The organism is Pseudomonas sp. OA65 (assembly GCF_017498305.1).
In the GTDB taxonomy this organism is placed as follows: Bacteria; Pseudomonadota; Gammaproteobacteria; order Pseudomonadales; family Pseudomonadaceae; genus Aquipseudomonas; species Aquipseudomonas zanjanensis.
Map to the genome: position 1 here is coordinate 1 of NZ_JAGDEZ010000046.1, position 45,632 is coordinate 45,632.

General features: G+C 60.3%; 36 protein-coding genes, 1 tRNA gene and 1 pseudogene. 19 read left to right on the forward strand and 19 right to left on the reverse strand.

Annotated features, from left to right (window positions below; translation table 11 throughout):
- Nucleotides 1-398: 398 nt before the first annotated feature.
- From J3361_RS25450 to J3361_RS25490, 9 genes and pseudogenes are all read right to left on the reverse strand, one after another.
- Nucleotides 399-644, reverse strand: a complete 246-nt coding sequence (locus J3361_RS25450; protein ID WP_207966867.1) for a hypothetical protein — start codon at nt 642-644, stop codon at nt 399-401.
- Between the two features lie 1,221 nt (nt 645-1,865).
- On the reverse strand, nt 1,866-3,800 hold the full coding sequence (locus J3361_RS25455) for a methyl-accepting chemotaxis protein (RefSeq protein ID WP_207966868.1): 1,935 nt from the start codon (nt 3,798-3,800) through the stop codon (nt 1,866-1,868).
- Nucleotides 3,801-4,585: 785 nt separating this feature from the next.
- Nucleotides 4,586-6,427: an integrase arm-type DNA-binding domain-containing protein gene (locus J3361_RS25460; RefSeq protein ID WP_207966869.1), complete on the reverse strand. Its 1,842-nt coding sequence runs from the start codon at nt 6,425-6,427 to the stop codon at nt 4,586-4,588.
- A gap of 222 nt (nt 6,428-6,649) precedes the next feature.
- A tRNA-Gly gene (locus tag J3361_RS25465) sits at nt 6,650-6,725 on the reverse strand.
- A 63-nt stretch (nt 6,726-6,788) separates the two neighbouring features.
- The gene (gene pgsA / locus J3361_RS25470; RefSeq protein WP_018608070.1) at nt 6,789-7,349 is read right to left on the reverse strand and encodes a CDP-diacylglycerol--glycerol-3-phosphate 3-phosphatidyltransferase; all 561 of its coding nucleotides are present in this window, start codon (nt 7,347-7,349) and stop codon (nt 6,789-6,791) included.
- 32 nt (nt 7,350-7,381) lie between these two features.
- On the reverse strand, nt 7,382-9,205 hold the full coding sequence (uvrC, locus tag J3361_RS25475) for an excinuclease ABC subunit UvrC (protein ID WP_207966870.1): 1,824 nt from the start codon (nt 9,203-9,205) through the stop codon (nt 7,382-7,384).
- Nucleotides 9,206-9,207: 2 nt separating this feature from the next.
- On the reverse strand, nt 9,208-9,849 hold the full coding sequence (uvrY, locus tag J3361_RS25480) for a UvrY/SirA/GacA family response regulator transcription factor (RefSeq protein WP_003200277.1): 642 nt from the start codon (nt 9,847-9,849) through the stop codon (nt 9,208-9,210).
- A gap of 127 nt (nt 9,850-9,976) precedes the next feature.
- Complete coding sequence (locus J3361_RS25485) at nt 9,977-10,411, reverse strand: GNAT family N-acetyltransferase (RefSeq protein WP_207966871.1); 435 nt, start codon at nt 10,409-10,411, stop codon at nt 9,977-9,979.
- A 22-nt stretch (nt 10,412-10,433) separates the two neighbouring features.
- Nucleotides 10,434-10,646: pseudogene (locus J3361_RS25490) on the reverse strand (nitrilase-related carbon-nitrogen hydrolase); the annotation flags it as partial.
- 617 nt (nt 10,647-11,263) lie between these two features.
- On the opposite strand from J3361_RS25490, the gene J3361_RS25495 reads away from it, so the two are divergent.
- Nucleotides 11,264-12,325 (forward strand): 3-deoxy-7-phosphoheptulonate synthase, encoded by a 1,062-nt coding sequence (locus tag J3361_RS25495; RefSeq protein WP_207966872.1) that lies wholly within the window; start codon nt 11,264-11,266, stop codon nt 12,323-12,325.
- A gap of 234 nt (nt 12,326-12,559) precedes the next feature.
- Here the strand turns inward: J3361_RS25495 and hcnC are convergent, their stop codons facing one another.
- Genes hcnC through hcnA form a run of 3 tightly spaced genes read right to left on the reverse strand, consistent with a single transcriptional unit; the run spans nt 12,560 to nt 15,541 of the window.
- Nucleotides 12,560-13,819: a cyanide-forming glycine dehydrogenase subunit HcnC gene (gene hcnC / locus J3361_RS25500; protein WP_207966873.1), complete on the reverse strand. Its 1,260-nt coding sequence runs from the start codon at nt 13,817-13,819 to the stop codon at nt 12,560-12,562.
- The gene (hcnB, locus tag J3361_RS25505) at nt 13,812-15,221 is read right to left on the reverse strand and encodes a cyanide-forming glycine dehydrogenase subunit HcnB (protein ID WP_207966874.1); all 1,410 of its coding nucleotides are present in this window, start codon (nt 15,219-15,221) and stop codon (nt 13,812-13,814) included. Before hcnB ends, hcnC begins: the two co-directional genes overlap by 8 nt.
- The gene (gene hcnA / locus J3361_RS25510; protein WP_207966895.1) at nt 15,218-15,541 is read right to left on the reverse strand and encodes a cyanide-forming glycine dehydrogenase subunit HcnA; all 324 of its coding nucleotides are present in this window, start codon (nt 15,539-15,541) and stop codon (nt 15,218-15,220) included. The genes hcnB and hcnA overlap by 4 nt, the downstream gene beginning before the upstream one ends.
- A 276-nt stretch (nt 15,542-15,817) precedes the next feature.
- Here hcnA and J3361_RS25515 point away from each other — a divergent pair, with 276 nt between their 5' ends.
- Together J3361_RS25515 and J3361_RS25520 are read left to right on the forward strand one after the other, a co-directional pair.
- Nucleotides 15,818-16,501 (forward strand): response regulator transcription factor, encoded by a 684-nt coding sequence (locus J3361_RS25515; protein WP_053122824.1) that lies wholly within the window; start codon nt 15,818-15,820, stop codon nt 16,499-16,501.
- The gene (locus J3361_RS25520) at nt 16,479-17,864 is read left to right on the forward strand and encodes a HAMP domain-containing sensor histidine kinase (RefSeq protein WP_207966875.1); all 1,386 of its coding nucleotides are present in this window, start codon (nt 16,479-16,481) and stop codon (nt 17,862-17,864) included. The genes J3361_RS25515 and J3361_RS25520 overlap by 23 nt, the downstream gene beginning before the upstream one ends.
- A gap of 180 nt (nt 17,865-18,044) precedes the next feature.
- Here the strand turns inward: J3361_RS25520 and J3361_RS25525 are convergent, their stop codons facing one another.
- The 4 genes from J3361_RS25525 to J3361_RS25540 all read right to left on the reverse strand — a co-directional run bounded on the left by J3361_RS25525 (nt 18,045) and on the right by J3361_RS25540 (nt 23,011).
- Nucleotides 18,045-18,290 carry a DUF1652 domain-containing protein gene (locus J3361_RS25525; RefSeq protein ID WP_207966876.1) on the reverse strand — a complete coding sequence of 82 codons (246 nt, stop codon included), beginning with the start codon at nt 18,288-18,290 and terminating at the stop codon, nt 18,045-18,047.
- A gap of 239 nt (nt 18,291-18,529) precedes the next feature.
- Nucleotides 18,530-20,014, reverse strand: coding sequence for a helix-turn-helix transcriptional regulator (locus J3361_RS25530; protein ID WP_207966877.1), 1,485 nt, complete (start codon nt 20,012-20,014; stop codon nt 18,530-18,532).
- Between the two features lie 85 nt (nt 20,015-20,099).
- Nucleotides 20,100-21,383: a Zn-dependent hydrolase gene (locus J3361_RS25535; RefSeq protein ID WP_207966878.1), complete on the reverse strand. Its 1,284-nt coding sequence runs from the start codon at nt 21,381-21,383 to the stop codon at nt 20,100-20,102.
- Between the two features lie 149 nt (nt 21,384-21,532).
- The gene (locus tag J3361_RS25540) at nt 21,533-23,011 is read right to left on the reverse strand and encodes an NCS1 family nucleobase:cation symporter-1 (RefSeq protein ID WP_207966879.1); all 1,479 of its coding nucleotides are present in this window, start codon (nt 23,009-23,011) and stop codon (nt 21,533-21,535) included.
- 606 nt (nt 23,012-23,617) lie between these two features.
- Between J3361_RS25540 and hydA the strand changes: the two genes are divergently transcribed.
- From hydA to preA, 3 genes are all read left to right on the forward strand, one after another.
- Nucleotides 23,618-25,057, forward strand: a complete 1,440-nt coding sequence (hydA, locus tag J3361_RS25545) for a dihydropyrimidinase (RefSeq protein ID WP_207966880.1) — start codon at nt 23,618-23,620, stop codon at nt 25,055-25,057.
- Between the two features lie 180 nt (nt 25,058-25,237).
- Nucleotides 25,238-26,605 (forward strand): NAD(P)-dependent oxidoreductase, encoded by a 1,368-nt coding sequence (locus tag J3361_RS25550; RefSeq protein WP_207966881.1) that lies wholly within the window; start codon nt 25,238-25,240, stop codon nt 26,603-26,605.
- Nucleotides 26,606-27,880, forward strand: coding sequence for an NAD-dependent dihydropyrimidine dehydrogenase subunit PreA (preA, locus tag J3361_RS25555; RefSeq protein WP_207966882.1), 1,275 nt, complete (start codon nt 26,606-26,608; stop codon nt 27,878-27,880).
- A 144-nt stretch (nt 27,881-28,024) separates the two neighbouring features.
- Here the strand turns inward: preA and J3361_RS25560 are convergent, their stop codons facing one another.
- Both J3361_RS25560 and J3361_RS25565 read right to left on the reverse strand, forming a co-directional pair.
- On the reverse strand, nt 28,025-28,645 hold the full coding sequence (locus J3361_RS25560) for a TetR/AcrR family transcriptional regulator (RefSeq protein WP_186706163.1): 621 nt from the start codon (nt 28,643-28,645) through the stop codon (nt 28,025-28,027).
- A gap of 267 nt (nt 28,646-28,912) precedes the next feature.
- Entirely contained in the window at nt 28,913-29,263 is a 351-nt protein-coding gene (locus tag J3361_RS25565; protein ID WP_207966883.1) for a DUF6124 family protein, read from the reverse strand.
- Nucleotides 29,264-30,073: 810 nt separating this feature from the next.
- Here J3361_RS25565 and J3361_RS25570 point away from each other — a divergent pair.
- The 8 genes from J3361_RS25570 (at nt 30,074) to J3361_RS25605 (ending at nt 38,249) form a co-directional block, all read left to right on the forward strand.
- Nucleotides 30,074-31,375, forward strand: coding sequence for an OprD family porin (locus tag J3361_RS25570; RefSeq protein ID WP_207966884.1), 1,302 nt, complete (start codon nt 30,074-30,076; stop codon nt 31,373-31,375).
- 170 nt (nt 31,376-31,545) lie between these two features.
- On the forward strand, nt 31,546-32,367 hold the full coding sequence (locus J3361_RS25575) for an NAD(P)-dependent oxidoreductase (RefSeq protein WP_207966885.1): 822 nt from the start codon (nt 31,546-31,548) through the stop codon (nt 32,365-32,367).
- Between the two features lie 43 nt (nt 32,368-32,410).
- A complete protein-coding gene (locus tag J3361_RS25580) occupies nt 32,411-33,316 on the forward strand; it encodes an SMP-30/gluconolactonase/LRE family protein (protein WP_207966886.1) in 906 nt (301 codons plus the stop codon).
- A 56-nt stretch (nt 33,317-33,372) separates the two neighbouring features.
- A complete protein-coding gene (locus tag J3361_RS25585) occupies nt 33,373-34,341 on the forward strand; it encodes a TRAP transporter substrate-binding protein (protein ID WP_207966887.1) in 969 nt (322 codons plus the stop codon).
- Nucleotides 34,342-34,418: 77 nt separating this feature from the next.
- Nucleotides 34,419-34,946 carry a TRAP transporter small permease gene (locus tag J3361_RS25590; RefSeq protein WP_207966888.1) on the forward strand — a complete coding sequence of 176 codons (528 nt, stop codon included), beginning with the start codon at nt 34,419-34,421 and terminating at the stop codon, nt 34,944-34,946.
- Nucleotides 34,946-36,226, forward strand: a complete 1,281-nt coding sequence (locus J3361_RS25595; protein ID WP_207966889.1) for a TRAP transporter large permease — start codon at nt 34,946-34,948, stop codon at nt 36,224-36,226. Before J3361_RS25590 ends, J3361_RS25595 begins: the two co-directional genes overlap by 1 nt.
- A 183-nt stretch (nt 36,227-36,409) precedes the next feature.
- Nucleotides 36,410-37,279: an aldose 1-epimerase gene (locus J3361_RS25600; RefSeq protein WP_207966890.1), complete on the forward strand. Its 870-nt coding sequence runs from the start codon at nt 36,410-36,412 to the stop codon at nt 37,277-37,279.
- 106 nt (nt 37,280-37,385) lie between these two features.
- Nucleotides 37,386-38,249, forward strand: coding sequence for an MBL fold metallo-hydrolase (locus J3361_RS25605; RefSeq protein WP_207966891.1), 864 nt, complete (start codon nt 37,386-37,388; stop codon nt 38,247-38,249).
- Nucleotides 38,250-38,506: 257 nt separating this feature from the next.
- Here the strand turns inward: J3361_RS25605 and bkdR are convergent, their stop codons facing one another.
- Nucleotides 38,507-38,995, reverse strand: a complete 489-nt coding sequence (bkdR, locus tag J3361_RS25610) for a Bkd operon transcriptional regulator BkdR (protein ID WP_003202929.1) — start codon at nt 38,993-38,995, stop codon at nt 38,507-38,509.
- A 194-nt stretch (nt 38,996-39,189) separates the two neighbouring features.
- On the opposite strand from bkdR, the gene J3361_RS25615 reads away from it, so the two are divergent.
- The 5 genes from J3361_RS25615 (at nt 39,190) to J3361_RS25635 (ending at nt 45,450) form a co-directional block, all read left to right on the forward strand.
- Nucleotides 39,190-40,425, forward strand: coding sequence for a 3-methyl-2-oxobutanoate dehydrogenase (2-methylpropanoyl-transferring) subunit alpha (locus J3361_RS25615; RefSeq protein ID WP_207966892.1), 1,236 nt, complete (start codon nt 39,190-39,192; stop codon nt 40,423-40,425).
- A gap of 1 nt (nt 40,426) precedes the next feature.
- Nucleotides 40,427-41,485, forward strand: a complete 1,059-nt coding sequence (locus tag J3361_RS25620; RefSeq protein WP_030141237.1) for an alpha-ketoacid dehydrogenase subunit beta — start codon at nt 40,427-40,429, stop codon at nt 41,483-41,485.
- The gene (locus J3361_RS25625) at nt 41,486-42,754 is read left to right on the forward strand and encodes a dihydrolipoamide acetyltransferase family protein (protein ID WP_207966893.1); all 1,269 of its coding nucleotides are present in this window, start codon (nt 41,486-41,488) and stop codon (nt 42,752-42,754) included.
- 3 nt (nt 42,755-42,757) lie between these two features.
- Nucleotides 42,758-44,140 (forward strand): dihydrolipoyl dehydrogenase, encoded by a 1,383-nt coding sequence (gene lpdA / locus J3361_RS25630; protein ID WP_207966894.1) that lies wholly within the window; start codon nt 42,758-42,760, stop codon nt 44,138-44,140.
- Between the two features lie 290 nt (nt 44,141-44,430).
- On the forward strand, nt 44,431-45,450 hold the full coding sequence (locus tag J3361_RS25635; protein WP_186706271.1) for a branched-chain amino acid aminotransferase: 1,020 nt from the start codon (nt 44,431-44,433) through the stop codon (nt 45,448-45,450).
- Nucleotides 45,451-45,632: the final 182 nt, after the last annotated feature.

The following is a 45,632-nucleotide window of genomic DNA, read 5'->3' on the forward strand; positions in this document are numbered from 1 at the left end:
AAGAACGGCGTTGTGGCTGCATGAAAGACCCGCTTAAAAGGCTAGAAATGGTGTCCACTTAAATCAGGTGGACACCATCGCCTTTGGCGTCGGGGTCAGGAAGGTGTGTTGGCCGGACGCATACAATCGAGAGTCAATTTGAATATGGTGTTCAACATTACTCCATCTGGGCCCCTAAGATGGTTAGATCGCAGCCGTGTGCCGCCAATTTTCGAGCCAGCCATCGCACAGGACAATGCAGCCCGTATGTGTATGGCTAATGACGGCAGCCCCAGGCACACCGAAAGGCGCGAACGGGAAGCGACTGTTAGTCTATGCAAGCAATCGAGATTACCTGCACGTTACCAGCGGTCAGGGCGCTCTTCAGAAAGTAATGAGAAGGACTTTGCAGAACGCTACTAGCTGCGACGGCCTGAGCCGGGAGAACCACCACGAACAGGACCATCCTTTCGCTCGTAATAACCGGAGAGGAGGTGCATTTCCTCCCTACTAATCCGAGCCTCAAGAGCTCTTATTTCTGCTGGCATACCAGCACCACGACCAAGCGGCATGTCTTCAAAACGTTTCTTGAGTTTCTCCAGGCTGTTCCGGAGTCGCTCAAGTCGCTGTTGGTGCGTCTCGTCAGGGTTATTTTTGGTGGTCATTTATGCCTGCCTCCGCCTGGTGATCCCCCACGGAAAACCTGGGTATTCGAATAAACAGTGTCACCCTCTCCAGGCTTGTAGCGAGTCTTCCGCTCGTTACGGCAACCCTCACACATAATCGGCGGATTCACCCAGTCAGCTCTATAGCTGAACTTGGTTGTCTTGCAGAAGCGACAGTTTTTGACAAGCCAACCGGTTTTTGACTCGGGTGGTGTTGGTTCAACGTATGGTGTTCTAGCTGGCGATGGGCTTGCCATTTCCATGGCGTCCTTCAGCTTCATCAATACCGCAAGATTCTTCGGATCCATGGCTACTGCCTCTGATATCACCTAAATCCGAGATTACCAGCGGCAAAGCGCCACCACCAGCTCAGTCTGTCGCCCTAACCGATGTCATGGCTAGAGCAATCGATTCTTTTCTGGGAGCATTTCTGCCGTTCAGAGACCATGGAAATGCATCGACTTCTGGTAAATTGCCACGCTCGGAGGCATATCTGAGGGCATGCTATGGATAGTTTGAAAAAAAAGATGCCCCTGCCTAAAGGACGTCCCCTCTGGCACCTTCTTTTCTACACAGACGCGACATTTGGCCGAGAGGCGATTTCTCGGATCATCGCAAGCCTTCACTCAAACTAGGAAAAAGCATTAATTTAGCTGAATAAATGGACGCATCAGTAATTCTCCTAGGAGCTGGAAGGCCCGTCAGACATTACCACTAAGAGAGTGTCTTAATAATCCCAGCCAGCTCCCAAAGATATAGCCATCATATGCGGAATAAAAACTCCGCGTCTTGGCTTTAACCTTCGTTTGACAAGGCCACATTAAATTCTCGAGGATTGAGTTTATCTTGGATCGGCACCGAATCGGACATAATGCAGTACATAAACCAAGAAACTTTATCCTTATACATAATGCGAACCAATCTCAGCCCTTAACCCCTCGCACAATCTAACCGCACCATCTTGAAAAGAGTTCCTTGAAGCAATGACACCTTTAAATTTTTCAAGATATTTGATCCAACTTTGATTCGAATTGGCCTGTAGATATTGCAATAATCGTCAAACTAAGCCTCGCTCATTTTCTGAGCCCAAAAAGGGTGAAGACGTATTTAGCACGGCCGAATTGCAACGGGAAGACCGAACGTACTTGGCTCTCTCAATGTCGCTGCCATGGCAAATCCAATTCCTTATGCAACTCCCCACCCTGTATAGCTATCAGTTACTCACCCCAACCTAAACCGGGCAATCTGCTGTTGCAACTGGCCACTCAAACTGGCCATCCCGGCGCTGGAATGGGCCGTTTCGCCACTGGCCTGTGCGGTTTGTTCGGAAATTTCGCGTACGCGCAATACACTGCGGTTGATCTCTTCAGCCACAGAGCTTTGCTCTTCGGCTGCAGTGGCGATTTGCAGGTTCATTTGCTGGATGCTGGACACCGCTGAGGTGATTCGTTTGAGAGCGGTACCAGCGTCTTTGCCCAGCACTAGAGTGTTGGCAGTGAGTTCGCTGCTGCTGCTGGTGAAAGTGGTGACCTTGTCTACGCCGTCCTTGAGCTTTCTAATCAGGCTTTCGATTTCGGTGGTGGACTGTTGGGTACGTTTGGCAAGGCCACGTACTTCGTCGGCTACCACGGCAAAGCCTCGGCCTGCTTCCCCGGCGCGGGCGGCTTCGATGGCAGCGTTGAGCGCCAGCAGGTTGGTTTGCTCGGCTACGGATTTGATCACATCCAACACGCTGCCGATCTGATCGCTCTCGTGCTGCAGCTGTTGCACGGCTTCGGAGGCCAGCGTCATCTGCAGGGCCAGACGGTCCATCTCGGTAACGGCCTGGTTGACCTTGCGGTCACCTTCTTGGGCTTCTTTCTCGGCGGCCTCGGCGGCGGATGAAGCTTGGGCAGCATTGGAGGCAACTTCTTGCACTGTGGCGGCCATTTCGTGCATCGCCGTGGCCACCTGATCGGTTTCGCTGCGTTGCTGGGCAGTGCCTGCCTTGCCTGCATTGGTGACCTTCAATAGTTCCCGGGATACGTCGTTGATCTGTACCGCGCCGTTGCCGATATGGCGGATCAGCCCGCGCAGGCTCTTGACCATGGCTTGGGCGCTCCTTTGCAGCTGGCCCAGTTCGTCGGCACGGTCGGTAACCACGTCTTCGCTCAGGTCGCCCTCGGCAATCCTGTTGGAGGCCCTGACTACGGCGTTGAGGGGGATGACAATCTGGCGGGTGATGATCCAGGCTGCCAGCACCGCGATGAACAGCGCTATCACTAGACCAATCAGCATCTGCGCCTTAGCGCTGCCTTCATCCTGGTTGCGGATGGTCATTTGACTTTCTTGAATACGGTGGCTAGCGTCGCGCATGACGGTGCCATGTTCAGACATATTCTGAGCGGCGGTTTGGCTAGCTACTATACCTTGGGTAAATGCGTTAAAAGCGGCGCGGTATAGCCCTAGGAAGTTGCCAGCGGTGATAAGCGACGCGCGCTGATCTTCCGGCGTGTCACTGGTCAGGGTTTTAAGATCGATGGTTACTTTATCCAAGGCATCGTTGGCGGCCGCGAGAGACTTATCGCTTTGTTCGAATATATAACCTCGGACCAAATAACGAATATGCAGCAGTTGCTGATAGGTACTACTCAGGCGCTGCACGAATTGAACCTGCTGAGCGCCAGGCTCTTCCGCAGCGTTTTTGAATAAGGCTTCCTGCAGCGCACCGAACGAACTGAAGGCATTATTGCCATTGCTCACTAACGTGGCGCGGGCATTGTCACGGCTGGCTTGGGCTGCGATCAGCTCGTTGAGGGCTTTTTCGTATAGCTGCCCGGCGGTTTGGATCTGTTTCAGTTCTGCGTGCTGGCTATCAGGCAAAGAGTCCAAGGCGCCGGCGATCTGCCGGTTGAGTTCGCCGATATAGGTTTGCAGCAGCTGGGCACTAGCCTTGTCGCCCTGAGCGATAAAACGCTCGCGTGTGATTTGGGCTTCGAGCAACGACGTTTCTATCTGGCTGACGGTGTTCAGGTCGTCGGCGCTTTTGATCATCCTGTTGGTGCTTTTTAGACCAATGGACGTGGTGATGACTGTCAGCAACAAGACTATACCAAAGCCCACAGTGAGCTTTTTGCTAACTGATAGGTTAGCAAGAGTTCCTTGAATCACGTTCATATACTAACTTCCTGAACTAAGAGGTTATTGTTATAGACCACACATTGGATACCGTTAGCTAAACGGGAAGCCTTGTCAGTATGAATAGTTAGCGACTATGAACGCGAAATCTTTAGCGAAACGGCGCTATGTCATCAGTTTCGCCGACCGATGACAGGGTAGCTCCAGGTGGTCGAGGCCACTCCGACGCATCCGGTGGCTGCGTGCCGCAGTCATCTGGACCTAGAAGCTCCGGGCATCACTTGGTAAAAGAAGCTACCACTATTGGACCACTGCTAGGCTCACCAAAAAGCCAGGCAGACGCCCTCCATTGTACTCAATGCCGATGGCTACCAGTACCATCAACGCTTGGTTGACCTGGCCGTGGGGCACATGAGACGTGCGGGATAATCAGGCCTGCATTATTGAGCCTCAATCATCAAGGCTTGTTTGTCAGGTTCTCACCAACAATGCAGCGGGCTAGACCCGCAACCGAGGCGATTTACCTGATCATTGACCACGCTTTTTCGATTGGCTTCGACAGAGTGGCTTGGCGATGTAGCTCACTAAATATGCCATCTCGAAGCGCTGCATTCCGACTAGGATCTTCCTTTGAAGACACATGGCGTCGGGCTCAAATTATAAAAAGGAGATGGCGCGATATCCCAGTCAAAACGTTTTTTGGGCATTTTTACCTCCTGCGGAACATTGACCGCTTCGCGCGTACTCATCAACGAACATCAGGGGAACGGGAGCTCGCCGAAAGCAGTATATCAATGGCGAGCCCCGTCAGCCCAGATGAACCATTATGTCCGTCCCAGGACACTGCAAACGATCCGCGCAGTTACGTCGAAATTCTCCAGAGTAAGCACATCAATTGGCGAACGCCCCCTAAGTCGTTCATGAGGCTCACAGACCGTCCGGTAAAGCCTCCAGGCATCGACATCCGGAACCCGCGCCAACGCAGTAAGTACCAACTTGTGCCGCAATGGATCAAGTTGCCAATCGGGAATGCGCTGACCGCGACTCCCCAGGCTCAGGGACAGCAGACGCCGAGCCTTGATATCACGGTTGATCTGATCTCGGGACTTGCCAGCCAATTTAGCAAAAACCAATAACGGCAAATTACTTGCGGCCTCATAGATGGCTAGCATCTCGGCACGTTCGCGCTGGATGTCAGACACGTGAGATTTATGCGGTTTTTCAGTCGGGACCGAAAGAGGTACGACAGGCGATTGGTGCGGCACGATAAGAGCTGGTTCGTTGCTAACCGAAGCCTTGGGCATCGAGACCGCTGTCACTGGAAAGGCGCCGTTGAACTGAATGGAATTCGCGCTCGCGTTTTCAAGCGATGGCAGCGAAGCGGCCCCTTCCAAACGGATGGTAAGCGGAGAGCTTGCCGCTTTCAGCTGACCCTGCCCCCACAGATCTAGACGGTTCGCCCAATCCTGCATCATGGTCCGACGCTGCTCGACATACTCCGCGTGATTGTAAGCCGCACTCACCTTATCCGGATCAGCATGAGAAAGCTGAGCATCCACCCACACCTTCGGGTATCCGATCTCGTTCAACGCCGTCGAGATCGTCGCCCTCATGCCATGACCGGTGAGTTGATCGGCGTACCCCATACGGCGTAACGCGCCATTCAGCGTATTCTCGCTGATGCGCTTGCTCAGGTCGCTTCGATGCGCAAATAGGTAGCGCTGTGCGGGGACAACTTGGTCCAGCATGTGACGCACGATCTCCAGTGCCTGAACCGACAGCGGCACGATATAAGGCGGTACATTTTGGGTCTGCTTACCTGGCTTCCGCATCGCTAGCTGGAGTTGTTTCACCACTTCCGCCGGTATGACCCACAAGCGCTTCTCCAGATCGAACTGGTCGGGTGTTGCCAAGCGCAATTCGCCCGTGCGGACACCGGTCAGCAGCAACAACCGAAGGCCAAGCCGAGTTTGGCTGGCGCCACCGTAGTTTCGAAGAGCAGCCATCAATGCCGGGAGCTCGTCCATACGAAGAAATGGATTGTGCGTAACCGGAGGTTTGGGGAGTGCAACCACATCAAGGTCTGAAGCTGGGTTGTGTTCCAGCCCCTCGATCTTCACCAACGCATAGCGGAACAACTGGTTAAACCAGGTCCGGCATTTTTCGGCGGTTGTTAAGGCCTTACGCTGTTCAATCCTGCTCAGCAAATCCAGCAGATCATGACGATTGATATCGTAGATAGACCGTCCACCGAGTATGGGCAGAACGTCTTTATTAAAGATTCTCAATATCTGCGAGAGCGTACTTTGGCGCCCTTCCTTCAGGCTCAGCCTGCGGAAATCCACCCACTGATTAAACACAGCCTCGAAGGTATGCTCTGTCGCAAAACGAACAGCAAGCCGCTGTTGTTTGCGATGCTCATAGGGGTTGATGCCCTGGGCAACCAAGGCACGTGCATCATCACGACGAGTACGGGCTTCTTTAAGCCCAATTTGGGGATAACTACCGAGGGACATGCGCTTCTGCTTGCCTGCCCAGTAGTAGCGGAAGAGCCAGACTTTTCCGCCTCTGGCCGTCACATTGAGCGTGAGACCATCACTGTCGCCGAGGGTGTAGTCAGTACCGGTGATTCGGGCGTGCCGAACTGTCATTTCTGAAAGTGCCATCGCGAGCTCCTGAACAGAGTCAGGGCCAGATGCTCATCTCGCTACACAATCTGCTCCAGCATTAAACCGATTCCGCGCTCGTCAGAATCCTGGACTCAATTCTGGACTTAAACGCACCGGATAGTGCTGGATTTCAGTGGTTCCCGCTGGAACGAAAAAAGGGCCTAAAGGCCCTTATTTCAATTACTTACAGAATTCAGTGGAACTCTGTAGCGCAATATTTGGAGCGGGAAACGAGACTCGAACTCGCGACCCCGACCTTGGCAAGGTCGTGCTCTACCAACTGAGCTATTCCCGCGTCTTGGTGTGGCGCATTCTATAGATTCAAATTACGCCGTCAACCCTTTGATTCAAAAAAGTTTTATTTCGGCTCAACATCCGTCCGCAGATGCGGCCATGCAGCGCGCAGGTATTGGACCATCGACCACAGCGTCAGGCCGGCGGAAACCAGCAGCAGTGCGTAACCCAACAGAACCCAGAAACTGAAATCCGAAGGGTTGGCCAGCAGGATCACCAGCGCGAGCATCTGCGCGGCGGTTTTCCATTTGCCGAGGTTCGACACCGCGACCTGGGCGCGGGCGCCCAGTTCAGCCATCCATTCACGGAGCGCCGAGACGACGATTTCGCGGCCGATGATCACCGCCGCCGGCAAGGTCAGCCAGAGGTTGCCGTGCTCCTGCACCAGCAGCACCAGGGCCACCGCGACCATCAGCTTGTCGGCCACCGGGTCGAGGAAGGCACCGAACGGCGTGCTCTGCTCGAGGCGTCGGGCCAGGTAACCATCCAGCCAGTCCGTTGCGGCGGCGAAGGCGAAGACCGAGGCGGAGGCCACGTAGCTCCAGTGGTACGGCAAATAGAACAGCAAAATGAAGATCGGAATGAGCAGGACGCGTAGAACGGTAATCAGATTTGGGATATTCATCGGCACAACTGGCTGCGAGGTTGACGGGCATTCTACTCGCTGTGCAGGTTTGCATAAATCGACTCAGCGAGCTTTTTACTGATACCGGGTGCTTTGGCTATCTCCTCGATGCTGGCACGAGACAGTTCCTGCAATCCACCAAAATGTTTCAACAAGTCGCGACGGCGCGTCGGGCCGACGCCTGCCACACCTTCCAGTGTAGACGTGCGGCGCGTTTTGCCGCGGCGGGCACGGTGTCCGGTGATGGCGAAACGGTGGGCTTCGTCGCGGATCTGCTGGATCAGGTGCAGCGCCGGCGAATCGCCCTTGAGGGTGAATTCATGGGCGGCATCGTTCAGGTACAAGGTCTCGAAACCGGCCTTGCGCGTCGCGCCCTTGGCCACGCCCAGCAGAATCAGGTCGGGGACCATCAGCTCATTGAGCACATCGCGGGCCATGGACAACTGCCCCTTGCCGCCGTCCACCAGGAGGATGTCCGGCAACTTGCCCTCCCCGTCCTTGAGCTTGCCGAAACGCCGCATCAACGCCTGGTGCATCGCCGCATAGTCATCGCCCGGCGTGACGCCTTCGATGTTGTAGCGGCGGTAGTCGGACTTGATCGGCCCCTCCGGACCAAACACCACGCAGGACGCCACGGTCGCCTCGCCACTGGAATGGCTGATGTCGTAGCACTCCAGTCGCTGCGGCGGCTCGTCCAGGTTGAGGACATCGGCCAGGGCATCGAACCGTGCCGCCACGTGTTGCCGGTTGGCCAGGCGCGCGCCCAAGGCCTGTTCGGCGTTGGTCACCGCCAGTTGCTGCCAACGGGCACGGGTGCCGCGAACGCGGTGGCTGATGGTCAGTTCACGACCACGAAGCTTGTCGATGGCTTCGATCAGGGCCGGGAAATCCTCATGGACCACATTGACGATCAACTCGGCAGGCAAGTCGCGTTCCGGACTGCTGATGTAGTACTGGCCCAGGAAAGCGGCCATGACCTCGGCCACGTCTTCCTCGATACCCACTTGCGGGAAGAAGTTCTTGCTGCCCAGCACGCGGCCGCCCCGCACGCTGATCAAATGCACACAGGCGCCGCCCGGGTTGATGAACGCGGCGATCACGTCAACGTCACCGCTGCCACCTTCCATGCTTTGCTGGTCCTGCACGCGGCGCAGCAGGCCGATCTGGTCCCGCAGTTCGGCGGCCCGTTCGAACTCAAGGTTGACCGCCGCCTCCTCCATGGCCGTCGACAGTTCATCGGTCAGCGCATTGCTGCGGCCTTCCAGGAACATCACCGAGTGACGCACGTCCTCGGCGTAGACCTGCGGCTCGACAAACCCCACGCAAGGCGCCTTGCAGCGCTTGATCTGGTATTGCAGGCAGGGCCGGGTGCGATTCTTGTAGTAGCTGTCTTCACACTGGCGAACGAAGAACGTCTTCTGCAACAGGCTGAGGCTTTCACGAATCGCCCCGGCGCTGGGATACGGGCCGAAATAGCGACCCTTGGCCTTTTTCGCGCCCCGGTGGATGCTCAGGCGCGGAAAGGCCCCGTCGGACAGAAACACGTAGGGGTAGGATTTGTCGTCGCGCAGCAGGATGTTGTACGGCGGGCGCCACTCCTTGATCAGCGTCTGCTCGAGCAGCAGCGCCTCGGTTTCATTGGCGGTGATCGTCGTTTCGATTTGCGCGATGCGCCCCACCAGGGCGGAGGTCTTCGGCGCGAGGCCGGTCTTGCGAAAGTAACTGGCCAGGCGTTTCTTGAGGTTCTTGGCCTTGCCGACGTAAAGCAGGCGCGCCTCGCTGTCGAACATGCGGTACACGCCGGGGCGACCGCTGCAAGTGGAGAGGAACGCGCTGGGATCAAACAATTCAGTCATGTTCAGGCGCTGGCATCGACCATGCCGTGGCGCACCGCCAGCAGTGTCAATTCCACGTCACTGCTGATCGAAAGCTTCTCGAAGATCCGGTAACGGTAGGTGTTGACGGTTTTAGGCGACAGGCACAGCTTGTCGGAGATGATCTGCACCTTCTGGCAACCGACAATCATCAGGGCAATCTGGATTTCCCGCTCCGACAGTGCGTCGAAGGGCGAATCGTTGGTTGGCTGGAACGACTTGATCGCCAATTGCTGGGCGATTTGCGGGCTGATGTAGCGCTGCCCGGCAAAAACCAGACGAATGGCCTGGACCATCTCGTTCAAGCCAGCGCCCTTGGTGAGGTAGCCCGCCGCGCCCGCCTGCAACAGCCGGGTGGGGAATGGGTCCTCTTCGCAGACGGTCACCGCGACCACCTTGATGTCCGGGTGACTGCGCAGCAGCTTGCGCGTGGCTTCCAGGCCGCCGATGCCGGGCATCTTGACGTCCATCAGCACCACGTCGGGCTTCAATTCACGCGCCTTGATCAGGGACTCCTCCCCGGATTCAGCCTGGCCAACTACCTGCAGGCCATCGATGTCAGCCAGCATTCGTGTAATGCCCGTACGGACGAGATCATGGTCATCGACCACTAACACCCTAATCAAGCAGACACCTCACGATTTGGTCTTATTTGGGTTGCACGACACCTTAGCAAAAAAGCATCCCGCAGACCTAGCGCAAAGGGACAGATAAAAGTTACAACGCATCTTTATCGGCACGGCATCCGAGGCTTCAAGCACCGGCGTCTCGCTGCATCCTCAGGAAACACTCGTCCTCGCCTACGACCCGCAGCCCCATGCGTTCGTACAGCGCCCTGGCCGGATTATCCTTGAATACCGTCAGGCGCAGCGCCGGCCTACGCTCCTGCCCCACCAAGTCCCAAACCTGTCCGATCGTCCAGGTACCGGCGCCCTGGCCGCGGAACGCCTGGTCAATCTGCAATTCGCGAATGTACAACGCCCGGGCATCACGGCTGAGGCTGACAAAACCCAGCGCCTGGCCTGCCCGGCTGATGATCCAGTTCTGGCGAATGATCCAGGCCAGGTCGAACGCTTCGTCCTGCCAGAGCAAATCATGCCTGAGGTAATAGGGAAGCATGTTGTCGCAGGTCAGTTGCCGGGCGAAATCGATATCCCCGTTCGTTGCGGCGCGCCACTCGAAGCTCATGAGGACCTCATCAACGGGGCGTTACCGGCGCGACTTGCCCGGCCCCCTCCGGCAGAACCGCCAGATCTGCCGCCAGGCCACGTTCGTAACCGGTGAGCGACAGCTCGGGGAACACCAGCAATTGCACATCCAGTCTGGCGGCAGCCTGCATGAAGCGCTGATGGTGCGCGAGGTTGGCCTTGACGTCCCCTGCGACGGAAATCGACTGGGCAGCGGCGAAGACTGGAGCGGTCATGGTTCATCCTTGGAGAACAATGCAAAGCTGAAGTTTGTCATAAAGCCCGACGGACTCAAGCCAAGGCGAACGATTGCATGCACACGATAGAATTTTCTGATTGAACCGGCGCCCCGCCCTCTAGTAAGCTCGGAGCCATTCATCGGAGACAGACCATGTTTAACGCCCTTTCACCGCTTAAAACCGCCAGCGCCCCGCGCTCGGTTGCGGCTGCCCGGGCGAACAGCGTTCAAACTCCGGTCAGCTTTTATTTTGGGTATTGGTTTAGCCACTGGCGCGCCTGATACCCAACCGGCGCCCACTTTAAACGGGTCGCCTTCCAGAGTTTTCCAAACCCCCGGTCGGCCTCCCGACCGGGGGTTTTGTTTTTTTCAGGCCCCAAACATTTGCAGCATCAGACAACTTGAGGATTGAGCCATGAACTACGCCACTTATTACCGTTACGACAGTTTTTCCGCCTGGCGATTTACCAACCACCGTTCGGGACAGCCTGCCGCCTCCGATCGGTCACCTACCGGTGGCAAGCCTCAATTGCGGGCCCATACGGCCAATTGTCGAACACCCCACTAGGACCGGCGCGCGGGAACGAACCCGCCACCCGTCCAGGAAGCCAAATCATGAATTCGTCCATCTCCGCTTTGCCGCTGTCCACGCTCAACCCTGCCAACGAAGCCCTGACCTTGCGTCTGCCCAGCTCGTTGCAACTCAAGCAGCAATTGCCGCTCAGTACCGCATTGAGTCACCAAGTGAATGCCCATCGCCAGGCCATCCGCGCGATCCTCGACGGAGAAGATGCCCGCCTGCTGGTCATCGTCGGCCCTTGCTCGATCCACGATCCGAAATCCGCCCTCGAATACGCCGTCAACCTGGCTCGCCTGGCCCACGAAGTGAGCGACAGCATGCTGCTGGTCATGCGTGCCTACGTGGAAAAGCCCCGCACGACCGTGGGTTGGAAAGGCCTGGCCTACGACCCTGGCCTGGATGGCAGCGATGACATGGCCGCTGGCCTGACCTTGTCCCGGGAGCTGATGCGCGAAGTGCTGCAACTGGGCTTGCCCGTCGCCACCGAGCTGTTGCAACCCATGGCCGCCAGTTACTTCGATGACCTGCTCAGTTGGGTCGCCATTGGCGCGCGCACCACCGAATCGCAGATCCACCGGGAAATGGCCAGCGGCCTGGGCATGCCGGTAGGGTTCAAGAACGGCACGGACGGCGGAGTCGGCATTGCCTGCGACGCCATGCGCTCTGCCGCCCACCCCCATCGGCATTTCGGCGTCGACAGCCAGGGGCATCCGGCGATCATCCAGACGCCAGGCAACCCCGACACCCACCTGGTGCTGCGCGGCGGCCATCATGGGCCGAACTATGACCGCCAGAGCGTCACGCAGATACACCACGACCTGACCCGCCTGAAGATACCGGCGCGTATCATGGTGGACTGCAGCCACGCCAACAGCGGCAAAGACCCGTTGCGCCAGCCCCAGGTGTTCAATGACGTGCTGGAACAACGACTGCAAGGGGACCGTTCCCTGATCGGCATGATGCTCGAAAGTCACCTGTTCGAAGGCTGCCAGCAGCTGGGCCCGTCGATGCGCTATGGCGTCTCGGTCACCGACGGTTGCCTGGGCTGGGAGTCCACTGAACTGCTGTTGCGTGAGGCTCATCGCAAGCTGCAATGACTACCCATAGGTGCTGGCTGACCCGACGCCATCGCGAGCAGGCTCGCTCCCACAGTTTTTGTCCCCGGGTGACTGGGGGGATATGTGTTCGCCTCAATCCCTTGTGGGAGCGAGCCTGCTCGCGATAGCGGTGTACCAGTCGACATTGATGCTGGCTGACCCGGCGCCATCGCGAGCAGGCTCGCTCCCACAGTTTTTGTCCCCGGGTGGCTGCAGACTGTGTTCAGCAACTACTCAGGCCAGTTCCACTTCCTTGGGCTTTACCGTTGGCGCCACTTCGAAGCGATCCGCCAGGAACGGCGTGATGTCCAGTGGCAGGGGTTCGTTGTTCACCAGCTTGTCCAGCAATACCCCGGTGATGGCCGAGGTCAGGATGCCGGTGCGGAAATGCCCGCAGGCGTTGAGGTAGCCCTCCACTCCGCGCATCGGTCCGAGGATCGGCAACTCATCGGGCGAACCCGGGCGCAGGCCGGCCCAGGTTCGTTTCAGGTTGATGTCCACCAACTGCGGGATACAGCGCACCGCGCCTTGCACCAGCCCTTCGATCTCCGGATAAGTCGTGGTCACGTCGAAACCTTTGTCTTCCGTGGTGCTGCCAATCAGGATTTCACCGTTGTCCTTCTGCGCCACATAGCAGTCGCTGGTGGTCAGGCAACCGTTGAGGATTTTCGGCATGCGTTCGGTCAGCAGGATCTGGCCCTTGACTGGCTTGACCGGAATCCGCACGCCTGTGGCCTGCTCGCTCAGGTCCGCCGCCCAGGCACCGGCGGCGTTGATCAGGGTCCGGCAGTTGAACGTCCCCGCCTCGGCGGTTTTCACCCCGGTCACCCGCGTGCCGCTGCGCAGCACTTCGGTCACATGGGTGTTGAAGAACAGATCGACGCCGTTCTGCCGGGCGCCTTCGGTGTAGGCGTCGGCCAGGCGGAACGGGCTGACCTGGTGATCGCAGAGAAACTCCAGCGCGCCAAGGGCCTCATGGCTGACATTCGGCTCTGCCGCGCGCAGGGCCGCCTGGTCAAGCCAGCGCACCTGGTCTGCCAAGTGAGGAATGCAGGCGACAATGTGCTCGGCATACAAACGGTCTTCGTCGTCGTAGATCACGAACTTGAGCCCGGTCTCTTCAAACTTGAAATCCATGCCGTGACGGTCGATCAATTCGCGGTGCAACTGCGGATACATGGCGTTGGACTGCAAGGCGAAATCGAAGAACGACTGGGGCAGGATGTGCGGGGTGCTGGCATCCACCGCCACAGCGGCGCCCTGGGTCTGGCGCTTGCGGTTGGCCGACATCATGCGAAAGAAGATCACCCCGCATCCCAGGCCCACCGACTCACCGATGGCCCACAGCCCACCCGCCGAAGCCCGGGTCGCGTTGCCGGGGCGCTTGGCGTCGATCAGGGCGATCTTCAAATGTGTGCGCTTGGACAGTTGGTAGGCACACGAAGCCCCGATCACACCGCCACCAGCGATGACCACGTCATAGTCCTTAATCATGGGAAACGGCCTCCGTGGCGACGTTCTGGAACGCTGAAAAGGGAATCGGATCGATGGGAAAACGCGGCCTCAGCCAACCGACGTCGGTGCGACCGGTGGCTTCGCGCAAGCGGTCGCTGCAATAACCAACGCACATCCGTCCCTGACAATCGCCCATGCTCACGCGGGTGCGCATCTTCAGGCTGGCCATGTCCTGCACGCCTTGCTCCAGCGCCCGGTCGATGTCGGCGCGGGTGGCATGCTCACAACGGCAGATCACCGTATCGGCGGCCGGCAAGGCGGTTTGTCCGGCGCCACGCTGGGTGTAGCGATCCACGGCGGCGCGAAAGCGAATGATCCGCTGCAGTTGCGCCTGGTAGCGTTCTCGTTGGGCCAGGGCCTCGGACGGATCGAGTACGTTGCGTTGCGTGAGGATCGACAACGCCGCGATGCGCCCGCTGAGCATGGCCGCTTCACCGCCACGAATCCCGCCCACGTCGCCGGCCAGGTGAATGTGCGCTTCGCTGCTTTGTTGCCAGGCGTCGGACACGGCCCGCAAATAGCCGTCCTCGCTGAAACCATGCTCCAGGCCCATCTGTTGGCTCAATTGAGTCCGCGGGATAAATCCGTAGCCAACCGCCAGGGTCCGGGCCGGCACCTGTTCGGCGCGTTTGAGGTCGGGTTCCCAGGTCGTGGAGTAAGGCGCGACGGTGACGTGGCTCAACTCGCCCTCGCCGTCAGCCTGTACCACACCCCAACCATAACGCACGGGTATGCGATTGCGCTTGAGGTAGGCCAACATGCTCAGGCCATCGAGGAACAACTGCGGCTTGTTCAGCAACGCCAGGCTTTCCTTGGCGATCCGGCCGAACGCGCAGGCTTCGAAGACCCCCGCCACCGCCACGCCCGCAGCGTGCAGTTGGCAGGCCACCAGCGGCAGCAACGGGCCGGTGCCGGCGATCACCACCGGGCTCGGCGGCCTGACCACGCCGCTCTTGATCTGCAATTGCAGGCCGCCGAGCATCATCACCCCCGGCAGCGTCCAGCCAGGAAACGGCACGCTGCGTTCGTGACAACCGGCCGCCAGGACCAGATGGGAATAAGCGACCTCCCCCAGACGCTCGTCGGCATCCAGCAGCATCAGCGCCCGGAAGCCTTCGGCGCCGATGACCCGGCTACTTAATCGCACGTCGACCAGGCCGGCGTGTTGCTGGAATTCACCGTGGAGTTTCTCCAGGGCTTCGCTGTAGCGCGGCCCCAGGTAATCGAGGCTGACGCCATCGCGCAACGGCCCGCGATACACGACGCCACCCAGGCGCGGCGCTTCCTCGAGCAGCGTGCAACGGACCCCGTGGGAGGCCAGCTCGATGGCCGCCGCCATGCCCGCCGGCCCACCGCCGACGATTACCGGATCGAGGCTCATGGCGCCTCCGTTTCGGTGATGCGGTTGACCCGGGTTTCGATCTGCATGCCAGGACGCACCAGGGTCTGGCAGGCACGGCGCTTGTGACGACCATCGATCTTGACCAGGCAGCATTGGCACACACCCATGCCGCAGTAGGCGCCGCTGATCTGGTCGTGGTCGTTGCGGGCCACCTGGCGTTGCCCCAGGGACTGGATGACGGTAAGCACGGTTTCCCCGTGGGCGGCGTTGACGACTTGCCCATCCAGGCGCACCGTCATGTCGGCGCGGGTCAACGGCTGGATATCGAATGTTCGGCGTAGAACGTCTTGAGGTTGCATCATGCTGCTCTTCCTTGAAGGTTCAGTGAAGTTTCGGCTCCTTGCGGCACACATCCACCGGTTCGCGTCGGCACCCGGCAACAGCGCACCGAAGCGGGGCAACAGACGCGACATGATAGTGCGCACGAAATTCATGTTAGGGATTATTTGTGACCAAGTGTTGATCCAGGCCAGCGAATCGGTGTGCCGGTCCATGAACTTTTTTTCAGGAAGCCGACAGCTGATTTTTGGCAGAATGCTGCGCAATCGCTCCAATTTCTCTACAGGGTATCGCCCATGAACCGCATCCTGACCATCGAAGACGACGCCGTGACCGCTCGTGAAATCGTTGCCGAGCTGACCCGCAACGGCCTGGATGTCGATTGGGTCGACAACGGTCGCGAAGGCCTGGAACGGGCAGTCAGCGGCGACTACGACCTGATCACCCTCGACCGCATGCTGCCCGAACTCGATGGCCTGGTGATTGTCACCACCCTGCGCACCATGGGCGTGGCCACACCGATCCTGATGATCAGCGCCCTCTCCGATGTGGATGAACGCGTGCGTGGACTGCGGGCCGGCGGCGACGATTACCTGACCAAGCCGTTCGCCACCGATGAAATGGCCGCCCGGGTCGAAGTGCTGCTGCGGCGTAACAATGGCACCCGCGAGCCGGAAACCGCGCTGCGGGTGGCCGACCTGGAGCTGAACCTGATCAGCCGTGAAGCCAGCCGCAACGGGCAACTGCTCAGCCTGCTGCCCACCGAATACAAGCTGCTGGAATTCCTGATGCGCAACAGCGGCCAGATTCTCTCGCGCATGATGATCTTCGAGGAAGTCTGGGGTTATCACTTCGACCCCGGCACCAACCTGATCGACGTCCACATCGGCCGCCTGCGCAAGAAAATCGACCCGCCGGGCCTGGAACCGCTGATTCGCACGGTACGGGGTTCCGGCTATGTCATTGCTGAACCCCGCTAAGGGCTGGCGCTCCTCCAGCAGCCGCCTGCTGGCGCTGTACAGTTCGCTGTTCGTGATCTGGAGCGCGATCCTGATGGGGGTCATGTATTACGAAGTGTTTGGCTATCTCGACAGCCTGGCCAAGCACTCCCTGATGCAACGCCAGCACCTGTTCGCGCGGATCCACGGCGACCAACTGGAAGACGCGCTCATGGCCAGCCTGACGCTGGACGAGCGCGGCGTCGATGCCTACGGGCTGTTCGATCCGCAATTGCGCCATTTGAGCGGACCGATCCAGCGGGTGCCCGCCGACCTGCCGCTGGACGGCAAGATCCACATGCTCGGTGGCTGCGTCGATTCCGATCAACCGGGCGTGCCTTCCGACAGCTGCGACGCGGTGGCGACCCGGACCCAGGACGGTCGCTGGCTGGTCCTGGCCCGGGACAACGGCTCGTTGTTCGCCGTAACGCGGATCATCTTGCACGCGTTGTTCTGGGGGGTATCGCTGACGATCCTGCCGGGCATCGCGGGTTGGCACCTGTTACGCCGTCGACCGCTACGACGGATTCGCCAGTTGCAGGCCAGCGCCGAAGCCATCGTCGCCGGCGACCTGACCCATCGCCTGCCGTTGTCGAGCCGGCGCGATGAGCTGGACATGCTGGCGGCGATCGTCAATGCCATGCTCGAGCGCATCGAACGCTTGATGAACGAGGTCAAGGGTGTATGCGACAACATCGCCCATGACCTGCGTACCCCGTTGACGCGTCTGCGCGCCCAACTTTATCGCATCCAGCAGCAAGCACCGGACGGCTCCGCCGAGGCCTTGCAGATGGACCAGGTGCTCGCCGAGACCGACACCCTGATGGCGCGGTTTCGCGGTTTGTTGCGGATTTCCGAACTGGAAGACCAGCAGCGGCGCTCGGGCTTCGTGCGCCTCGATCCGTTGCAGCTGTTGCAAGAACTGCACGATTTTTACCTGCCCCTGGCCGAGGAAGGCGAACTGACCTTCATCCTGGAGGCGCCCGACGCCCTGCCCCTGCTCAACGGCGACCGGGCCTTGCTGTTCGAGGCCGTGTCGAACCTGTTGAGCAACTCCATCAAGTTCACCCCACCGGGGGGCACCGTGATCCTGCGCGGGGTCGATCAGGGCGACAGCACGCGCATCGAAGTGCTCGACTCCGGCCCCGGCATCCCCGAGGCCGAACGCAAGGCCGTGTTCCGTCGCTTCTACCGCGCCGAGGGCAGCAGCCAACACGGCGGATTCGGCCTGGGCCTGTCGATCGTCGCGGCGATCGTCAATCTGCATGGGTTCACGTTGGAAGTGGGCAGCAGCGAACACGGCGGCGCGCGGCTGGTGCTCGATTGCCGGGCGACGTTGTTGTAGACATAGGGCTGGAGCAACACCTGTGGCGAGGGAGCTTGCTCCCGCTCGGCTGCGAAGCAGTCGCAAAACCGATGGATAGGATTTGGCTGGCGTGTGCATCCGACAGATATTGGGGCCGCTGCGCGACCCAGCGGGAGCAAGCTCCCTCGCCACAAAGTGTGGTGTGCCAGATCTTAGTTATCAAGGCTCACTGCGATGCAACGGGGTGTTTTGCAGCTCATAGCGCAGCTCATCGATCAGCTTGGCGATGCTCTCTTCCGACCGGACGCTGTCGACACTCATGCCGCTCACCACCAAGTCCACCTCGCCGCTTTCACGGTGATACAGGCGCACGGTGAGGGTGCCATCACCATTGAGGCTGCATTCGCAGGCCAAGGGCGTAAAACTTTCTTCAAGGCGGACACGTAAAGGGGCCAAATGGGTCATACGATGCACCTCAGCCCCGGGGGCGCAAATGAACGGTAGACAGCTCCGACCTCCTGGTCCGCATAGACATCCTGTCGCTCACATATCGGGTTCGTTCATAGCACATTGAGGCGTATTCCTTGAGTGTTTCGTGGGGACGCGGCATCACGGAAGATGTCGCACACTCACAGCCTAAGGAACCGCCCCCCCTTGCAAAACCTGAATTTGCACCAGCACGCCCGGTGCATTTGCACTGGCTATCACGGTGCCTTCATTCGCCATTCGTTGGCGAACAAACCCCGCTCTCGAGCCCAGACAATCGCCTCGCTGCGGCTATGGACATCCAGTTTCGAATACAGTGTAGCCACATGATTTCGCACCGTATTAGGCGCTAGCTTCAAGCGTGCGGCGATTTCCTTGTCGGCCAGCCCCTCACAAATGAGCCCCAGCACATCGCGCTCCCGGGCCGTCAGCTCGGTGAAGGATGCGCTGGGCACCTGGGCATTGATGCTCTTCACGTTGGCCAGTTTTTCAATCAGGGTCCGACTGAACCAGGACGCGTCCTTCATCACCTCCTCGATCGCCGCCACCAGCTCCAACTCCGAGCGTTTGCGTTCGGTGATGTTCATCAGCACCAGCAGATAGCAGGGCTTGTCCTCGATGAGCACCGTGTCGGCAGCGACCTCGCAGTCGATGAGTTCGCCGCCTTTCTTGTGCACCTTGACGTCGATACTTGAAGCAGCGGCGGCCTTCTCCAGCCCGGCAAACAGCGCGAGGCTGGCGGCCTTGTCGAGGAAGCCGATTTCCTCCACGGTTTTACCCAACAGCTCTTCACTGGCGTAGCCGGTGGTCTGGAGGAACGCTTCGTTGATCTCCAGCAACTGCTGTTCGGCGCTGCACACCAACGTGGGCACGGGGGACAGGCGGAACGACTTGGCAAAGCGCTCCTCGCTCTGGCGCAACGCCGTTTCTGCCTTACGGCGCGGCTCCATGTCCATGAAGGAAAACAGCATGCAGTCTTCGTCATGCAGGTCCAGCGGCTGGCCGGCGACGATCACCTGCTTGCTGGTGCCATCGGGCAATTTCAACTCAGCCTGCATTTGCGGAATGGTCGCGCCCTGCCCCAGGCGTTCGATGGCCAAGTCACGTTTCTCGGCGGCTTCGAGCACATCCAGTTCGTACACCGAACGCCCGATCACCTGGTCGCGGCTGTAGCCGGTCATCTCCAGGAACCCTGGGTTGACCTTGATGTAGCGCAGGTCGCTGAGACGACAGATCACCGCCGGCGCCGGATTGGCCCCGAAGGTCTTTTCGAAACGCTGCTCGGCGCTGGCCCATTCGGTGGCATCGCTGAGGATCAGCACCAGCAGTTCCGGCTCACCATTGCGATCGGCCAGAACCATGCTGCGAATCCGATGCACCCAGGTGCGATCCGGATCGGCCTTGGGCGTCACCTCCACCAGCACATCGCTGAACTCGTCGCCACGGGCCACCCGGGCGATGGGGTAATTGTCTTCGTTCAGCGGATGGTTGTTGCGATAACGCAATTGAAAACGCCGGGCGTATTGCCGGGCCGTGGTGCCCAGCTCATCGAGGTCGGTGACCCCGTGCATGGCCAACGCTGCGGCGTTGGCCCAGGCAATGGTCTGGTCGACCTCGATCAACATCACCCCGTCGGACAGTCCGGCAATGATCTGCAGCAATTGACGACGGTTGGTATCGGTGGTCGGGACTTGCTGATTCATTGGGTCTCCATGTGGTCAGTAGGTTTCAAGCATGGATGCGCTGAAAGTTACGACCACATGGCTTTGCAATAGTGCATCGGCCCCTTCAAGCCGCCATGCGGCCCTCGGCAATCGCCTGGGAGGCGGCCAGCATCGCTCGCAACAGCACCGCGCAACCGGCGGCGAGGTCGTCCGGGGCGGCGTTTTCGATTTCGTTGTGGCTGATGCCGCCTTCGCAGGGCACGAAGATCATCCCGGCCGGGCCCAGTTCGGCGAGGAAGATCGCGTCGTGGCCGGCACCGCTGACGATGTCCAGGTGGGACAGCCCCAGCCCTTGGGCAGCGCCGCGTACGGCGTCGACGCAGCCCTTGTCGAAATACAACGGTGGGAAGTCGGCGGTGGGTTTCAAATCAAAGGTCAGGCCGTGTTGCCGGCAGGTGTCTTCGATCACTTGCTTGACCTCGGCGATCATCGAATCCAGGCGCGCCGGTTCCAGGTGACGGAAATCCAAGGTCATGCGCACTTCGCCGGGAATGACGTTGCGCGACCCCGGATAGGCCTGCAGGCAACCGACCGTGCCACAGGCATGGGGTTGATGGCCGAGGGCGGCGCGGTTGACGGCGCCGACGATGATTGAGGCGCCCACCAGGGCATCCTTGCGCAGGTGCATAGGGGTCGGGCCGGCGTGGGCCTCGACGCCGCGTAAGGTCAGGTCGAACCACTTCTGCCCCAGGGCACCCATCACCACGCCGATGGTCGTGCCCTCATCCTCGAGGATCGGCCCCTGCTCGATGTGCGCCTCGAAATAGGCCCCCACCGGATGCCCGCTGACCTTGCGCGGGCCGGCGTAGCCGATGGCATTGAGCGCCTGGCCGACGCTGATGCCTTCGGCGTCGGTCTTGGCGAGGGTTTCTTCGAGGGTGAATTTCTCGGCGAACACGCCGGAGCCCATCATGCACGGGGCGAAGCGCGAGCCTTCTTCGTTGGTCCAGACCACCACTTCCAGCGGTGCTTCGGTTTCAATGCTCAGGTCATTGAGGGTGCGCAGCACTTCCAGCCCGGACAGCACGCCAAAACAGCCATCGAACTTGCCGCCGGTGGGTTGGGTGTCGATGTGGCTGCCGGTCATCACCGGTGGCAGGTTCGGATTGCGCCCCGGGCGACGGGCGAAGATATTGCCCACCGCATCGATGCTGACGGTGCAGCCCGCCGCCTGGGTCCATTGCACGAACAGGTCACGGGCCTGGCGGTCGAGGTCGGTCAGGGCCAGCCGGCACACACCGCCCTTGGCCGTGGCGCCGAGCTGGGCCAAGTCCATGAGCGATTGCCACAGGCGGTCGCGGTTGATGTGCTGATGGGTGGATTGCAGGATGTCGATGGCTGCGTTCATGGGGATCTCCATTTTTTCAGGCATTTTTTTGGTGTACTTGAGGCCGCTATCGCGAGCAGGCTCGCTCCCACATTGGATTTGGGCGGATGCATATCTGTATGCACAGCACATCCCCTGTGGGAGCGAGCCTGCTCGCGATGAGCCCTCCTTCACACCGCTGTTTTAGCGACGGACGGGCTCGCTCGCATACTGCACAACCCGTAATAAATCACCCCACCCAGCGCCGAGCCGGTGAACCAGCCATAGCTGTAGAACCAACTGAACGCGTCGCTGCCCAGGGACAGCAGCGTCAACACCACTGGCACGCCAAAGGCGATGAAGCCGTTCCAGTTCCAGGCCGGGTAAATGTCGTCGCGGTACAACCCGGCCAGGTCCAGTTGCTGTTTCTTGATCAGGAAATAATCCACCACCATGATCCCGGCAATCGGTCCCAGCAGGCTCGAATAGCCCAGCAACCAATTGGAATAGACCGACTCGAGGCTGACCTCGGAGACGATCAGGCCGAGCTTCTTCAGCAGCTCATGGGCCATCAGTGCCAGCCCCACCAATCCAGTGAGCATCACCGCCTTGGTGCGGCCGATCAGTTTCGGCGCCAGGTTCTGGAAGTCGTTGGTGGGCGAGACGATATTGGCGGCGGTGTTGGTCGACAGCGTGGCGACGATGATCAGCACCATGGCCAACGCCACCCACACCGGGCTCTGGATGTGCCCGATCAAGGTCACCGGGTCGGAGACGGTCACCCCCACCAGTTTTTCCGAGGCGGCAGTCATGACCACGCCGAGGGAGGCGAACAGGAACATGGTCAACGGCAAGCCGATAATCTGCCCGACGATCTGGTCTTTCTGGCTCTTGGCGTAACGGCTGAAGTCCGGAATGTTCAGCGACAGGGTCGCCCAGAAACCGACCATGGCCGTCAGCCCGGCAAGAAAATAGCTCGTCACCTCGGCGCCTTCAGGCCGCTTGGCCGGGACCGCCATCAGTTCGGTCAACGAGACATTGGGCAACGCCCACACCAACAGCCCCGCCCCCACCAGTACCAGCAGCGGTGCAGACAGCGTTTCCAGCCACTTGATCGACTCGGCCCCGCGCAACACCACCCACAGGTTGATGACCCAGAACACCATGAAGCCGATCACTTCGCCGGTCCCGCCCAGACTTTTCCAGCCTTCGAACACCGATCCGAGAAACAAGTGGATCGCCAACCCGCCGAACATCGTCTGGATGCCGAACCAACCGCACGCCACCAAGGCGCGGATCAGGCACGGCACGTTGGAGCCAATCACGCCGAAGGACGAGCGCAACAGCACCGGAAACGGAATGCCGTACTTGGTCCCGGCGAAGGCGTTCAGAGTCAGGGGGATCAGCACAATGATGTTGGCGAACAGGATCGCCAGCAGCGCCTCGCCCACCGTCAAGCCGAAATAGGCGGTGAGCACGCCGCCGAGGGTGTAGGTCGGCACGCAGATCGCCATGCCCACCCACAGTGCGGTGATGTGCCATTTGTTCCAGGTTCGCTCGTGCACCTTGGTCGGCGCGATGTCGTGGTTATAACGGGGGCTGTCGAGGACGTCGCTGCCGGCTTCAAGCTCGAATAACCCGTCGCGCTCGGTCACTGTTGATCTGGTCATGTCCGCTCCACTGTTTTCATTATTTTTGCTCATCGACTGGCGATGGCCGGAGTACTTGCACGCGTGCTATCCACCACCCCGCCAGGCCACGACGGCACTCAATAACCGTGCCGGATAACGCGCCGAGCTGACCGGACGATCGATATAATCCTTTCAACCTTTTGATATTTAACGCTTTAAAGCCACGTTATTGCCTTGTTTTACTCCCGACTTACCAACCTTGAGGCTAGATGACCTTCACGCCCTGTCGAGTGGGAGATTCAAAGTGGTGCACCCCGAATCAACGCGAGGTGTCTGGACCGCACTTCCAGCGCTTTCAAGCCGCTGATTTACCATGACAAATCTCGCTCAAATAACGATCCTGTCAAGTGCGTCAAAATGGTGAGCAGGCTCACCATTTTGGTGAACTTATGAATTAACCGTTAATTTTCAATAAGTTAATGAACGAATAAGCTTATAAAAATAATCTTGCTCATTTCAATAACTCCAGCTAGCGTCTAATCCTGACAGTCGTGACAAGAATGTAAACAGGCACGACTTGACCTACCGTGATGGATAAAACATAAAGAACCGGCAACAGTCGGTCATGCCTGCGAGGAACTCGGAATGTCTCTGTTGATCCGTGGCGCCACCGTTATTACCCATGATGAAAGTTATCGCGCCGATGTGTTTTGCGCCGACGGCGTGATCCAGGCCATTGGTCAAAACCTGGATGTTCCGGCCGCTGCCGAAGTGCTCGATGGCAGCGGTCAATACCTGATGCCCGGCGGCATCGATCCCCATACCCATATGCAGTTGCCGTTCATGGGCACGGTCGCCAGTGAAGACTTCTTCAGCGGCACGGCGGCGGGCCTCGCCGGGGGCACCACGTCGATCATCGACTTCGTGATTCCCAACCCCCAGCAGTCACTGATGGAAGCTTTTCATCAATGGCGCGGTTGGGCCGAAAAAAGCGCCAGCGACTACGGCTTCCATGTGGCGATCACTTGGTGGAGCGAGCAGGTCCGCGAGGAAATGGCCGAGCTGGTCAGCCATCACGGGGTGAACAGCTTCAAGCATTTCATGGCCTACAAGAATGCGATCATGGCCGCCGACGACACCCTGGTCGCAAGCTTCGAGCGCTGCCTGGAACTGGGCGCGGTGCCCACCGTGCACGCCGAGAACGGCGAACTGGTCTATCACCTGCAACGCAAGTTGCTGGCCCAGGGCATCACCGGGCCCGAAGCCCATCCGCTGTCGCGGCCGTCGCAAGTGGAAGGCGAAGCCGCGAGCCGCGCCATCCGCATCGCCGAAACCCTGGGCACGCCGCTGTACCTGGTGCATGTGTCCACCAAGGAAGCACTGGACGAAATCACTTACGCCCGCAGCAAGGGCCAACCGGTCTACGGTGAAGTCCTCGCCGGGCACCTGCTGCTGGACGACAGCGTCTATCGCGACCCGGACTGGCAGACCGCCGCCGGCTACGTGATGAGCCCGCCCTTCCGCCCGCGCGGGCATCAAGAGGCGCTCTGGCACGGCTTGCAGTCCGGCAACCTGCACACCACCGCCACCGACCACTGCTGTTTCTGTGCCGAACAAAAAGCCGCCGGGCGTGATGACTTCAGCAAGATTCCCAACGGCACCGCCGGGATCGAAGACCGCATGGCGGTGCTTTGGGACGAGGGGGTCAACAGCGGCAAATTGTCGATGCAGGACTTCGTCGCCCTGACCTCCACCAACACCGCGAAGATCTTCAACCTCTACCCACGCAAGGGGGCGATCCGTGTCGGCGCCGATGCGGACCTGGTGCTCTGGGATCCCCAGGGCAGTCGCACGATTTCCGCCAAGACCCACCACCAGCAAGTGGATTTCAACATCTTCGAAGGCAAGACCGTACGCGGCGTACCCAGCCACACCATCAGCCAGGGTCGGCTGGTGTGGGCCGACGGCGACCTGCGGGCCGAACGCGGCGCGGGGCGCTACATCGAACGGCCGGCGTATCCGGCGGTGTTCGATTTGCTGAGCAAGCGGGCGGAGTTGAATAAGCCAAGTGCCGTGAAACGCTGAAATCGAGGCCTTCGGCCTTCGCGAGCAGGCTCGCTCCCACAGGATCCGCAGTGCACACCCATTTCGCGCCCACCCAAGATCCAGTGTGGGAGCGAGCCTGCTCGCGAAGGCGTCAGTCCAGACACCGAAAAAACCACTGCCCACCAGAGGCAGCACCTCAAACACCGTGAGGCCCATTCCATGATCCAGCCCTTGAGTCATCTCCCCCATTCCCAGGAAGACCCGGCCACCCTCGCCGCCCGCTTCAGCGACCTGGCGCCGCCACTCAATGCGCGCCAGGCCCACCTGGAAGCGTCCCGCTGCCTGTATTGCTACGACGCCCCCTGCGTGAACGCCTGTCCGAGCGAGATCGATATTCCTTCATTCATTCGCAACATCCATCAGGACAACGTCCAAGGCGCGGCGCAGACGATTCTCTCGGCCAATATCCTCGGCGGCAGTTGCGCCCGGGTCTGCCCTACGGAGGTGCTGTGCCAGCAAGCCTGCGTGCGCAACAACGTCCATGAATGCGCACCGGTGTTGATCGGCTCGCTGCAACGCTACGCGGTGGACAACGCCCACTTCAGTGCGCACCCGTTCCAACGGGCCGCGGCCACTGGCAAGCGCATCGCCGTGGTCGGGGCCGGGCCCGCGGGGTTGTCATGCGCCCATCGCAGCGCCATGCACGGCCATGACGTGGTGATTTTCGAAGCCCGGGACAAGGCCGGCGGCCTCAATGAATACGGGATCGCCAAATACAAACTGGTGGACGATTACGCCCAACGGGAGCTGGATTTCCTGCTGGAGATCGATGGCATCGAAATCCGCCATGGACAGAAACTCGGCGAAAACCTGAGCCTGAGCGACTTGCATCAGCAATTCGACGCGGTGTTCCTCGGCCTCGGCTTGGCCGCCAGCAAACAACTGGGCCTGAGCGACGAACAGGCACCAGGGCTGCTGGCTGCCACCGAGTACATCCGCGAACTGCGCCAGGCCGACGACCTCAGCCAATTGCCGCTGGCGGATCGTTGCATCGTCCTCGGTGCCGGCAACACCGCCATCGACATGGCCGTGCAAATGGCTCGCCTTGGCGCACGGGACGTCAACCTGGTCTACCGGCGCGGCCTGGAAGACATGGGCGCGACCTTGCATGAGCAAGACATCGCCAAGGCCAACCAGGTGCGCCTGCTGACCTGGGCCCAACCGCAACAAGTGTTGCTCGATGACGCCGGAAACGTGCGCGGCATGCGCTTTTCCCGTACCCATATGGAAAACGGCCGACTGGTCATCGACGCCGAAACCTTCGATCTGCCCGCCGACGCCATTTTCAAAGCCATCGGCCAAGCCTTCGATGACAACGCACTGGTGGACCCGCTGGCCCGGGAACTCAAGCGCCAGGACGGACGAATCCTGGTGGACGAACACCTGCGCACCAGCGTCCCCGGGGTCTACGCCGGCGGCGATTGCACCAGCCTCGACCAAGACCTCACCGTGCAGGCCGTGCAGCACGGGAAGCTCGCCGCCGAGGCGATCAACGCTCAACTGATGCTCAACGTGGAGGCTGCGTAAATGGCCGATCTATCGATTGTCTTCGCTGGCATCAAAGCCCCCAACCCGTTCTGGCTGGCCTCCGCGCCGCCCACCGACAAGGCCTATAACGTCGTCCGCGCCTTCGAGGCCGGTTGGGGTGGCGTGGTCTGGAAAACCCTCGGTGAGGACCCGGCGGCAGTAAATGTGTCGTCGCGGTATTCGGCCCACTACGGCGCCAATCGCGAAGTGCTGGGCATCAACAACATCGAGCTGATCACCGACCGTTCCCTGGAGATCAACTTGCGGGAAATCACCCAGGTGAAAAAGGACTGGCCGGACCGGGCGCTGATCGTGTCGTTGATGGTGCCCTGCGTCGAAGAATCCTGGAAGAACATCCTGCCCCTGGTGGAAGCCACCGGCGCCGACGGCATCGAGTTGAACTTCGGTTGTCCCCACGGCATGCCGGAACGGGGCATGGGCGCGGCGGTTGGCCAGGTGCCGGAGTATGTCGAGCAAGTGACCCGCTGGTGCAAGACCTATTGCTCGCTGCCGGTGATCGTCAAACTCACGCCGAACATCACCGACATCCGCGTCGCCGCCCGCGCGGCCCATCGCGGCGGTGCGGATGCGGTGTCGTTGATCAACACCATCAACTCCATCACCAGCGTCGACCTGGACCGCATGGTCGCCCTGCCCAGCGTCGGCAGCCAGAGTACCCATGGCGGTTATTGTGGTTCGGCGGTCAAGCCGATCGCGTTGAACATGGTCGCCGAAATCGCCCGCGACCCGCAGACCCAGGGTTTGCCCATCTGTGGTATCGGCGGTATCGGCAGCTGGCGCGACGCCGCCGAATTCATCGCCCTGGGCAGCGGCGCGGTGCAGGTCTGCACGGCGGCGATGCTGCATGGGTTTCGCATCGTCGAAGAGATGAAGGACGGCCTGTCACGTTGGATGGACAGCCAGGGCCACGCCAACCTGCAGGCATTCTCCGGTCGCGCGGTGGGCAACACTACCGACTGGAAGTACCTGGACATTAATTACCAGGTTATCGCCAAGATCGACCAGGAGGCCTGCATCGGCTGCGGGCGCTGCCACATCGCCTGCGAAGACACCTCACACCAGGCCATCGCCAGCCTCAAGCAGGCGGACGGCACCCATGTGTATGAGGTGATCGATGAAGAATGCGTGGGTTGCAACCTGTGCCAGATCACCTGCCCGGTGCAGGACTGCATCGAGATGGTGACGGTGGACACCGGCAAGCCGTTTTTGGATTGGAATCATGATCCGAGGAATCCCTACCATGTAACGGCTTGAGGACTGCGGTGCCTGGACTGGCGCCATCGCGAGCAAGCTCGCTCCCACATTGGGTTTGTGGTGAATACGAATTTTGTGTTCATCACCGATCCCTGTGGGAGCGAGCTTGCTCGCGATGAGGCCATCAACCCCAAGCAAAAAGCCTCAAGGCTCCAACCCAATCCCCCGCAATATCACACTGGTCACCGTCTGCACCGCCCGCTCGAACTGCATGTCCGACAGCGCTTGATGGTCATTGAGAATATTGATCTGGTGGTCGAAGTCGGCGTAGTGCTGGGTCGAGGCCCAGATCATGTAGAGCAGGCTTGAAGGCTCCACCGGCAGGATGCGTTTGTCCTCCACCCATTGGCGGATTTTCGCTTCCTTCATCTTGGCCCAGTCATAGAGGCTGGCGTCCAGCGCCTCGCCCAGGGTCGGGGCACCGTGGATGATTTCGTTGGCCCAGACTTTAGAGCCGTAGGGCCGGCTGCGGGAGTGATTCATCTTGGCGCGAATGTAACTGCTGAGCACCACCCGCGGGTCGTCGAACATCTCGAAGCACAAGGCGTCCTGTTTCCAGACTTCCAGCAGGTCGAACAGCACGGCGCTGTACAGCTCGCTCTTGGTGCTGAAGTAGTAATGCAAGTTGGAGCGCGGCAACTGCACTTCGGCGGCGATGTCGGCCATGGCGGTGCTGCCGAAACCTTTCTCGGCGAAGACCTTCTCGGCGGCCAACAGGATTTTCTCGACGTTACTGCGACGAATCTCGATCTTGTGATTGCCCATGAGGGCTCCCTGGCAACAGCGTTGGTCAAGACTAGCATTCACCCACCACTGAAAACACCGATGCCGCTTGTGGGAAAGCTTTTGTGGCGAGGGAGCTTGCTCCCGCTCGGTTCTGTAGGAGCTGGCGAAGCCTGCGATCTTTTGATCTTGATCTCTCGTTTGAGATTCAAGTGTCTGGTGAAAGATCGCAGCCTCGTTGCACTCGACAGCTCCTACAGGCGCAGCCCAGCGGGAGCAAGCTCCCTCGCCACAAAAGCGGGTTTTGCGTTATGTCGACTGGCGGGGTTCGACGTTATCCAGCGCGCGGTTCGCCAGCATTGCGCTCAGTTCGATCAGTTGCTGGATACCCAGGGCAATGTGGCGCCTCGAGCCTTCCAGATCGAACGCCAGGTCGTTGACCATGGCACTGGCTGAGGCCAGGTTTTCGCTGAGGTTGGCCAGCAGGGTTTCGGTGTCGACGCCTTTGACGACGGTGAACAGTTGGCCGGGATCGGCTTCGGGGTTGCTGGGTTTGGGTTTGGGCTTGAGGTAGGCGTCGAGGATGCGGTCGGCGGCTTCGTCGAACGCTTTTGAGTTGGATGGATCTGTATCCGGTGGGTTGGGGGTTACTTTGAACATAGATGAATCTCCAAATCGAAAAATGGAGCCATCACTCTCGCTACCAAACGAAGGGTGGCGGCCATACGCGGGTTGGTAGACCGGTGACTTGGAGAACCGGCGCGTCCGAAGACGCCCTGCGCATGACCGCCATAAAACAGTTCCGAAATGGACTGTATGACGAGGGCTATGCGACAAGTCAAAAGCCGGGCTACCAAACCCGATCGCTGATTCAATCAGCGACCCGGAAACGATAAAACCCTGGCCCAAGGCGCACAAGCCGGCGGATTCTGGCGCAGTTGTAGGCAACGGCGCAAGACAACGTAGCCCAATCCCGAACCATCCTACATCTGGATAAACACAGGCCTGTCTGGATTGGAAACAGGTGGACAACCCAACCCTTGTGGCGAGGGGATTTATCCCCGTTGGGCTGCGAAGCAGCCCTAAGAACGCTGGTTGTAATCAACTGACACACCGCAGCGACAGTCATTGGGGCTGCTTCGCAGCCCAGCGGGGATAAATCCCCTCGCCACAAAGAGCCCGCTTCAGCCTTCCGGTCGCCTACATTCGACTAATGTCTTAGACCGGTCATCGCACAACCAAGCGCCCTCACCGCTATTCTCAAATCCCGTATCCACCCGGTGCCACCGCTTTCGATCCTGGCCTGCGCCAGCGACAGCCATTGCACTGCCTCATTTTGAAGCACACCCCAGTTGGATAATTCCGATAATGGCCAGTTGACAACGAGCAGCCGCTTCCAAATAATCCCGTCCATGTTGTACGACGACGTATGACAAACAAAAACAACAAAAAACAGTAGGGAGCGCCATAGTGAGCACACGTGTCCGTTTTTCGCCCAACCTCCGCCCAAACCGCCGTACCCTTCTCAACACCAGCCCCGCCCTGGTCCTGCTCGGTTGCAGCAGCCTTGCCGCGTTTCTGCCCATGACCGCCAGCGCCGAAGGCTTCGTCGATGACGCCAAGGCCACGTTGAACCTGCGCAACTTCTACATCAACCGCAACTTCACCAACCCGAACAATGCCCAAGGCAAGGCTGAAGAGTGGACCCAAAGCTTCATCCTCGACGCCAAGTCCGGTTTCACCCAAGGCACGGTCGGTTTCGGCGTGGACGTGCTGGGGATGTATTCGGTCAAGCTCGACGGCGGCCGTGGCACTGCGAACACGTCCTTGCTACCGATTCATGACGACGGTCGCCCGGCCGACGATTACGGTCGCCTGGGCGTGGCCCTCAAGGCCAAGGTCTCGAAGACTGAACTGAAGGTCGGCGAATGGATGCCGGTGCTGCCGATCCTGCGTTCCGACGACGGTCGTTCCCTGCCCCAGACCTTCCGTGGCGGCCAGGTGACCTCGACCGAAATCAACGGCCTGAGCCTCTACGGCGGCCAGTTCCGAGGCAACAGCCCGCGCAACGACGCGAGCATGGAAGACATGTCGATGAACGGCCGCGGCGCGTTCACCTCCGACCGCTTCAACTTTGGTGGCGGCGAATACGCCTTCAACGAAAAACGCACCCAGGTCGGCGTCTGGTACGCGGAACTGTCCGACATCTACCAACAGCAATATTTCAACCTGACCCACAGCCAACCCATGGGCGACTGGACCCTGGGCGCCAACCTTGGCTACTTCACCGGTAAGGAAAACGGCAGCGCGTTAGCCGGCGACCTGGACAACAAAACCGCGTTCGCCATGCTCTCGGCCAAATACGGCGGCAACACCTTCTATGTCGGCCTGCAAAAAGTCGGCGGCGATGACGGCTGGATGCGCGTCAACGGCACCAGTGGCGGCACCCTGGCGAACGACAGCTACAACTCCAGCTACGACAACGCCAAGGAAAAATCCTGGCAAGTGCGCCACGACTTCAACTTCGCCGCCGTCGGCGTGCCGGGCCTGACCCTGATGAACCGCTATATCAGCGGTGACAACGTGCACACCGCCACCGTCGACGACGGCAAGGAATGGGGCCGCGAAAGTGAACTGGCCTACACCGTGCAGAGCGGCGTGCTGAAGAGCCTCAACGTGAAATGGCGTAACTCGTCGCTTCGTCGTGACTTCAGCACCAACGAATTCGACGAAAACCGAATCATCTTCAACTACCCGATCTCGCTGCTGTAACACGGGATATTGCCATGGGCGCATCCCATGGCAGTCTGCGGCAAGGACGCCGATCCAGAGCGGTTCGTCGATCAAACGTTGACAAGGTAGCGGAAGGATAAGGATATTCCCTCTCGGTCGTACGACAACTTATAACAACTGTACCTCTCACTGTTTGCTCAGGTAATGCCATGACCACGACACAGATTCGCCACCCCTTCAATCGCCTGCTATTGACCGGCGCCGCTGGCGGCCTTGGCAAAGTCTTGCGCGAACGCCTCAAGCCTTATGCCCGTCACATTCGCCTGTCGGACATCGCCAACATGGCCCCGGCCATCGACGAAAGCGAGGAAGTGGTGCCATGCGACCTGTCGGATAAACAGGCCGTGCACCAGTTGGTGGAAGGCGTCGATGCCATCCTGCATTTCGGTGGTGTCTCGGTGGAGCGTCCGTTCGAGGAGATCCTCGGCGCCAACATCAGCGGCGTGTTCCACATTTATGAAGCTGCGCGCAAGCACGGTGTCAAACGCGTGATCTTCGCCAGTTCCAACCACGTCATTGGCTTCTACAAGCAAGACGAAACCCTCGACGCCCTCTGCCCTCGCCGCCCGGATGGCTACTACGGCCTGTCCAAGTCCTACGGTGAAGACGTCGCCAATTTCTACTTCGATCGCTACGGCATCGAGACCGTGAGCATCCGCATCGGCTCGTCGTTCCCGGAACCGCAGAACCGCCGGATGATGAGCACTTGGCTGAGTTTCGACGACCTCACCCAACTGATCGAATGCTCGCTCTACACCCCAAAAGTCGACCACTCCATCGTCTATGGCGTGTCCGCCAACCGCGACGTCTGGTGGGACAACAGTCACGCCGCACACCTGGGCTACCAGCCCAAGGACACGTCGGAAATTTTCCGCGCCAAGGTCGAAGCGCAGCCAATGCCGGCCGCCGATGACCCGGCCATGGTTTACCAGGGTGGCGCCTTCGTGGCTGCCGGCCCGTTCGACAACTGATTCGCCTGTCGTTCATGGGATACACACGAACCAAGGAATCACCATGCAAGCCGAATTGATTGTCGACGCACGCAATGCCGTCGGGGAGAGCCCGGTGTGGGTCCCCGAGGAAAACTCGCTGTACTGGGTGAACATCCCCAACGGTGGCCTGCAACGCTGGAATGCCAGCAGCGGAAAAGTCCAAGGCTGGGAAGCGCCCGAAATGCTCGCCTGCATCGCCCGCCATCAGGACGGCGGATGGGTCGCTGGCATGGAAAGCGGCTTCTTCCGCCTGCACCCCCATGACGACGGCAGCCTGGACAGCGAACTCTGTGTAAGCGTCGAACACAGCCGCACCGACATGCGCCTCAACGATGGCCGTTGCGACCGCCAGGGCCGGTTCTGGGCCGGGAGCATGGTGCTGAACATGGGCGCCAACGCCGACGAAGGCCGGATGTACCGTTATGGCGCCGGGCAACGCAGCCCGGTGGAGGCGCAACTGAGCGGGTTCATCGTGCCCAACGGCCTGGGTTTCAGCCCCGACGGCCGGACGATGTACCTCTCCGATTCACACCCGCTGATCCAGCAGATCTGGGCTTTCGACTACGACATCGACAGCGGCACCCCGTCCAACCGCCGCTTGTTCGTCGACATGATGCCCCTGGCCGGCCGCCCGGATGGCGCGGCAGTCGACGCCGATGGCTGCTATTGGATCTGCGCCAACGACGCTGGGCTGATTCACCGCTTCACCCCGGACGGGCGTCTCGATCGTTCACTGGAAGTGCCGGTGAAAAAACCGACCATGTGCGCCTTTGGCGGTAGCCAACTGGACACCCTTTTCGTGACCTCGATTCGACCGGGTGACGACAACGACCCGCAATCCCTCGCCGGCGGCGTGTTCGCCCTGAACCCCGGCGTCAAGGGCCTGGCCGAACCTGCTTTCGGAGGACGGAAACGCTCCGCGAACTGATCTGCTTTGCCGCTTCACATCGATAGACATAAAAACAACAACACTGGAGATTGACCATGAATTTCAAACGCACGCTTCTGATCGCCGCCCTGCCCCTGGCCTTCCTGGCCCAGGCGGCAAACGCCCTCGACATCAAGATCGCCGACATCCACCCCAAGGGCTACCCAACCGTGGTTGCCGAAGAGTCCATGGGTAAAACCCTGGAAAAAGAGAGCAAGGGCGAACTGAAGTTCAAGTACTTCCCGGGTGGCGTACTGGGCTCTGAGAAAGAAGTCATCGAGCAGATGCAAGCCGGCGCGATCCAGATGTCTCGCGTCAGCCTGGGCATCGTCGGCCCTGTGGTGCCGGACGTGAACGTCTTCAACATGCCGTTCATCTTCCGCGACCAGGCCCACATGCGCGCCGTGATCGACGGTGAAGTCGGCGATGCGATCCTCGACCGCATCACCAACTCCGAGTTCGGCCTGGTGGCCCTCGCCTGGATGGATGGCGGCACGCGCAACCTTTACACCAAGAAACCGGTGCGAACGATCGAAGACCTCAAAGGCATGAAGATTCGGGTAATGGGCAATCCGATGTTCATCGAAACCTTCAACGCCATGGGTGCCAACGGTATCGCCATGGACACTGGCGAGATCTTCAGTGCATTGCAGACCGGCGTGATTGACGGCGCGGAAAACAACCCGCCGACCATGCTTGAGCACAACCACTACCAGAACGCCAAGTTCTACAGCTTGACCAATCACCTGATCCTGCCCGAGCCGATCGTGATGTCGAAAATCACTTGGAACAAGCTCACGCCAGAGCAGCAAGAGATGGTGAAAACGGCCGCCAAGGCTGCCCAAGCTGAAGAGCGCAAACTGTGGGATGAAAAATCCGCCAAAAGTGAAGAAAAACTCAAGGCTGCCGGCGTCGAGTTCATCAAGGTCGACACAAAGCCCTTCTACGACGCCACCGCACCGATCCGGGCCAAATACGGTGCTCCGTACGCCGATCTGATCAAGCGCATCGAAGCTGTCCAGTAAAGCCTCTCAATCTGTACTCATGAAACGGCTGGGCGCGCCTGCGGTTAAAAAGGCGCGCCCGGTTACGGTGGAACCCGATGAAGAATTTGCTGCTGCGTATCAACGACACGATTTACATGACTTGCATCTGGGTCGCCGGCCTTTCCGTCCTGGCAGTTGCCCTGATGATTCCATGGGGGGTATTCGCCCGCTACGTGCTGGGCTCAGGCTCGAGCTGGCCGGAACCCACCGCCATTTTGCTGATGATCGTGTTCACTTTCATCGGTGCCGCCGCCAGTTACCGCTCCGGCTCGCACATGGCCGTGGACATGGTCACCAGCCGCCTACCCCCTCACTTGAAAAACGCAGCATCGATTTTCTCCCAGCTGTTGATGGCAGCCGTTTGCATTTTCATGACCATCTGGGGCACCAAGCTGTGCATGACCACCTGGAATCAATTCATGAGCGCCATTCCTACCCTGCGCGTCGGCATCACGTATATGCCGATCCCGGTCGGTGGCTTCCTGACCCTGATTTTTGTCCTGGAAAAACTCTTGCTGGGTGATCAAAGCCAGCGTCGGGTCGTGCAGTTCGACCTGGTTGAAGAAAACGAAGGTGCCGCTTAATGGACGCTCTGATTCTGCTGGGCAGTTTTTTGTTGTTGATCCTGGTCGGCATGCCGGTCGCCTACGCCTTGGGCGCTGCTGCCCTGATCGGGGCGTGGTGGATCGATATCCCGTTCCAAGCCATGATGATCCAGGTCGCGGGCGGGGTGAATAAATTCTCGCTGTTGGCCATTCCGTTCTTCGTCCTGGCCGGCGCGATCATGGCTGAGGGTGGCATGTCCCGCCGCTTGGTGGCCTTCGCCAGCGTGCTGGTCGGTTTCGTGCGCGGTGGCTTGTCCCTGGTCAACCTCGTGGCCTCGAGTTTCTTTGGCGCGATCTCCGGTTCCTCGGTGGCCGACACTGCCTCGGTCGGTTCGGTGCTGATCCCGGAAATGGAACGCCGTGGTTATCCGCGCGAGTTCGCTACGGCCGTCACTGTCAGCGGTTCGGTACAGGCGCTGCTGACACCGCCAAGCCATAACGCGGTGCTGTACTCCCTTGCCGCTGGCGGCACCGTCTCCATCGGTTCGCTGTTCATGGCCGGCATTGTTCCCGGCATCATGATGAACCTCTGCCTGATGGCGCTGTGCCTGGTTTTCGCGAAAAAGCGCAATTACCCCAAGGGCGAAGTGATTCCGCTCAAAGAAGCGCTGAAGATCTGCAAGGAAGCCATGTGGGGCATGATGACGCTGTTCATCATCCTGGGCGGTATTCTCTCGGGCGTGTTCACCGCCACCGAATCGGCCGCCATCGCCGTGGTGTGGGCGTTCTTCGTGACCATGTGCATCTACCGCGACTACAAGTGGAGCGAGTTGCCGAAACTGATGCACCGCACGGTGCGCACCATCTCCATCGTGATGATCCTGATCGGCTTCGCCGCCAGCTTCGGCTACATCATGACGTTGATGGAAATCCCAGCGAAGATCACCACCGCGTTCCTGACCCTGTCGGACAACCGCTACGTGATCCTGATGTGCATCAACGTGATGTTGCTGGTTCTCGGCACTGTGATGGACATGGCGCCGCTGATCCTGATCCTGACACCGATCCTGATGCCAGTGATCGTCGGCATCGGCGTGGACCCGGTGCAGTTCGGCATGATCATGCTGGTGAACCTGGGTATCGGCCTGATCACGCCACCGGTGGGCGCGGTGTTGTTCGTCGGTTCCGCCATCGGCAAGGTCAGCATCGAAAGCACGGTCAAGGCCCTGCTGCCGTTCTACGCCATGCTGTTCCTGGTGCTGCTGCTGGTGACCTACGTGCCTGCCATTTCGCTGTGGTTGCCGCATTTGGTGTTGTAACAGAAAACGATAGGTCCCTTGTGGCGAGGGGATTTATCCCCGCTGGGCTGCGCAGCAGCCCTAAAGGTCCCGATCTCGGTACATCAGACAGATCGAGGTTGCTGGTTTTGGGGCTGCTGCGCAGCCCAGCGGGGATAAATCCCCTCGCCACAACGGCTTTCAACCTTGCAGAACAAGGCCACAATGACCCAGCCCCTTCTCCACCTCGAAGACGAACTCACCCGCCTTACCCTGGCCCCGCACCTGGGCGCCAGTCTCGTTGAATGGACCCTGCGCAGCACCGGTGCTCCCCTGCTACGCCCGCCCGCGCCGCAAGCGCTGGAAAACGGCCTGCCGGGCAAACTCGGCTGCTTCCCGTTGATCCCGTGGTCGAACCGAATCGCCCAAGGTGGTTTCGATTGCCCCGGCGGCTGGCTGGCCCTGGACGCCAACAGCCCCAACGACCCATTTCCGATCCATGGCAGCGCCTGGCAACAGCCCTGGAAAGTGACCGAAGAAAGTGATCAGGAAGTCTCACTGCAACTCGACAGCCAGTATCCATTCGCCTACTGCGCCAGCCTGCGAATCCGGCTGAGCGGCGGCCAATTGCAAATCGCAATGTTCGTCACCCACACGGCAAAACAGCCCGCGTGGCATGGGCTGGGTTTGCATCCGTATTTTCCGCGCACCGCCCGCACCCGCCTGCAAACCCGAGCGAGCGAGGTCTGGAAATGCGACGCCAGCAAGCTGCCAACGGAGCTGAGTGCGATTCCGGCCGAGTGGGATTTCCAGGAGACACGAGCGCTGCCCGATACGCTGGTGGACAATGGCTTCGGTGGCTGGGACGGCGATTGCCTGATCCAGCAACCGGACCTGGGGTATGAACTGGACTGCCGCGCCAGCGGTAGCCCATACTTTCTGTTGTACTGCCCCGTCGGCTTGGATTTCTTCTGCATTGAACCGGTCAGCCATCCGGTCAATGCCCATCACCTGCCGGGACGGCCGGGGTTGCGATTGCTGGAGCAAGGGCAGTCGGTGGCGCTGGGGTTTTCGATGCAGTGCCGAGAGCTCTAGGTGGCACACGATCCCTTGTGGCGAGGGAGCTTGCTTCCGCTGGGCCGGTCCGACGCCTCGGGCGTACCAGCCCCCTCATGAGTTCTTCCCGCATAGGTTCGCTGTCATGCCCGCGCAGATCCAAAGTTTTCTCGACCTTGCCTCCAAGACCTATACCCACGTCGTGTATGAACAGGATGGCGGGCACTGCGCGGTGGTCGATCCGGTGCTGGACTACGACCCGGCTTCGGGCCGTAGCGGCACCGTGCAGGCGGATCGGGTAATCGCGTTTGTGCGCGAACATCAGTTGACGGTGCAATGGCTGTTGGAAACCCACGCCCACGCCGATCACCTGTCCGCCGCGCCGTATCTGCGTCGGGAACTGGGCGGCAAGATTGCCATTGGCGAGTCCATCGGCCAGGTGCAGAACGTGTTCAAGGCCCTGTTCAACCTGGAGCCGCAATTCGCCGTCGACGGTTCGCAATTCGACCACCTGTTCGCGGCCGACGAGTCCTTCCTGATCGGCAATCTCAAGGCCACCGCCCTGCACGTGCCTGGCCACACCCCGGCGGACATGGCCTACCTGATCGATGGCGACGTGATCCTGGTGGGCGACACGCTGTTCATGCCCGACGTAGGTACGGCCCGTTGCGACTTCCCTGGCGGCAATGCCCATCAGCTCTACGCTTCGATCCGCAAGCTGCTGGCCTTCCCGGCCGGGGTGCGGCTGTATGTCTGTCATGACTATCCGCCGCAGGAGCGCGAGCCTCAATGCATGAGTACCGTGGGTGAGCAGCGCCAGCACAATATTCATGTCCGCGATGGGATCGATGAAGCCGCGTTCGTGGCCATGCGTACCCAGCGCGACAAGACGCTGGGCATGCCGACGCTGTTACTGCCGGCGATCCAGGTGAATGTGCGCGCCGGCCACCTGCCCCCGCCTGAAGACAATGGTGTGACCTACCTGAAGATTCCGATCAACCAGCTCTAAGGTCGCCACCTATCCAATGTGGGAGCGAGCCTGCTCGCGATAGCGGTGGGTCTGCTTACATCAGAGCTGAATATGCCGACGCCTTCGCGAGCAGGCTCGCTCCCACAGGGTTCAGCGGTGATCGCAAAACTCGACCAACAGTACAATCCGGTGTGGGTGCAAGCTTGCTCGCGATAGCGGTGGGTCAGGCAGCAATGAGCCGTCAGAAATCCACAACTCCCCTGTAGGAGCTGCCGAAGGCTGCGATCCTTTGATGTTCAGGTGCCCAAGGTCAACCCATTGGCCGGCAACGGCAGCGCGGTCTTGTAGCGCACCTGCTTGAGGGCGAAGCTGGAGCGGATGTTCGCCACGCCCGGGACCTTGGTCAAAAAGTCCATCATGAACCGCTCCAGCGATTGGATGGTCGGCACCAGCACCCGAATCAAGTAATCCGGATCACCGGCCATCAGGTAGCACTCCATCACCTCCGGCCGGTCGGAAATCGCCTCCTCGAAATGCTGCAGCGCCTCTTCCACCTGCTTCTCCAGGCTGACATGAATGAACACGTTGACGTGCAGCCCCAGCAGGTCGGCGTCCAGCAACGTGACCTGCTCGCGGATCACCCCCAGCTCCTCCATGGCCCGAACACGGTTAAAGCACGGCGTCGGTGACAGGTTGACCGAACGGGCCAGATCGGCGTTGGTGATGCGGGCGTTTTCCTGAAGGCTGTTCAGAATGCCGATGTCGGTGCGATCCAATTTACGCATGAGACAAATAACCTTGTTTTTTATCGTTGTGCAGATTTTTTATCTGCAAATGATCTGAACAGCAAGCTAACAGAGAAAAATATTCTTCTACGTCGAGCCTATGATTGTTGTAGGACAATTTCCCACCTACCCAGGGAAATTCGTCAGCTAGCGCGCCCACTACAAGAAATTCACAAGATCGAGCGTAGAAAGCCATGAACCCAGCGTATGAACCGCTACGCCTGCACGTCCCCGAACCCTCGGGCCGTCCCGGCTGCAAGACCGACTTCTCCTACCTGCATCTGTCCGATGCCGGCACGGTGCGCAAACCTCCCATCGACGTCGAACCCGCCGACACCGCCGACCTGGCCCGCAGCCTGATCCGCGTGCTCGACGACCAAGGCAACGCCTTGGGCGATTGGGCTACCGACATTCCCGTCGAGATCCTGCGCAAAGGCATGCGCGCCATGCTCAAGACGCGCATCTACGACAACCGCATGGTGGTCGCCCAGCGTCAGAAAAAGATGTCGTTCTACATGCAAAGCCTTGGCGAAGAAGCCATCGGCAGTGCCCAAGCCCTGGCGTTGAACATCGACGACATGTGCTTTCCTACCTACCGCCAGCAAAGCATCCTGATGGCTCGCGAGGTGCCGCTGGTGGACCTGATCTGCCAACTGCTGTCCAACGAGCGCGATCCGCTCAAGGGCCGGCAATTGCCGATCATGTACTCGGTCAAGGACGCCGGTTTTTTTACCATTTCCGGCAACCTCGCCACGCAATTCATCCAGGGCGTGGGCTGGGGCATGGCCTCGGCGATCAAGGGCGACACCAAGATCGCCTCGGCCTGGATCGGTGATGGCGCCACCGCCGAATCGGACTTCCACACTGCCCTCACCTTCGCCCACGTCTACCGGGCGCCGGTGATCCTCAACGTGGTCAACAACCAGTGGGCGATTTCCACCTTCCAGGCCATTGCCGGCGGTGAAGCCACCACCTTCGCCGGACGCGGCGTCGGTTGCGGCATCGCCTCCCTTCGCGTCGATGGCAACGATTTCATGGCGGTCTACGCCGCCTCGCGCTGGGCCGCCGAACGCGCCCGCCGCAACCTCGGCCCGGCGCTGATCGAATGGGTCACCTACCGCGCCGGCCCGCACTCCACCTCGGACGATCCTTCGAAGTACCGCCCGGCCGACGATTGGAGTCACTTCCCCCTGGGCGATCCGATTGCCCGCCTCAAGCAGCACATGGTGAAGATCGGCCAGTGGTCCGAAGAGGAACATGCCGCCGTCACCGCCGAACTCGAAGCCGAGGTGATCGCCGCGCAGAAGGAAGCCGAGCAGTACGGCACTCTCGCCGGCGGGCAGATTCCAAGCGCCGCGACCATGTTCGAAGACGTCTACAAAGAGATGCCGGAGCACTTGAAGCGCCAGCGTCAGCAGTTGGGGATCTGACATGAACGATCACAACAACAATATTGCGTTGGACACCGCCATGACCACTACCACCATGACCATGATCCAGGCCCTGCGCTCGGCCATGGACGTGATGCTCGAGCGCGACGATAACGTCGTGGTGTTCGGCCAGGACGTCGGTTACTTCGGCGGCGTGTTCCGCTGCACCGAAGGCCTGCAGAACAAGTACGGCACCTCGCGGGTGTTCGACGCACCGATTTCCGAAAGCGGCATCGTCGGCGTGGCGGTGGGCATGGGCGCCTACGGGTTGCGGCCGGTGGCCGAGATCCAGTTCGCCGACTATGTCTACCCGGCGTCGGACCAGATCATTTCCGAAGCGGCGCGCCTGCGCTATCGCTCGGCCGGCGAGTTCACCGCGCCGATGACCCTGCGCATGCCTTGCGGCGGTGGTATCTATGGCGGCCAGACCCACAGCCAGAGCATCGAGGCGATGTTCACCCAGGTCTGCGGCCTGCGCACCGTGATGCCGTCCAACCCCTACGACGCCAAGGGCCTGCTGATTGCCTCCATCGAAAACGATGACCCGGTGATCTTCCTCGAACCCAAGCGCCTGTATAACGGCCCGTTCGACGGCCACCACGACCGCCCGGTAACGCCGTGGTCCAAGCATCCGCAAGCGCAAGTGCCGGACGGCTACTACACCGTGCCGCTGGACGTCGCCGCCATCACCCGTCCGGGCAAGGACGTGACGATCCTCACCTACGGCACCACGGTCTACGTGTCGCAAGTGGCCGCCGAAGAAACCGGCATCGATGCCGAAGTCATCGACCTGCGCAGCCTCTGGCCGCTGGACCTGGAGACCATCGTCAAGTCGGTGAAGAAAACCGGCCGCTGCGTGGTCGTCCACGAAGCCACCCGCACCTGCGGTTTCGGCGCTGAGCTGGTGTCGTTGGTACAAGAACATTGCTTCCACCACCTGGAAGCGCCCATCGAACGTGTCACCGGTTGGGACACCCCCTACCCGCACGCGCAGGAGTGGGCGTATTTCCCAGGGCCGTCCCGTGTGGGCGCGGCGTTGAAACGGGTCATGGAGGTCTGAATGGGCACGCACGTTATCAAGATGCCGGACATCGGCGAAGGCATCGCGGAAGTTGAACTGTCGGTGTGGCACGTCAAGGTCGGCGACATGGTGGTCGAAGATCAGGTGTTGGCCGATGTCATGACTGACAAGGCGATGGTCGACATCCCTTCGCCGGTACACGGCCGAGTCATCGCCCTGGGTGGCGAGCCTGGTGAAGTCATGGCGGTGGGCAGCGAACTGATCCGCATCGAAGTCGAAGGTGCGGGCAACTTGAAAGAATCGGCGCAACCGGCTCCCGCTGCGGCGGCTGTACAGGCGCCAAAGCCTGCGCCAGTGGCCACGCCTGAACCGATGGTGGAAAAACCCGCCGCACCACGCTGCGCCCCGCAAGCCCCGGTGGCCCGCGACCCTGAAGAGCGTCCACTGGCCTCGCCGGCCGTGCGCAAACACGCGCTGGACCTGGGCATCCAGTTGCGCCTGGTCCAGGGCAGCGGCCCTGCCGGGCGAATCCTGCATGAAGACTTGGAAGCCTATCTGGCCCAGGGTTCGTCGACCCAGGCCAAGGGCGGTTCGGGTTATGCCGAACGCCATGACGAGCAGCAGATCCCGGTGATCGGCATGCGCCGCAAGATCGCCCAGCGCATGCAGGAAGCCACCCAGCGCGCCGCGCATTTCAGCTACGTCGAGGAAATCGACGTCACGGCCCTGGAAGAGCTGCGGGTTCACCTGAATGAAAAACACGGCGCCAACCGCGGCAAGCTGACCTTGCTGCCGTTCCTGGTCCGCGCCCTGGTCGTGGCCCTGCGGGACTTCCCGCAAATGAACGCGCGCTACGACGACGAGGCCCAGGTCATCCATCGCTCCGGTGCGGTGCATGTCGGTGTTGCCACCCAGAGCGTCGTCGGCCTGATGGTGCCGGTGGTGCGTCACGCCGAGGCTCGCAGCCTGTGGGACAGCGCGAAGGAAATCTCCCGCTTGGCCACCGCGGCCCGCACGGGCAAGGCCAGTCGCGATGAACTGTCCGGCTCGACCATCACCCTGACCAGCCTTGGCGCGTTGGGCGGCATCGTCAGTACGCCGGTGTTGAACCTGCCGGAAGTGGCGATTGTCGGCGTGAACAAAATCGTCGAACGGCCCATGGTGATCAAGGGCCAGATCGTGATCCGCAAGATGATGAACCTCTCCAGCTCCTTCGATCACCGGGTGGTCGACGGCATGGACGCGGCGCAATTCATCCAGGCCCTGCGTGGCTTGCTCGAACAACCTGCCACTTTATTTGTGGAGTAAGCGATGCAGACGTTGAACACCAAGCTGCTGATCATCGGCGGCGGCCCAGGCGGTTATGTCGCGGCGATTCGCGCCGGCCAACTGGGCATTGAAACAATCCTGGTGGAAGGCCAGGCATTGGGCGGTACCTGCCTGAATATCGGCTGCATCCCGTCCAAGGCGTTGATCCATGTAGCCGAGCAGTTCCACCAGACCCGCCACCATAGCCAGGGCTCGGCCTTGGGCATCACCGTTGCGGCGCCTACTTTGGACATCGGCAAGAGCGTGGAATGGAAGGACGGCATCGTCGATCGCCTGACCACTGGCGTCGCCGCGTTGCTCAAGAAGCACAAGGTCCAGGTCATTCACGGCTGGGCCAAGGTCATCGATGGCAAGACCGTTGAGGTCGGTGACACGCGCATCCAGTGTGAACATCTGCTGCTGGCCACCGGCTCGAAAAGCGTCAACCTGCCGATGCTGCCGATTGGTGGGCCGATCATTTCGTCCACCGAAGCCCTCGCCCCTACTTCGGCGCCCAAGCACCTGGTGGTGGTCGGCGGTGGCTACATTGGCTTGGAGCTGGGCATCGCCTATCGCAAGCTCGGCGCCGAGGTCAGCGTGGTCGAGGCACAGGAGCGGATCCTGCCGGCCTACGACGGCGAGCTGACGCAACCGGTGCACGAGGCGCTCAAGCAGTTGGGGGTGAAGCTGTACCTCAAGCACAGCGTCGAAGGTTTCGATGCCCAGGCCAGCACCTTGCAAGTGCGCGATCCCAATGGCGACACGCTGAACCTGGACACCGACCGGGTGCTGGTGGCCGTCGGGCGCAAACCCAACACCCAAGGCTGGAACCTTGAAGCCTTGGACCTGGCGATGAACGGTTCGGCGGTGAAGATCGACAGCCGTTGCCAAACCAGCATGCGCAATGTCTGGGCCATCGGCGACTTGAGCGGCGAACCGATGCTCGCCCACCGGGCCATGGCCCAAGGCGAGATGGTCGCCGAGCTGATCGCCGGCCAGCACCGGGAATTCAACCCGACGGCCATCGCGGCGGTATGCTTTACCGACCCGGAACTGGTCGTGGTGGGCAAGACGCCGGACGAGGCCAAGGCTGCCGGCCTGGATTGCATCGTGTCGAGCTTCCCGTTCGCCGCCAACGGCCGGGCCATGACCCTGGAATCGAAGAGCGGTTTCGTCCGCGTCGTGGCGCGCCGGGACAATCACCTGATCGTCGGCTGGCAAGCGGTTGGCGTGGGCGTGTCGGAGCTGTCCACCGCATTCGGCCAATCCTTGGAAATGGGTGCGCGCCTGGAGGACATCGCCGGCACCATCCATGCCCATCCAACCCTGGGCGAGGCCGTGCAGGAAGCGGCGTTGCGGGCGTTGGGGCATGCGTTGCATCTGTAACAGCTGTGGGTGAATAACTAGTGGGAACAAAGCTTGCTGTGGGAGCAAAGCTTGCTCGCGATGCAGGCGCCTCGGTTCACCAAGGACCGCGTCGGCTGTATCGCGGGCAAGCCTTGCTCCCACAGCAAGCCTTGCTCCCACAATCCCTCACAACGACCGCAGGGCTGTTTTCAGCTGCAGGATCCATGTAACAGGCTGCGAAACACCCCCGGAATGAAGTATTGTTGTCCCCATTCAAAACGTCAGAAGCCTTGAACCGTTTCGACGGTTGTCAGGAAATAGAGGGTGTCATGGGTAACGAGAGCATCAATTGGGACAAACTGGGCTTTGACTACATCAAGACCGACAAGCGCTACCTGTCGCACTGGCGCGATGGCGCTTGGGACACAGGCACCCTGACCGAAGACAACGTGCTGCACATCAGCGAGGGCTCCACCGCCCTGCACTACGGTCAGCAATGCTTCGAAGGCCTGAAGGCCTATCGTTGCAAGGACGGTTCGATCAACCTGTTCCGCCCGGACCAGAACGCCGCCCGCATGCAACGCAGCTGCGCCCGCCTGCTGATGCCGCACGTCGATACCGAGCAGTTCGTCGAGGCCTGCAAGCAAGTGGTCCGCGCCAACGAGCGCTTCATCCCGCCGTACGGCACCGGCGGCGCGCTTTACCTGCGCCCGTTCGTGATCGGCGTGGGTGACAACATCGGCGTGCGCACCGCGCCGGAGTTCATCTTCTCGATTTTTTGCATCCCGGTCGGCGCCTACTTCAAGGGCGGCCTGACCCCGCATAACTTCCTGATTTCCAGCTTCGACCGCGCCGCCCCACAAGGCACCGGCGCGGCCAAGGTCGGTGGCAACTACGCCGCCAGCCTGATGCCCGGCTCCCAGGCCAAGAAGGCCAGTTTCGCCGACTGCATCTACCTGGATCCGCTGACCCACTCGAAGATCGAGGAAGTCGGCTCGGCCAACTTCTTCGGCATCACCCACGACAACAAATTCATCACCCCCAACTCCCCTTCGGTCCTGCCAGGCATCACCCGCCTGTCGCTGATCGAACTGGCCAAATCGCGCCTGGGCCTGGAAGTGATCGAAGGCGACGTGTTCATCGACAAACTGGCGGACTTCAAGGAAGCCGGCGCCTGCGGTACCGCTGCGGTGATCACGCCGATTGGCGGCATCAGCTACAAGGACAAGCTGCATGTGTTCCACAGCGAAACCGAAGTCGGCCCGATCACCCAGAAGCTCTACAAAGAGCTGACCGGCGTGCAGACCGGCGACGTGGAAGCGCCAGCGGGTTGGATCGTCAAGGTTTGATCAAAAGCTTTAAGCGCTGAAACGCTTTTGTGGCGAGGGAGCTTTCTCCCGCTCGGCTGCGCAGCAGCCCCCCAAGCACGCGCCCGGTGCGCCCCCGCGCCCGGCACCGGGCCCCCCCCCCCCCCGCCCCACCCCCCCCTCCCACGGGGGCAGAGCGAGACAAAGCACCACACCCCTCCTCC

Coding starts and splice junctions, on each gene's coding strand:
- J3361_RS25455 (WP_207966868.1), bottom strand. CDS start 3,800: ATGAACGTGATTCAAGGAACTCTTGCTAACCTATCAGTTAGCAAAAAG.
- J3361_RS25590 (WP_207966888.1), top strand. CDS start 34,419: ATGAAGAATTTGCTGCTGCGTATCAACGACACGATTTACATGACTTGC.
- hcnB (WP_207966874.1), bottom strand. CDS start 15,221: ATGAGCCTCGATCCGGTAATCGTCGGCGGTGGGCCGGCGGGCATGGCG.
- J3361_RS25460 (WP_207966869.1), bottom strand. CDS start 6,427: ATGGCACTTTCAGAAATGACAGTTCGGCACGCCCGAATCACCGGTACT.
- J3361_RS25635 (WP_186706271.1), top strand. CDS start 44,431: ATGGGTAACGAGAGCATCAATTGGGACAAACTGGGCTTTGACTACATC.
- hcnA (WP_207966895.1), bottom strand. CDS start 15,541: ATGCAACCTCAAGACGTTCTACGCCGAACATTCGATATCCAGCCGTTG.
- J3361_RS25495 (WP_207966872.1), top strand. CDS start 11,264: ATGAATTCGTCCATCTCCGCTTTGCCGCTGTCCACGCTCAACCCTGCC.
- J3361_RS25585 (WP_207966887.1), top strand. CDS start 33,373: ATGAATTTCAAACGCACGCTTCTGATCGCCGCCCTGCCCCTGGCCTTC.
- J3361_RS25535 (WP_207966878.1), bottom strand. CDS start 21,383: ATGAACGCAGCCATCGACATCCTGCAATCCACCCATCAGCACATCAAC.
- J3361_RS25540 (WP_207966879.1), bottom strand. CDS start 23,011: ATGACCAGATCAACAGTGACCGAGCGCGACGGGTTATTCGAGCTTGAA.
- J3361_RS25620 (WP_030141237.1), top strand. CDS start 40,427: ATGAACGATCACAACAACAATATTGCGTTGGACACCGCCATGACCACT.
- J3361_RS25625 (WP_207966893.1), top strand. CDS start 41,486: ATGGGCACGCACGTTATCAAGATGCCGGACATCGGCGAAGGCATCGCG.
- J3361_RS25580 (WP_207966886.1), top strand. CDS start 32,411: ATGCAAGCCGAATTGATTGTCGACGCACGCAATGCCGTCGGGGAGAGC.
- J3361_RS25520 (WP_207966875.1), top strand. CDS start 16,479: ATGTCATTGCTGAACCCCGCTAAGGGCTGGCGCTCCTCCAGCAGCCGC.
- J3361_RS25605 (WP_207966891.1), top strand. CDS start 37,386: ATGCCCGCGCAGATCCAAAGTTTTCTCGACCTTGCCTCCAAGACCTAT.
- J3361_RS25525 (WP_207966876.1), bottom strand. CDS start 18,290: ATGACCCATTTGGCCCCTTTACGTGTCCGCCTTGAAGAAAGTTTTACG.
- J3361_RS25485 (WP_207966871.1), bottom strand. CDS start 10,411: ATGAGCTTCGAGTGGCGCGCCGCAACGAACGGGGATATCGATTTCGCC.
- J3361_RS25515 (WP_053122824.1), top strand. CDS start 15,818: ATGAACCGCATCCTGACCATCGAAGACGACGCCGTGACCGCTCGTGAA.
- J3361_RS25565 (WP_207966883.1), bottom strand. CDS start 29,263: ATGTTCAAAGTAACCCCCAACCCACCGGATACAGATCCATCCAACTCA.
- hcnC (WP_207966873.1), bottom strand. CDS start 13,819: ATGATTAAGGACTATGACGTGGTCATCGCTGGTGGCGGTGTGATCGGG.
- J3361_RS25575 (WP_207966885.1), top strand. CDS start 31,546: ATGACCACGACACAGATTCGCCACCCCTTCAATCGCCTGCTATTGACC.
- J3361_RS25550 (WP_207966881.1), top strand. CDS start 25,238: ATGATCCAGCCCTTGAGTCATCTCCCCCATTCCCAGGAAGACCCGGCC.
- J3361_RS25560 (WP_186706163.1), bottom strand. CDS start 28,645: ATGGGCAATCACAAGATCGAGATTCGTCGCAGTAACGTCGAGAAAATC.
- bkdR (WP_003202929.1), bottom strand. CDS start 38,995: ATGCGTAAATTGGATCGCACCGACATCGGCATTCTGAACAGCCTTCAG.
- J3361_RS25595 (WP_207966889.1), top strand. CDS start 34,946: ATGGACGCTCTGATTCTGCTGGGCAGTTTTTTGTTGTTGATCCTGGTC.
- uvrC (WP_207966870.1), bottom strand. CDS start 9,205: ATGACTGAATTGTTTGATCCCAGCGCGTTCCTCTCCACTTGCAGCGGT.
- preA (WP_207966882.1), top strand. CDS start 26,606: ATGGCCGATCTATCGATTGTCTTCGCTGGCATCAAAGCCCCCAACCCG.
- J3361_RS25600 (WP_207966890.1), top strand. CDS start 36,410: ATGACCCAGCCCCTTCTCCACCTCGAAGACGAACTCACCCGCCTTACC.
- J3361_RS25450 (WP_207966867.1), bottom strand. CDS start 644: ATGACCACCAAAAATAACCCTGACGAGACGCACCAACAGCGACTTGAG.
- pgsA (WP_018608070.1), bottom strand. CDS start 7,349: ATGAATATCCCAAATCTGATTACCGTTCTACGCGTCCTGCTCATTCCG.
- J3361_RS25530 (WP_207966877.1), bottom strand. CDS start 20,014: ATGAATCAGCAAGTCCCGACCACCGATACCAACCGTCGTCAATTGCTG.
- lpdA (WP_207966894.1), top strand. CDS start 42,758: ATGCAGACGTTGAACACCAAGCTGCTGATCATCGGCGGCGGCCCAGGC.
- J3361_RS25615 (WP_207966892.1), top strand. CDS start 39,190: ATGAACCCAGCGTATGAACCGCTACGCCTGCACGTCCCCGAACCCTCG.
- hydA (WP_207966880.1), top strand. CDS start 23,618: ATGTCTCTGTTGATCCGTGGCGCCACCGTTATTACCCATGATGAAAGT.